The sequence below is a fragment of the Rhodococcus sp. C-2 genome (assembly GCF_027854095.1).
In the GTDB taxonomy this organism is placed as follows: Bacteria; Actinomycetota; Actinomycetes; order Mycobacteriales; family Mycobacteriaceae; genus Rhodococcus_F; species Rhodococcus_F qingshengii.
Genome location: NZ_JAQGFI010000016.1, coordinates 56,617 through 113,017, shown reverse-complemented (window position 1 = coordinate 113,017; position 56,401 = coordinate 56,617). Strand labels below are relative to the sequence as shown.

53 protein-coding genes and 4 pseudogenes (2 of these 57 running past the window's edge) are annotated in these 56,401 nt (G+C 61.3%); 26 read left to right on the top strand and 31 right to left on the bottom strand.

Annotated features, from left to right (window positions below; translation table 11 throughout):
* From PCS43_RS28745 to PCS43_RS28735, 3 genes are all read left to right on the top strand, one after another.
* A protein-coding gene (locus PCS43_RS28745; protein ID WP_003944653.1) for an SOS response-associated peptidase crosses the window boundary here: on the top strand, window positions 1-399 show its 3' portion. It extends 324 nt beyond the left edge of the window; the window shows 399 of its 723 coding nt (coding positions 325-723); the start codon falls outside the window, past its left edge; its stop codon occupies window positions 397-399.
* A gap of 94 nt (window positions 400-493) precedes the next feature.
* A complete protein-coding gene (locus tag PCS43_RS28740; protein ID WP_003944658.1) occupies window positions 494-1,297 on the top strand; it encodes a hypothetical protein in 804 nt (267 codons plus the stop codon).
* Window positions 1,294-1,554, top strand: coding sequence for a hypothetical protein (locus tag PCS43_RS28735; protein ID WP_003944643.1), 261 nt, complete (start codon window positions 1,294-1,296; stop codon window positions 1,552-1,554). The genes PCS43_RS28740 and PCS43_RS28735 overlap by 4 nt, the downstream gene beginning before the upstream one ends.
* 81 nt (window positions 1,555-1,635) lie before the next feature.
* Here PCS43_RS28735 and PCS43_RS28730 read toward each other — a convergent pair whose 3' ends face one another.
* The 3 genes from PCS43_RS28730 to PCS43_RS28720 are packed head-to-tail and all read right to left on the bottom strand — an operon-like array spanning window position 1,636 to window position 5,291.
* Window positions 1,636-2,676: a flavin-containing monooxygenase gene (locus PCS43_RS28730; RefSeq protein WP_003944645.1), complete on the bottom strand. Its 1,041-nt coding sequence runs from the start codon at window positions 2,674-2,676 to the stop codon at window positions 1,636-1,638.
* 16 nt (window positions 2,677-2,692) lie between these two features.
* A complete protein-coding gene (locus PCS43_RS28725; RefSeq protein ID WP_011331649.1) occupies window positions 2,693-3,928 on the bottom strand; it encodes an MFS transporter in 1,236 nt (411 codons plus the stop codon).
* 10 nt (window positions 3,929-3,938) lie between these two features.
* Window positions 3,939-5,291, bottom strand: a complete 1,353-nt coding sequence (locus tag PCS43_RS28720; RefSeq protein WP_003944612.1) for an NAD(P)-binding domain-containing protein — start codon at window positions 5,289-5,291, stop codon at window positions 3,939-3,941.
* Between the two features lie 99 nt (window positions 5,292-5,390).
* Here PCS43_RS28720 and PCS43_RS28715 point away from each other — a divergent pair, with 99 nt between their 5' ends.
* Window positions 5,391-6,272 carry a helix-turn-helix domain-containing GNAT family N-acetyltransferase gene (locus tag PCS43_RS28715; RefSeq protein ID WP_037131630.1) on the top strand — a complete coding sequence of 294 codons (882 nt, stop codon included), beginning with the start codon at window positions 5,391-5,393 and terminating at the stop codon, window positions 6,270-6,272.
* A gap of 443 nt (window positions 6,273-6,715) precedes the next feature.
* Here PCS43_RS28715 and PCS43_RS28710 read toward each other — a convergent pair whose 3' ends face one another.
* The 6 genes from PCS43_RS28710 to PCS43_RS28685 all read right to left on the bottom strand — a co-directional run bounded on the left by PCS43_RS28710 (window position 6,716) and on the right by PCS43_RS28685 (window position 11,949).
* Window positions 6,716-7,432, bottom strand: a complete 717-nt coding sequence (locus tag PCS43_RS28710; protein ID WP_003944610.1) for a YwaF family protein — start codon at window positions 7,430-7,432, stop codon at window positions 6,716-6,718.
* Between the two features lie 89 nt (window positions 7,433-7,521).
* Window positions 7,522-7,941 carry a QcrA and Rieske domain-containing protein gene (locus PCS43_RS28705; RefSeq protein ID WP_011331647.1) on the bottom strand — a complete coding sequence of 140 codons (420 nt, stop codon included), beginning with the start codon at window positions 7,939-7,941 and terminating at the stop codon, window positions 7,522-7,524.
* On the bottom strand, window positions 7,938-9,200 hold the full coding sequence (locus PCS43_RS28700; RefSeq protein WP_011331646.1) for a ZIP family metal transporter: 1,263 nt from the start codon (window positions 9,198-9,200) through the stop codon (window positions 7,938-7,940). The genes PCS43_RS28705 and PCS43_RS28700 overlap by 4 nt, the downstream gene beginning before the upstream one ends.
* On the bottom strand, window positions 9,197-10,264 hold the full coding sequence (locus PCS43_RS28695; RefSeq protein WP_434784316.1) for a multicopper oxidase domain-containing protein: 1,068 nt from the start codon (window positions 10,262-10,264) through the stop codon (window positions 9,197-9,199). Before PCS43_RS28695 ends, PCS43_RS28700 begins: the two co-directional genes overlap by 4 nt.
* A gap of 240 nt (window positions 10,265-10,504) precedes the next feature.
* Entirely contained in the window at window positions 10,505-11,032 is a 528-nt protein-coding gene (gene lspA, locus PCS43_RS28690) for a signal peptidase II (protein ID WP_047270588.1), read from the bottom strand.
* Window positions 11,029-11,949 carry a cation diffusion facilitator family transporter gene (locus tag PCS43_RS28685; RefSeq protein WP_003944635.1) on the bottom strand — a complete coding sequence of 307 codons (921 nt, stop codon included), beginning with the start codon at window positions 11,947-11,949 and terminating at the stop codon, window positions 11,029-11,031. The genes lspA and PCS43_RS28685 overlap by 4 nt, the downstream gene beginning before the upstream one ends.
* A gap of 179 nt (window positions 11,950-12,128) precedes the next feature.
* Between PCS43_RS28685 and PCS43_RS28680 the strand changes: the two genes are divergently transcribed.
* The 6 genes from PCS43_RS28680 to PCS43_RS28655 all read left to right on the top strand — a co-directional run bounded on the left by PCS43_RS28680 (window position 12,129) and on the right by PCS43_RS28655 (window position 18,861).
* Complete coding sequence (locus PCS43_RS28680; RefSeq protein ID WP_047270589.1) at window positions 12,129-14,060, top strand: bifunctional copper resistance protein CopD/cytochrome c oxidase assembly protein; 1,932 nt, start codon at window positions 12,129-12,131, stop codon at window positions 14,058-14,060.
* A gap of 244 nt (window positions 14,061-14,304) precedes the next feature.
* A complete protein-coding gene (locus PCS43_RS28675) occupies window positions 14,305-15,078 on the top strand; it encodes a M23 family metallopeptidase (protein ID WP_358344645.1) in 774 nt (257 codons plus the stop codon).
* 32 nt (window positions 15,079-15,110) lie between these two features.
* Window positions 15,111-15,470: a BlaI/MecI/CopY family transcriptional regulator gene (locus tag PCS43_RS28670; protein ID WP_003944627.1), complete on the top strand. Its 360-nt coding sequence runs from the start codon at window positions 15,111-15,113 to the stop codon at window positions 15,468-15,470.
* Window positions 15,471-16,421 carry a M56 family metallopeptidase gene (locus PCS43_RS28665; RefSeq protein ID WP_047270591.1) on the top strand — a complete coding sequence of 317 codons (951 nt, stop codon included), beginning with the start codon at window positions 15,471-15,473 and terminating at the stop codon, window positions 16,419-16,421.
* A gap of 117 nt (window positions 16,422-16,538) precedes the next feature.
* On the top strand, window positions 16,539-18,296 hold the full coding sequence (gene ctaD, locus PCS43_RS28660; protein ID WP_047270592.1) for an aa3-type cytochrome oxidase subunit I: 1,758 nt from the start codon (window positions 16,539-16,541) through the stop codon (window positions 18,294-18,296).
* A gap of 28 nt (window positions 18,297-18,324) precedes the next feature.
* Window positions 18,325-18,861, top strand: coding sequence for a hypothetical protein (locus PCS43_RS28655; RefSeq protein ID WP_223304456.1), 537 nt, complete (start codon window positions 18,325-18,327; stop codon window positions 18,859-18,861).
* Between the two features lie 131 nt (window positions 18,862-18,992).
* On the opposite strand, the gene PCS43_RS28650 is transcribed toward PCS43_RS28655, so the two are convergent.
* The 3 genes from PCS43_RS28650 to PCS43_RS28640 form a co-directional block, all read right to left on the bottom strand.
* Entirely contained in the window at window positions 18,993-19,184 is a 192-nt protein-coding gene (locus PCS43_RS28650) for an antitoxin (protein ID WP_047270593.1), read from the bottom strand.
* A 148-nt stretch (window positions 19,185-19,332) separates the two neighbouring features.
* The gene (locus PCS43_RS28645) at window positions 19,333-19,983 is read right to left on the bottom strand and encodes a vitamin K epoxide reductase family protein (RefSeq protein WP_052959927.1); all 651 of its coding nucleotides are present in this window, start codon (window positions 19,981-19,983) and stop codon (window positions 19,333-19,335) included.
* On the bottom strand, window positions 19,980-20,636 hold the full coding sequence (locus PCS43_RS28640; protein WP_047270652.1) for a DsbA family protein: 657 nt from the start codon (window positions 20,634-20,636) through the stop codon (window positions 19,980-19,982). The genes PCS43_RS28645 and PCS43_RS28640 overlap by 4 nt, the downstream gene beginning before the upstream one ends.
* A gap of 183 nt (window positions 20,637-20,819) precedes the next feature.
* Here PCS43_RS28640 and PCS43_RS28635 point away from each other — a divergent pair, with 183 nt between their 5' ends.
* Entirely contained in the window at window positions 20,820-21,362 is a 543-nt protein-coding gene (locus PCS43_RS28635) for a copper resistance CopC family protein (protein WP_223304457.1), read from the top strand.
* A 42-nt stretch (window positions 21,363-21,404) separates the two neighbouring features.
* Window positions 21,405-22,340, top strand: a complete 936-nt coding sequence (locus PCS43_RS28630; protein WP_054827426.1) for a cytochrome c oxidase assembly protein — start codon at window positions 21,405-21,407, stop codon at window positions 22,338-22,340.
* Window positions 22,341-22,399: 59 nt separating this feature from the next.
* On the opposite strand, the gene PCS43_RS28625 is transcribed toward PCS43_RS28630, so the two are convergent.
* From PCS43_RS28625 to PCS43_RS28595, 7 genes are read right to left on the bottom strand one after another with little or no spacing between them, the layout of a single operon-like run.
* Window positions 22,400-23,143 carry a DUF305 domain-containing protein gene (locus PCS43_RS28625; RefSeq protein WP_047270597.1) on the bottom strand — a complete coding sequence of 248 codons (744 nt, stop codon included), beginning with the start codon at window positions 23,141-23,143 and terminating at the stop codon, window positions 22,400-22,402.
* Window positions 23,136-23,936: a DUF3105 domain-containing protein gene (locus PCS43_RS28620; RefSeq protein WP_047270598.1), complete on the bottom strand. Its 801-nt coding sequence runs from the start codon at window positions 23,934-23,936 to the stop codon at window positions 23,136-23,138. The genes PCS43_RS28625 and PCS43_RS28620 overlap by 8 nt, the downstream gene beginning before the upstream one ends.
* 60 nt (window positions 23,937-23,996) lie before the next feature.
* Window positions 23,997-25,598 (bottom strand): apolipoprotein N-acyltransferase, encoded by a 1,602-nt coding sequence (lnt, locus tag PCS43_RS28615; protein WP_054827437.1) that lies wholly within the window; start codon window positions 25,596-25,598, stop codon window positions 23,997-23,999.
* Window positions 25,595-27,226, bottom strand: coding sequence for a cytochrome c biogenesis protein ResB (locus PCS43_RS28610; protein ID WP_054827427.1), 1,632 nt, complete (start codon window positions 27,224-27,226; stop codon window positions 25,595-25,597). Before PCS43_RS28610 ends, lnt begins: the two co-directional genes overlap by 4 nt.
* Window positions 27,223-28,032, bottom strand: coding sequence for a cytochrome c biogenesis CcdA family protein (locus PCS43_RS28605; RefSeq protein WP_047270602.1), 810 nt, complete (start codon window positions 28,030-28,032; stop codon window positions 27,223-27,225). The genes PCS43_RS28610 and PCS43_RS28605 overlap by 4 nt, the downstream gene beginning before the upstream one ends.
* Window positions 28,029-28,643, bottom strand: coding sequence for a TlpA disulfide reductase family protein (locus PCS43_RS28600; RefSeq protein WP_047270604.1), 615 nt, complete (start codon window positions 28,641-28,643; stop codon window positions 28,029-28,031). Before PCS43_RS28600 ends, PCS43_RS28605 begins: the two co-directional genes overlap by 4 nt.
* A gap of 26 nt (window positions 28,644-28,669) precedes the next feature.
* A complete protein-coding gene (locus PCS43_RS28595; RefSeq protein WP_442971568.1) occupies window positions 28,670-29,197 on the bottom strand; it encodes a TlpA family protein disulfide reductase in 528 nt (175 codons plus the stop codon).
* Between the two features lie 344 nt (window positions 29,198-29,541).
* Between PCS43_RS28595 and PCS43_RS28590 the strand changes: the two genes are divergently transcribed.
* On the top strand, window positions 29,542-29,805 hold the full coding sequence (locus tag PCS43_RS28590; protein WP_080961187.1) for a DUF4229 domain-containing protein: 264 nt from the start codon (window positions 29,542-29,544) through the stop codon (window positions 29,803-29,805).
* A 136-nt stretch (window positions 29,806-29,941) separates the two neighbouring features.
* Here the strand turns inward: PCS43_RS28590 and PCS43_RS28585 are convergent, their stop codons facing one another.
* The 3 genes from PCS43_RS28585 to PCS43_RS28575 all read right to left on the bottom strand — a co-directional run bounded on the left by PCS43_RS28585 (window position 29,942) and on the right by PCS43_RS28575 (window position 30,658).
* On the bottom strand, window positions 29,942-30,250 hold the full coding sequence (locus tag PCS43_RS28585; RefSeq protein WP_047270607.1) for a hypothetical protein: 309 nt from the start codon (window positions 30,248-30,250) through the stop codon (window positions 29,942-29,944).
* Complete coding sequence (locus PCS43_RS28580) at window positions 30,247-30,465, bottom strand: MerR family DNA-binding protein (protein WP_256670292.1); 219 nt, start codon at window positions 30,463-30,465, stop codon at window positions 30,247-30,249. The genes PCS43_RS28585 and PCS43_RS28580 overlap by 4 nt, the downstream gene beginning before the upstream one ends.
* A 61-nt stretch (window positions 30,466-30,526) precedes the next feature.
* Window positions 30,527-30,658 carry a MerR family DNA-binding transcriptional regulator gene (locus PCS43_RS28575; RefSeq protein WP_223304459.1) on the bottom strand — a complete coding sequence of 44 codons (132 nt, stop codon included), beginning with the start codon at window positions 30,656-30,658 and terminating at the stop codon, window positions 30,527-30,529.
* Window positions 30,659-30,859: 201 nt separating this feature from the next.
* Here PCS43_RS28575 and PCS43_RS28570 point away from each other — a divergent pair.
* Window positions 30,860-31,123, top strand: a pseudogene (locus PCS43_RS28570) (cytochrome b); the annotation flags it as partial.
* Window positions 31,124-31,186: 63 nt separating this feature from the next.
* Here PCS43_RS28570 and PCS43_RS28565 read toward each other — a convergent pair.
* On the bottom strand, window positions 31,187-32,809 hold the full coding sequence (locus tag PCS43_RS28565) for an Nramp family divalent metal transporter (protein ID WP_047270656.1): 1,623 nt from the start codon (window positions 32,807-32,809) through the stop codon (window positions 31,187-31,189).
* 43 nt (window positions 32,810-32,852) lie between these two features.
* Window positions 32,853-34,196 (bottom strand): magnesium transporter MgtE N-terminal domain-containing protein, encoded by a 1,344-nt coding sequence (locus PCS43_RS28560; protein ID WP_047270613.1) that lies wholly within the window; start codon window positions 34,194-34,196, stop codon window positions 32,853-32,855.
* A gap of 931 nt (window positions 34,197-35,127) precedes the next feature.
* Between PCS43_RS28560 and ccsB the strand changes: the two genes are divergently transcribed.
* From ccsB to phoU, 5 genes are all read left to right on the top strand, one after another.
* On the top strand, window positions 35,128-36,114 hold the full coding sequence (gene ccsB, locus PCS43_RS28555) for a c-type cytochrome biogenesis protein CcsB (protein ID WP_047270614.1): 987 nt from the start codon (window positions 35,128-35,130) through the stop codon (window positions 36,112-36,114).
* 270 nt (window positions 36,115-36,384) lie between these two features.
* On the top strand, window positions 36,385-36,654 hold the full coding sequence (locus PCS43_RS33545; RefSeq protein WP_052959928.1) for a WhiB family transcriptional regulator: 270 nt from the start codon (window positions 36,385-36,387) through the stop codon (window positions 36,652-36,654).
* A complete protein-coding gene (locus PCS43_RS28550) occupies window positions 36,651-36,980 on the top strand; it encodes a hypothetical protein (RefSeq protein ID WP_054827429.1) in 330 nt (109 codons plus the stop codon). Before PCS43_RS33545 ends, PCS43_RS28550 begins: the two co-directional genes overlap by 4 nt.
* Before the next feature lie 1,506 nt (window positions 36,981-38,486).
* The gene (locus tag PCS43_RS28545) at window positions 38,487-38,663 is read left to right on the top strand and encodes an ANTAR domain-containing protein (protein WP_232354283.1); all 177 of its coding nucleotides are present in this window, start codon (window positions 38,487-38,489) and stop codon (window positions 38,661-38,663) included.
* Window positions 38,664-38,896: 233 nt separating this feature from the next.
* Window positions 38,897-39,562, top strand: coding sequence for a phosphate signaling complex protein PhoU (phoU, locus tag PCS43_RS28540; protein ID WP_047270619.1), 666 nt, complete (start codon window positions 38,897-38,899; stop codon window positions 39,560-39,562).
* 272 nt (window positions 39,563-39,834) lie between these two features.
* Here the strand turns inward: phoU and PCS43_RS28535 are convergent, their stop codons facing one another.
* Complete coding sequence (locus tag PCS43_RS28535) at window positions 39,835-40,002, bottom strand: hypothetical protein (RefSeq protein ID WP_155419211.1); 168 nt, start codon at window positions 40,000-40,002, stop codon at window positions 39,835-39,837.
* A gap of 195 nt (window positions 40,003-40,197) precedes the next feature.
* Window positions 40,198-42,213, bottom strand: a complete 2,016-nt coding sequence (locus PCS43_RS28530; protein ID WP_047270622.1) for a heavy metal translocating P-type ATPase — start codon at window positions 42,211-42,213, stop codon at window positions 40,198-40,200.
* Window positions 42,214-42,314: 101 nt separating this feature from the next.
* Here PCS43_RS28530 and PCS43_RS28525 point away from each other — a divergent pair, with 101 nt between their 5' ends.
* The 7 genes and pseudogenes from PCS43_RS28525 to ccsA form a co-directional block, all read left to right on the top strand.
* The gene (locus PCS43_RS28525; RefSeq protein WP_047270658.1) at window positions 42,315-42,677 is read left to right on the top strand and encodes an ArsR/SmtB family transcription factor; all 363 of its coding nucleotides are present in this window, start codon (window positions 42,315-42,317) and stop codon (window positions 42,675-42,677) included.
* Window positions 42,678-43,455: 778 nt separating this feature from the next.
* On the top strand, window positions 43,456-43,779 hold the full coding sequence (locus tag PCS43_RS28520) for a hypothetical protein (RefSeq protein ID WP_134929860.1): 324 nt from the start codon (window positions 43,456-43,458) through the stop codon (window positions 43,777-43,779).
* Window positions 43,780-44,034: 255 nt separating this feature from the next.
* Complete coding sequence (locus PCS43_RS28515; protein ID WP_081377629.1) at window positions 44,035-45,657, top strand: NlpC/P60 family protein; 1,623 nt, start codon at window positions 44,035-44,037, stop codon at window positions 45,655-45,657.
* Window positions 45,658-45,789: 132 nt separating this feature from the next.
* Window positions 45,790-46,478: pseudogene (locus PCS43_RS28510) on the top strand (cytochrome c oxidase subunit I); the annotation flags it as partial.
* Between the two features lie 205 nt (window positions 46,479-46,683).
* A pseudogene (locus tag PCS43_RS28505) lies at window positions 46,684-47,860 on the top strand (IS3 family transposase).
* A gap of 314 nt (window positions 47,861-48,174) precedes the next feature.
* Window positions 48,175-48,651, top strand: coding sequence for a hypothetical protein (locus PCS43_RS28500; protein ID WP_047270626.1), 477 nt, complete (start codon window positions 48,175-48,177; stop codon window positions 48,649-48,651).
* A gap of 115 nt (window positions 48,652-48,766) precedes the next feature.
* A pseudogene (ccsA, locus tag PCS43_RS28495) lies at window positions 48,767-48,943 on the top strand (cytochrome c biogenesis protein CcsA); the annotation flags it as partial.
* 755 nt (window positions 48,944-49,698) lie between these two features.
* Here the strand turns inward: ccsA and PCS43_RS28490 are convergent.
* From PCS43_RS28490 to PCS43_RS28470, 5 genes are all read right to left on the bottom strand, one after another.
* Complete coding sequence (locus tag PCS43_RS28490) at window positions 49,699-50,385, bottom strand: DUF305 domain-containing protein (RefSeq protein ID WP_047270628.1); 687 nt, start codon at window positions 50,383-50,385, stop codon at window positions 49,699-49,701.
* A 38-nt stretch (window positions 50,386-50,423) separates the two neighbouring features.
* Window positions 50,424-52,886, bottom strand: coding sequence for a heavy metal translocating P-type ATPase (locus PCS43_RS28485; protein WP_058228111.1), 2,463 nt, complete (start codon window positions 52,884-52,886; stop codon window positions 50,424-50,426).
* A 363-nt stretch (window positions 52,887-53,249) separates the two neighbouring features.
* Window positions 53,250-55,553: a heavy metal translocating P-type ATPase gene (locus PCS43_RS28480; RefSeq protein WP_047270630.1), complete on the bottom strand. Its 2,304-nt coding sequence runs from the start codon at window positions 55,551-55,553 to the stop codon at window positions 53,250-53,252.
* 48 nt (window positions 55,554-55,601) lie between these two features.
* The gene (locus tag PCS43_RS28475; RefSeq protein WP_030537788.1) at window positions 55,602-55,829 is read right to left on the bottom strand and encodes a heavy-metal-associated domain-containing protein; all 228 of its coding nucleotides are present in this window, start codon (window positions 55,827-55,829) and stop codon (window positions 55,602-55,604) included.
* Between the two features lie 514 nt (window positions 55,830-56,343).
* On the bottom strand, window positions 56,344-56,401 hold the 3' end of the coding sequence (locus PCS43_RS28470; RefSeq protein WP_030537787.1) for a multicopper oxidase family protein. It continues 1,526 nt past the right edge of the window; 58 of the gene's 1,584 nt are visible here — the last part of the coding sequence; the start codon falls outside the window, past its right edge; its stop codon occupies window positions 56,344-56,346.

Below are 56,401 nucleotides of genomic sequence, written 5' to 3'. Positions count from 1 at the left end.
ACGGGATACTACGAGTGGATGAAAAGTGAAGCAGGGTCGAAGGTTCCCTATTTTCTTCACGGCGAGGACGACATTCTCGCGATGGCCGGGCTCTACGAGTTGTGGCCCGATCCTGAACTGCCCGAAGATGATCCGAACAAGTGGGTATGGACCTGCACAGTCTTGACTCGGCCAGCCTCAGATTCCTTGGGACACATACACGACAGGTCCCCGCTGATTCTGCCTGAATCGTTCTGGGAACACTGGCTCGATCCGAATCTCACCGACAAAGGTGAAGTCCAGGCCATGATCAACTCCGTTCCGGAGTCGCACCTCGAACCGTACGAAGTCTCGACCGCGGTGAACTCTCCGAGGAATAACGATCCGAGTTTGCTGGAGCCGATCGCTGGACCGGCGTAAAACCCAACCGCTCCCGACTCTGTTTTTATCGAACCTGTGTTCGAGTATCCTGGTGGGCGGGAAGTGCGTGCGGATCCAGGAAAGCGGGGCGACGATGAACCAAAAGCCCCACTCGTCAGCAACAACAGTGCTGACCAAGGCGGAAAAGCTCGAACAGCTACGCCGCAAGATGGCCTCGATCCCTGCCCGCGCGGACGGCACCGAACCAGCTACTCCGTCGGTGATGCTCAAACCCGTAGGCGAGCGTGAGCCAACTCCGATCGTGGCCACCGCGCAATCGACTCTCCGGATGCTTCCCGTTCCGGAGCCGATCGGTGATCTGCTCCCACGCGGGGGGTTGGCACGAGGGACCGTCGTCAGTGTCGACGGCGCAGCCTCGGTCCTGATCGGCCTACTCGCCACCGTCACCGCTGCCGGTGGGCACGTGGCGGTGATCGGAATGCCCGGTCTCGGACTTCTCGCCTTCCACGAGCAAGGGGGCGACTTGGCGAAGGTCGCGCTCGTGCCGCAGCCCAAGGATGCTGGAATCGACTGCGCCGCAATTCTGTTGGAGGGTTTCGACGTGGTTGTCCTGGGCCTCTCTGGTGGCGCTGTAACGCCCTCTCGCGGAAGGGCTGTGGCCGCGCGTGCGAGGAGTAAGGGATCGCTGTTGATTGTCACTGAAGGGCAATGGGACGGTCCGGATCTGCGGATCTCGTCGCGGGTGGCCGGATACACAGGACTCACGGCGGGGAGAGGGCGTGTGACAGGGGTTCGGCTCGACGTCGCGGCCGTCGGCAAAGGATTTCAACAACGCACCGGCAGCCTGGAGATCCGGGACGAGAGCGGACAGCTCCGCTGGGCGACCGTCGACGACACCGCCCTCGCATCGACACCGCCATTGAGGGCTGCACAGTGATCAACACTGACCACTGGACCGAACGCTGGCCCGATCACCCCGTGATCAGGACATTCGACGAGCCGAGGGCAGTGAAAGTCGACATCGGCCGCGCGCTCCCGCTCGGGCGTGGGGGAGCATCACGCGCCGATCACGTGAGCATGCGGGTGAAAACGTCCGCGCTGTACATGTCCGGATACCTGGACGGAATTTTGAGGTACTGGGCGGGAAAATGCACGATGGCCAATGGTTGGCTTGTAGACAGACTTTGCGGTTGACCATTGACCACATCTGCAAATGTGGGTGGGTGAAGCTTTGAGGAGACGAGACTTTCGGTAGACGATGCCATCACGTCGGTTTCAGACTCCGAGAGTCCGGACGACATGGTGTGCATCGCGGCCCACCCCACGTAGGGACGCGGACGAGAGGCTTCGTTGCCATTCCAGTCCCACGTACCCGAGCCCGGGGTGGGTGGTGGACAGACCTTTCTTGTGGCGGGGACGGCCGGTGTCGGTGAGTGCCCCTAGTTCTGTGAGGTAGTCCAGGTTGGGGGTGTATCCGGTGGCGAGGATGACCGCGTCGACGGTTGTTGTGGTGCCGCCGGGCCAGAAGGCTTGGTTTCCTTCGAGTTTGGTGAACATGGCGCGGCGTTGCGGTGCGTCGGCGGTGAGCGCGGCGCGGTAGCGGCCGGTGTCGAACACCGGCGACGTCGGTGGCCGCGAGAGGAGATGCCCGATCGGGAGGGTGTCGATTCCGGTGTACTTGAACCAGAAATGCATGTCGCGACGTAGAGGGCGTTGCGGCGCGAATGTCACGGGTTTTCGGCTGGCCAGGATCACATCGGCTGTTTCGGCGAGCTCGGCAGCGATCTGTACTGCCGAGTTCCCGGCTCCGACGACGATGACGTTCTGCCCCGTGTAGGTGGTGGGTTCGCGGTAGTCGGCGGCGTGCACAACAGTCCCGGTGAAGGCATCGAGCCCCTTCAGTGCGGGAATGTGGGGAGTGCCGAATCCTCCTGTGGCGGCAATGATTCGAGGGGCAGTGAAGATGGATCCGCTGTCGGTCCGGACGGTGAACTGGCCCTCGCTGGTGGTGACCGTGTCGGCTCGCTCGTTGACGTGGAAATCCACATCGAGAGTCTTCGCGTAACGCCGGAGATAGTCGACGACTTCGTCGCGGCCGGGATAGCGGTCACCGTCGCCGCCGAACGGTAAACCGGGGAGGGAGCTGTACTTTGCTGGTGAAAACAAAGTGAGGCTGTCGTAGTACTGCGGCCAGGATCCGACAGGTTCGCTACCAGCTTCGACGATTGCGGTGTCGAGCCGCTGGCGGCGCAGATGATGCGCTGCGGCCAAGCCGGACTGACCGCCCCCGACGACGATCGCGTCGTAGTGCGTCATGAGAGTTCTCTTTCGGTCAGGAAGTGATCGGAATCGTTGTGATGGTGCGGAGGGCGGGGATGGTTGCTGCGCTGATCACCGCGCCGACCAGGGCGATCGCTCCAAGGACGAGGTAGGCGTGGGCGTAAGTACCGGTCCAGGTGGAAAGCACGGCGCCGGCCCACGGCGCCAAGGCCATGACGATGACGATCGGCGCGGACATCAGCCCGTTGAGGCGCCCGTAGTGTTCACCGCCCCAGCGGTCGGTGATGGCGGTGGCCTGTATCAACGTGAAGATGCCGCGGACCAGTCCGGCGCCGACGGCGATGCCGATCAACGCCGCCGCCGAGCTCGCCAGACCTAACCACGCGGTGCTCAGGGCGGCAACGACGATGACCGATACCGTGCGTACGCGGACACTGGTTTTCGCTGCGAGCGGTAGGTAGAAGATGCGGCCGATGACCTGACCGGCGCCGCCCAATCCGAGAGTGAGTGCGGCGAGGCTGGGACTGAAACCGCGTTCGATCAGCAGCGGTACGAGGTTGAAGACGCCGGCGGATGCGGCGAAGGCAGCTGCAGCGAGGGCGACGAGCAGAGCAAGAAATGGGATGCTGCGGGAGGTGCGGTGATAGTCGCCGGGCTGCGCATGGGGTAGCCGGTCGGGGTTGGGCCATCCGCCACGCAAACCCCAGATATGTCCGGGGATGGTGATCACAGCCAGTATGACCGCGAGGATCAGGTAGGTTGTGCGCCAATCGAATCGATCGGCCAGAGCGACAGACAGCGGCGCGAAGACGGTACTGGCCAGACCCGCGGCGAGGGTGAGAATCATCAGTGCTTTGACGTAGTTGTCGCCGTACCAGCGAGTCAGTGCGGCGAATGCCGGTGGATACAGCACCGCGCCCATCGCGATTCCGGCGAACACCCAACCCGCGAAAAACAGTGGGAGGGTGTGAGCTGTCGCGATGACCACCAGTGCGGGTACAGCGAGTACAGATCCTGTGGTCATGACCCAGCGGGGCCCGTGGCGATCGAGGATCCGTCCCACCGGTATGCCGACGGCGGCGGCGGCGAGTTGGCTGACCGAGAACGCCGCCACGATCACAGCGCTCGACCATCCGGTATCGCGGGAAATGGCTACCGACAGAACGGGAAACGCGTAGTACAGAATCCCCCAGCTGGTGATTTCGGTCAGACACAGCGCCACCAGGACCCGCCGCAGCCCCGACGGATCGAGGCTGACGGGGCGAGGCGGATCTTCGATGGTCGTCATCGGCTGTGCCCTATCCGCAGGAGTTGGAACTGCCGGAGGGACTGGACAGCGAGATCAGCTCCGGAGCAGGTGCGGCGCAGCAGCCACCCTCGGATTCCGCGGTATCGGGTTCGTCGAAAACACCAGCGCCGCCGCAGACTCCGGTTTCCGGGAGGATCAACTCCACCCGGGCGGCGGCCTCGTGATCGCCGGCGAGTTCGGCGGCGATGCTGCGTACCTGCTCGTACCCGGTCATCGCCAGGAACGTCGGCGCGCGGCCGTAGCTCTTCATCCCCGCCAGGTACATACCCGGTTCGGGATGGCGAAGTTCTTTCGCGCCGTGCGGATAGACCGTGCCGCAGGAGTGGACGTTCGGGTCGATCAGAGGCGCCAACTGTGTCGGGGCCTGCAGCACGGGGTCGAGGCCGAGTCGGATTTCCGACAGCCACGACAAGTCGGGGCGGAATCCGGTCAAGGTGACGACGTTGTCGACGTTCTCGATCCGGGTGCCGGCATCGGAGACCAGTGCGAGCTGACCATTGTCGGCGGATTCGACGGCGGCGGTGCGGAAACCGGTGACCACGGTGAGAAGTCCGTCGTCGACAGCCTTCTTCGCGCGGAGTCCGAGTGCGCCGCGAGCGGGCAGCTCGTCCGACTCACCGCCGCCGAACGCGGAACCGATAGCCCCGCGGCGAACAGCCCACGTGATGCGCGTACCGGGGGCTTGCTTTTCGAGTCCGGCTAGCGCGACGATGGCAGTCAGTGCGGAATGGCCGCTGCCTGCGATGACGGTGTGTTTCCCGGCGAACTGGGCACGGATCGCCTCGTCGTCGAGGTCGGGCACACGGTAGGTGATCGCGGCAGCGGCAGCCCTCTCGCCGAGGGCGGGCAGTCCTTCCCCGCCGAGCGGGTTCGGGGTGCCCCAGGTGCCGGAAGCATCGACGACGGCCTGGGCGAAGACGCGGTCCTCGCTGCCGTCGGCGCGGCGCAGGTGGATGGAGAGAGGTTCGGTATCGCGGCCGGCGTCGACGACCAGGTCGCGGCCACGTCGGGCGACGCCGATCACCTCGGTGTCGAACTGCACCGCATCACCGAGGGCGGCGGCGAGGGGTTCGAGGTAGAGCTGACGCCACTGCTGTCCGGTCGGGTACGCATCTACGTCGGGAGCGCTCCACCCGTTCTGCTCGAGCAGACACTGCGCGGCGGGATCGACGAGTTCGGACCAGCGGGAGAAGAGCCGGACGTGATTCCATTCGGCGATCGCCGTACCGGCGACGGCGCCTCGCTCAAGCACCAGCGGCGTGAGTCCTCGTTCGCGCAGTTGCGCGGCGGCGGCGAGGCCGATCGGTCCAGCTCCGATCACGACAACGGGTAGTTCGGTCATCACAAATTCCTTTCATCGACAATGATCGATCTTTAATTCGAACTGTATCGATATCAGTCGATGAATGCAACCATCGACGAAGGTCGATATAGTGTGTGCATGACATCGCTGCAGACCCCGACGGTGCGCGTCGGCGATTCGGACCCAGGTGCGGTCGACTCGAATGTGCTCGAGCAAGCTGACGCCGACACCTACGCGCAGTGGTTCGCGTGCCTGGCCGAACCGATGCGGGTGCGGCTGCTGCACCGCGTCGCGAGCGCTGCTGGCGGCATCACGATCGGGGCTCTCGCCGAGGCGTTGGGGATCGGGCAGCCCACGGTCTCCCACCATGTACGTAAGCTCGCCGATGTGGGATTCGTCAGCCTGCGCAAAGAGGGGACCAGCACCGTTGTCGCGATGAATCCGACGTGCTGCGTCGCGTTGCCGCAGGCCGCCGACATCGTGATGGGAGTTCTCGCGCCGCGGCCGTGCTGCCCGAGCGATCTTCCTGACGATGTCGCCGTCCGGGTCATGTCCGATGACGACTGGGACGCCGTTCTGCGGATCTACGGCGAAGGGATCGCCACGCGCAACGCCACTTTCACCACCGAAGTCCCCAGCCGGGAGTATCTCGATGCGCAGTGGCTGCCGAATCATCGCTGGGTCGCCACCATCGACGATGTCGTCGTCGGCTGGGCTGCCCTGAGTTCGACCTCCGGGCGGGACTGCTACCGCGGAGTCGCCGAAAATTCCGTCTATGTCGCCGACGGGATGCGCGGGCGAGGTGTCGGAAAAGCGTTGCTACGCAAGCAAGTCATGGCAGCGGACGCGGATGGGCTCTGGACCCTGCAGACGTCGATCTTCCCTGAAAATCGCGCCTCCGTCTCCCTGCATCACTCGGCAGGGTTCCGCACCATCGGGATCCGCGAGAAGATCGCCCAACTCGACGGGATCTGGCGCGACACAGTCCTGCTCGAACGCCGAACGGCAGCGGATTCCTGATTTTCTGAACCGCCAATCGAAGCATTTTTCGGCAATCGATCCGCCATATGTGATCAGCAACTCGAAGCAACCCCTTAGCTCGAGTGCAGAGTGAATCTGCTGAGACGTGATTCCCGCTGTAACTGGCAAATTATTCGTGGGCTGGTGTCACGTCCTCCTGCAGTGAGTTCTTGAGGGCTCGGGATCAGCGGCTTCACAGCAGAGCGGTCACCGTCGGGGATGTACGTGCAGACGAACTGGAGCGGGTGAAACTGAAAGTCTTCGCGAGTCGCCGATCGGAGTGTGCAACGCCGCCTGCATCTACATGCCGGTTGAGTATCACATCTGCTGCTCTCGCTTGCCTGTCACTCGGCTGCCCGGTAGCTCGATTGGGCAGGACTGTGCAGATTGTTGCTGAAAAGCGGTCGGTCCATGCCAGGGGTGCGGAGGTCGAGCGAGGACGGCTAGACCACGGGTTGCGCGGCGTCCTTGTCGAGAATTCCGTCTCTCTCCCACGGCCACGTCATCAGAGCCCAGATGATGAATACGATTGTCATCCCAGAAAACAGATACACCGGCCACGGACCCATCAGGTCCAGCAGCGATGCGGTGGAAGGTTTGGCGTTGAGAAAGCCGTAATTGGTATCGGCGATGCGATTGAAGATGAAAGTGACTATCGCCCATGTCAGCGTGACCAGTACCGCGAAGCGGTAGCTGCGCCATGTAGGTCGCATTCTCCGGCCCCACGTGAGATAGATCGCGGCCCAGACGACAAACAGGTGAATCGCCCAGAAGGCAAGAAACTCGTAACCGGGGAAGTCGGGCCCGGCCAGAGCCGGTGAAATCAACGCCTGCGTACTCAATACAAGCCCCCAGTAGTAGGTGAGGGCGAACGGCCAATGTCGGTGCGACCACAATGCGTAGATCGCGGACACTGTCGCGAGATCGGTGAGTTGTAAGGGTACGGATCCTCCTAGCGTGGGTGAGGACAGCGAGTAGAGCACCGCCGAGCCGTATATCACCGCCAGTATTCCGCCGAGGGCGCGGCTGAGGTGGCGAGCTTGCGCTTCGGTCTGTCTACGTCCCGCCCAGATCAGAAACACCGAACCCGCGACAAACAGAGCGATGGCTGCCCAATGCGATGGGCCGTACGCCGAGAACTCGGGTTGTGCAGAATACACATCTCTCACTTCCTCAGCGCCGCCGAACGCACTGTTCCATAACAACCTTCGCAGATAGCTGTCCCAGTTCGGAAGTGCCGTTCTCCGGCTTAGTTGACGATGATCGTGTCCGCGGTGCGAGAAAGGGCGTAGCTGTGCAGTGGCTTCTGAGCAGGTCGTTGCACGACCGAGCCATCGACGATGGAGTATCGGCTGCCATGACATGGGCAGTTGATCGTTCCATCGCTGACCTCGGAGACTACGCATCCCTGGTGGGTACATACCGCAGAGAAGGCTTGGAACACGCCTTCCTGCGGCTGGGTGATCACGACTTGCTCGTCCGCCAGAATGACTCCGCCGCCGACAGGAACCGCTGATATCGGAACCTCGGCACTGCCCAGGGTTACGCCGGGTGCATTGCTGTTGTTCTGGGTGCTACATCCGGCAACGGCGAGACAAGTTGTCGCGCAGGCTGTGAGGAGGACCGTTCTGCGCCCGACCTTGATGTCGGATGGATCGATCGTGCTCATGCGGGGACCACCAAACCAGTGAGAAACATCAGGAGTATTCCGACACCGACGCCGACGAGAACCATCGGATCCAGATCCGAGCGGCCTTGTGTGCGCAAGGACGGTGCAATTTGGATGACGACCTGGATGATTGCGCCGACCCCGACTCCGAGCAGCAACGCAGATACTTCACGGTTGTCGACGCCCGCCCCGATAACAGCACCGAGAATTGCCGGCGCACCCGCGATCAATCCCAACCCCAACAAGGTCAACAGGGGGGTACGTCGCCGAGCCAACGGTGCGATGATCGCGAGTCCCTCTGTTGTGTTGTGCAGGGTGAATCCGATAACGAGGAACGCGCCGAGCGCAAGCTCACCTACCGCATACGCGGATCCGATCGCGAGGCCTTCTCCGAGATTGTGCAATCCGATGCCGATGGAAATCATCAGTGCCAGTCTGAGTTCGGATGCACCTGTCGTACCGGCTGGGCGTCTTCCGCGTAGGTAGCGGTCGATGCACGTGAGCGTCAGGAAGGCGATCGCCGCGCCGAGAACGACGAGAGTGCCGCCGCCGAAGGCTCCGCTCGAGGCTGCTGCCAGCTTGAACCCCTCGCTCGTGCCGTCGAAGATCAAAAAGGCGAGCAGACCGACCGTGACGGCCAGCACGAATCTGACTGCCCTGACGCCGGCGCCCCGCATCACAGGTAGCAAGAGCATCCCGAGCAGGACCGGGATGACTCCGACGTATGTGCCCAATAGAGCCATCAAGCCGAAGAACGCCACTCCCGGGACGGGAGTTGCTACGGCAGCGGGAATTTCGTGTTCGATGACCAACCCTGTGGAGGTGAGCATCGAGACGAGGTACGGCTGTCCGGTGATCCACGGGTAGTCGAGGGTGATCGTCTGGGACTCGAGTCTGCCGATGGGATCTGCAGCGCCTACCAAATCGACGAATGTGTCGTTCACGGCAACTTGCGCGACGGTCACCGCGTCGGGGCCGGTGTTGCGTAGCGTCAACGTGATTCGGCCTGGTTCGAGGGCCGTTCGTTCGACGGAGATGTTCTCGATCGGTGGGCCGGTGCGTTCGGGGAGGCTTTGTCCGGCGAGCATTGCCAGCGCAGTCAGGGCGATGACGATGATCGCGAGTACTGCGGCGCCTCGGAGCCAAAGGCCGGTGCGAGATGCGCCTGTTTGATCGGACTCTGTATGCGCGGAACCCGCAGTGTCAAAGGAATTCTCATGAGTGCTCGTAGGAGAGGGAGGATCTGGGGTGCCGGTCATTCGGTCACCTCGAAGAATCCCATCCAGCCCAGATCGGCGAATTCGGTCTTGTGGGCGTGGAACATGTACTTGCCCAGGTAGGGAAAGCGCAGTTCGCATATTCCGCGCTGACCTTGGGCCTGGATGATCGTGTCCGTGAATTCGCTGGACTCGAGCCGAGTCCCGGTCGGGTAGTAGTCGAAGAAGTTCCCGTGCACGTGGAAGCTGTTGATCGGATCGTATTCGAGGACGTTGACCAGGTAGATGCGAACCAGCTCGCCTCGTTTCACCTGTACCGGTTCGTGCATGTGATGGAACGGGATGCCGTTGACCGCGTAGAGCTGGTTTCCTTGCCCGTCGAATGTGGTGTTGTAGCCGTGCATCACCATCACCATTTCGTCAGCCGCCGGGCGCCCCTGAGCTGGATCGACGATGAATGTGCCGTACATGCCGCGGGCGATGTGCTCTGCCAGTGGATTGACGTGGCAGTGATAGAGATGCAATCCGAAAGGGGTTGCATCGAATTCGTAAGTGAATGATTCGCCCGGCTCGATGATGCCCCGACCTACCCCGGGAATTCCGTCCATGTCAGCGGGATGGATTCCGTGAAAGTGCATCGTGTGTGGGTGCGCGGAGCCGTTGACGAACTTCACTCGGAGCCGGTCTCCCTCACTGCATCTCAAGGCGGGACCTGGAATGCGGGAGTTGAAGGTCCACGCGGGAAAATAGACTCCGGGTGCTACCTCGATCTCTTCGTCGGCTGCGAAGATCTCCCACTCGCGTAGCGTTCGACCGTCAGGCAATTCGGAGGTCGTCCCGTAGTCGAAGTCACGCAGCATTGCCGTGGGATGAAACCCGTTGGCAGTGTGGTTCACCTGCTGACCGGCCCGAAAGGTCGCGCCGCTCGTGCCGCCGTGACGGACTCCGCCGTCTCCGTCAGGTGCGGCGGTACTCGGGTTGGTGTTTCCGGGATGCTCGGTAGGCGATGCGCCCGCAACTCTTCCTGCGTTCATCATGAGTCCGGCTGATCCGGCGAGCGCCCCACCGATCAACAATTGTCGCCGCGACGGTGCGCTCATGGCCACCCGACCGAAGCATCGACATTCCTGGCAGTCACGAGAGTCACACCTCAAAGTTTGTCATGCCGAACTTTATTTTCATAGCCCCCAAACTATCCGAACGCATTCGACCGAAAACAGGCGGACCACGCGAATTTTCGACGAGTGGGGGCGTCGTGGTTTCGCCACCTCGAACCGCAGAAGTTCGCAGAGATGGACTGCTTCCCTGCTGACAGCGCTCCGGCTCCCTCCTCGCTCCGAGTCAGGTCACACGGATTGCGGACGCTGAATCTCACGTTCGGACCCGCGCGAGGATTCGACCAGCAGCGACACGACGACCAGGATGAATCCACAGGTGAGGTAGGTATCGGCAAGATTGAAGGTGGGCCACCAGCCGGTGTGGAAGTAGTCGGTGACCTTCCCGTCGAGGGCTCGGTCGACCACGTTGGAGGCAGCTCCGGCGACAATCAGAGCGAAACCGATCACAGCCACCCCACGACTTTGCGGGACACTCCGCCAGGCGTATACGGCGATTCCCATGGTGGCGAGAGCGGTAAAGGCGATGATGACGGCACTCGGCAGCTGATTACCCAGACTGAAGGCGACACCACTGTTGTATGCCAGCCTCAAACTGACGACGCCCAGATCCATCTCGTTGACCCCGGACAGGTGCTTCCGCGCAACGGGCTCAATCGTCAGGGCGACGACGACCGAAATCAGCGCCGTCGTAGCGAAGAGAATTCGTCTCTTGTGATGGGCGGATTTGTCGTTCGTGGTCACCTCGTTGGTACTCACCACGGAAGCTCCTGGCAACGCCCGTCACCCGCGGCGGGTTCTACCTGCAGGGTCGCGTGAACGAGATTGAACTGGGTGGCCAACAGATCCTGGGCAGCAGCGAGAACCTTGGTCGGATCGGACTCCTCGTCGATCGTCAGATGCGCCGACGCAACTTCCATGCCCGATGTGAGCGTCCAGATGTGAAGGTCGTGGGCGTCCTTGACCCCGGGGATCCCCTGCAAGGCTTGCGTCACCTCGGTGATGCTCACGCCGGCGGGGGCGTGCTGGAGCAGGATCCGCAGGGCATGGCGGCCGAGATTGTAGGCACGCGGTAGGACGAACAAGCCGATCGCAACACCGATCACCGGATCCGCGTACCGCCATCCGAAGATCAGTGTGACCAATCCGCTGATCAGGACTCCAACGGACCCGAGCATGTCAGCCATGACCTCGAGATAGGCGCCCCGGACGTTGATGCTTTCCTTCGCCCCGCTGCGAAGGAGCAAGAATGCCGCGATGTTCATCACGAGGCCGACGACAGCGACAATGCTCACCGGGAGTCCAGGGACCTCAGGCGGATCGGAAAGTCGACCGAGAGCTTCGTAGAGAACCCATCCGGCGACACCGAACAGGAGTAGGGCATTGAACAAGGCAGCGAACACCTCCGCCCGGTACATACCGAACGTGCGATCCGGGCGCGATCGCGCTCTTTGCGCAAGCAAGATAGCGGTCAATGCCATGAGGATGCCGAACACATCGGTGAAGACGTGTGCGGAGTCGGAGAGCAGGGCGAGCGATGACGTGGACAACCCCACGATGACTTGCGTGACGAACGTGACCAGACCGAGCCCGACGGCTATCCATAATTTGCGGACATGTTTACCCGATGCACTCGCAGCTTGTTCCGCAACGCCGTGCCCATGGCCGTGACCCATCTCGATATGCCCTTCTCGCCTATGACTGGAGCGTCGTATTCTCATATGCGCATATTTGCCAACGAGAGAGTTTCAGTAAACCCTGGCTGAAGCACCCATGCAACTATCCGTCATAGTATTTTGGTCCGGAGCGCCGATCGCGCGGGCGAGATCCACAATGCTGAGAGGTCCACCCGCAAATGATCGAAACCGAACCGTCCGGCGCCGATACCCTCGTCGTCGGACGACCCATACGGAAAGTATTGGGATGGGGTGTCATAGCTGCAATCACTGCGGCGGCATTGGCGCGCGCATCAACTTCCGAGGCGCTGCGATTGCTCGGACTTCCAGATCCGGGGCCCTTGACGATTTACGGACTCCCGGCGGTGATGGCGTTCGGCGAGGTTGCCGCCGTGATGACCGTAGGCAGTCTACTTTTGGCTGCCGTTCTCGTTCCGCCTCAAGCCTCAGGTGTACTCGATGTCGACGGATATCTGGCGCTACGAACCGCAAGCGTCGCCGCCGCTATCTGGGCGGTATGCGCGGCGCTGCTCGTTCCACTCACCCTCTCGGACAGTTCAGGCCAACCTCTCTCCGTCGTGTTCGCCGATCCAGGGCTGTTCGCTCGCGCGATTTCGGACATCGATGTCACAACTGCATGGGCATGGACCGCAGGGCTCGCACTCGTGCTCGCGATTGCGTGTCGTCTGACCCTGCGATATTCGTGGACACCGTTACTTCTCGCATTCGCTTTGTTCAGCCTGCTCCCCAGGGCATTGTCGGGTCACTCCTCTTCGGGTGGATCCCACGACATCGCCACGAACAGTTTGGTTCTGCATATCCTCGCGGCGTCGATTTGGATGGGAGGAATAGCGGCTCTCGTGTTGCATGCCCGCAGAAAGGGGAGCTATCTCGACTTCGCCGCGCGCCGCTTCTCGGCCGTGGCACTCATGGCGTTCGTCGTCATAGCGATCAGCGGTGTGGTCAACGCTGCCGTGCGGGTGCCGCTCACCGCGGTGTGGAGTAGCACCTACGGTGTCTTGATTCTTGCCAAAGTCGCCGCCTTGGTCCTCACCGGACTGGCAGGTTGGCGCCAACGGAAAATCGCGATCGCCGAACTGACGAAGGATCCTAGCGACGGTCGCACCTTCATTCGTCTGGCAGTGGTGGAGTCGGTGGTTCTCGCAGTAACCGTCGGTATCGCCGTCGCCCTGGGCCGCACGCCGCCCCCGGCGCCCACGGAGCGACAGGATCCGAGCAGAGTCGAGGAGGTGCTCGGGTATGCGCTCGATGGCGTACCGACTGCGGGCCGCTTGCTCGTCGACTGGCGATTCGATCTCATTTTCGGAACTCTCGCCGTGGTGTTGGCTGCGTGCTACGTCGTCGGCGTTTTTCGCCTCCGACAGCAGGGCGTGCAGTGGTCGACGTTCCGATCGGTCAGCTGGGCTCTGGGGTGCCTGGTGTTGCTTGTCGCAACATCATCGGGAGTGGGTAGGTATGCACCTGCAGTGATGAGTATGCATATGGCGGCAACGTCCGCCGTGGCGGTCCTTGCTCCACTCTGTCTGGTCCTGGGCGCCCCGTTCACGCTGTTCAGGCTCTCCGTTCGGCGATCGTCCGGAGATGCGCCGGGGCTGAGGGAATGGGCGCAAAGCGTGTACAGAGGCTCCTGGTTCCGATTCATGTCCCAGCCCTATGTGATTGCTGTGATTTTCGCCGGAGCCCTGCCTCTCCTTTACCTGGGAGGGATGTACAGCGCTGTCGCCGGCTCGCACGTCCCCCACCTGGTGATCAACGGAATCCTGCTGATCTGCGGTTTCATGTTCTTCTGGGTCATGGTCGGCGTCGATCCCTTGCCGAGACGAGCGAGCGCCGCGATCAGGACGGCCCTGCTCCTTGCGGCGTTCTTGGCCTACGGGGGCCTCGCAGCAGCACTGATCACCACTGACGCGGTGATTGCCGATCAGTACTTCACATCGTTGCAGCGCGGCTGGCTCGACGACCTCGCACGAGATCAACGGTTCGGTGCCGGACTGATACTCGCGATCGGAGCAATACCCCTGGCAATCGCGACAGGGCTTCTCCTCAACGCGTGCTGCTCGCCGAGATGTCATCGCGCGGCAGATGAGTAGGAGAAGGTGCATTTGCAGCGGGGCGTCTCGTCGAGATTCTGAATTTTGTCAACGCTCGCCCAAAAACTATGCGAAATAGTAGTACGCTGTCTGGGACCGTCACCATTCTGTGACCTTCCGCGACGCAAGGAATGCGATCTTGGCCCGACACCGCAAGCCCGACACCGACGATCTCGACTGCCCACTTCGGGAAAGTAGCTTTTTCGACACGCCACGCAGCGATCGCGACCTGCCAGTCGACACGATGTACATCTCCACCGCATCTGCAGTCGACCGTGAATCCGTCGCTGCAAGCGTTCAGGCGCGACGCGGCGGCGCTCATCGCCGACAGTCCCGCAATCGTCCTGGTGGACGGGCTTTGGTTCTCTCTGTCGCCACCGGCGCTTTGCTTGCCGCCGGCACATCCGCCTCACATGCATCGACAGGGAGCGTCAGTGTTCCCGTCGAGCTCGACCAGCAACCGTTGGCACCTCTCGAGCAGGCGCTGGCATCGGCTCCGGAAATTCTCCAGGTTCCCAAACTGGCCGAGCTGGGGAGGCTGGCCGAACAGTTGGCTCGAGGCACCGAACGCGACACCGATCGCGCTTCGAGAGAGGCAGCTGCACGCCAACCGCTGACGATGGCTCCTGTCAGCGGAACATTGACGTCGAACTACGGACCGCGTTGGGGGTCGACTCATTACGGGTTGGACATTGCCAATGAGATCGGTACACCTATCGTGTCCGTCACCGACGGCACGGTACTCGAGTCCGGACCTGCGTCCGGTTTCGGACTGTGGGTCCGTATCCTGCAGGATGACGGGACAATCGGGGTCTTCGGACACATCAACGAGACTCTGGTAACCGCGGGTCAAAAGGTGCGTGCCGGAGAATTGATTGCGACGGTAGGAAACAGGGGACAATCAACAGGGCCACATCTGCATTACGAGGTGTGGCAGGCAGACGGCCAGAAGGTCGATCCCATGGCATGGTTGGACGCGCGTGGGGTACAGATCCAGCCTCCGGCCGTCAGTGACTGACGCAATCGACGATTTCCGAAGGGGGAAGGAAGATGAAGAGACTCGGCGGGCTCGAATCCGAAGTGATGGATCTCCTGTGGGATGCAGAAGAGCCGCAGTCTGTGCGGGATCTGGTCGACCGCTTCGAGGGCGGCGCCCCGAAGGCATACACCACGATCTTGACCGTCGTGACGCACCTTCACGAAAAAGGGTGGGTGCAGAGGGAAAAACGAAGCCGCGCATACATCTATTCGCCATCGCGTAGCCGCGATGAAGCGACCTCACTGGCCATGCGCGAATTACTCGACAACAGCAATGACTCTGTTTCAGCGCTTCTGCACTTCGCGCAAAACGTCTCCGATGACGAATACGAGGCACTGCGGCGAGCACTGGATCACGGCAAGGTTCGGTAGATGACTCTCGCCGCAGTCCTCCTTCTCGGGGCCGTGCTCATCGGAGCGTTCATGCCCAAGGTTTTGCGGCGTTTCGAATCGACCACTCTGGCTCCTGCAGCGATTCTCGCGGCATGGATCGGCAGCATCGTGGGTCTGGGATTCCTTGCCGTATCGGCAGTAGTGATCCTTCTGTGGCCGAGCCATGCACCAGCGGAAGGGCTCTCCGAGGCCCTTGTGCGATGCTTCACTGCCTTCCAACACGCGATGGCCCCCTGGATCGGGGAAGCGCTCGCTGTCGGCGGAGTTGCGGTTACCGCGCTCATCGCCGTTCGCAGCTTGTTCTTGGCTCATCGGCAACATAAGGGCCGAGCCAAGGTCCGCGACTACCACCGTGATGTCGTATCGATCATCGCCCGCGCAGATCCGGCATCGGATGACGTTCTCTGGCTTGATCATCCGATGCCGATGGCCTACAGCGTCGCTGGACGGCCGGGATTCGTCGTAGCGACCAAAGGTCTCTCCGATTGCTTGACTGCATCCGAGCGTGAAGCGGTGATCGCCCACGAGCGGGCACACTTGCGAGGTCACCATCACCGAATCATCAATGTGTGTGAAGTCTTCGCGAAGGCGCTGCCGGTGATCCCGCTGTTCAAAGCGGCTCCCGCTGCGGTGCGGCGGCTGGTCGAGCTCGCTGCCGATGATCGGGCCGCACAGGCCACCAGCCCCGATGCCGTCAGGTCGGCGTTGCGCGTGGTGGCGACGTCGCCGCTACCTCAGCCGGTGTGGACTCTCGGGCTCGGTGACGACGAGATCTCGGTGCGCTTGGTCAGGCTGCAGACGGATTCCCGGATTCGCGGCACCAAACTGGTCTGCATCTCTGCTGCGATGCTCCCGATGATCGTTCCCGTCATCGCCGCGTTGACCACCATGGTCGTCTTCTCTGCGTCCGCTCATGCCCTCGTGACCTGACGGCAGTCGGAAAGGGTGGCCGAGGCGCCACCCGGACCCAAAAACTATGCAACGTAGTATTTGGGTTATGCTTCTGTCGCACACTCTATTTGCGTCTCGACAGGAAGCGGGCTGACTATGACCGCAATTGCATCACCCCCGATCCCCGCCCGGCCGTACCCCGCGCGACGGGCGCCGAAGGGATCGGTGCTGCGGAACCTTGTGACGACGACCGATCACAAGACGCTCGGCTTGATGTATTTGGTGACTTCGTTCGCGTTCTTCCTCATCGGCGGGCTCATGGCGCTGATCATGCGCAGCGAACTGGCGATTCCGGGCATGCAATTCCTGTCGAACGAGCAGTACAACCAACTCTTCACCATGCACGGCACGATCATGCTGCTGCTGTACGCGACGCCGGTGGTGTTCGGATTCGCCAATTTCGTTCTCCCCCTGCAGATCGGTGCGCCGGATGTCGCCTTCCCGCGACTGAACGCGTTCAGCTACTGGCTCTACCTTTTCGGTGCTCTCATCGCTACGGGCGGGTTCGTCACTCCCGGAGGTGCCGCAGATTTCGGCTGGACGGCCTACACGCCTCTGAGTTCGGCAGTCAGCTCACCTGGGGTCGGTGCGGATCTGTGGATTGTGGGGCTTCTCGTCTCCGGTCTCGGCACGATTCTCGGCGCGGTCAACATGATCACCACCATTGTCTGCTTACGCGCTCCCGGTATGACGATGTTCCGCATGCCGATCTTCACGTGGAACATCTTCATCACCTCTGTCTTGATTCTGTTGGCCTTCCCGCTGTTGACCGCCGCACTCTTCGCACTGCTTTACGACCGTCGCCTCGGTGGCAACATCTTCGACCCCGCGAATGGCGGAGTCCTGCTGTGGCAGCACCTGTTCTGGTTCTTCGGCCACCCCGAGGTCTACATCATCGCGCTGCCCTTCTTCGGTATCGTCTCGGAGATATTTCCGGTCTTCAGCCGCAAACCGATCTTCGGCTACAGCGGCCTGGTCTACGCGACGCTCGGTATCGCGGCGCTGTCGATCGCAGTGTGGGCGCATCACATGTACGCGACGGGCGCGGTTCTCCTGCCGTACTTCTCGTTCATGACGTTCCTGATCGCCGTGCCGACGGGTGTGAAGATCTTCAACTGGATCGGCACGATGTGGAAGGGACACCTGACGTTCGAGTCACCGATGCTGTTCTCTCTCGGATTCTTGATCACCTTCCTCTTCGGTGGTCTGTCCGGTGTGCTGCTGGCGAGCCCTCCGCTGGATTTTCAGGTCACGGATACTTACTTCGTGGTCGCCCACTTCCACTACGTGGTTTTCGGTACGGTCGTGTTCGCGACGTACGCCGGTATCTACTTCTGGTTCCCGAAGATGACCGGTCGCATGATGGACGAGCGCCTTGGCAAGTGGCACTTTTGGACCACGTTCGTCGGCTTTCACATGACGTTCCTCGTTCAGCACTGGCTCGGTGCCGAGGGTATGCCGCGTCGTTACGCCGACTACCTACCCGCGGACGGGTTCACCACACTCAATACAGTCTCGACCATCGGTTCCTTCATTCTCGGAGCCTCCACTCTCCCGTTCATCTGGAACGTCTTCAAGAGCTACCGATTCGGCGAAGTGGTCACTGTCGACGATCCGTGGGGCTACGGAAACTCGCTGGAGTGGGCAACGACCTGCCCGCCGCCGCGTCACAACTTCACCGAGTTGCCGCGCATCCGCAGCGAGCGTCCGGCCTTCGAGTTGCATTACCCGCACATGGTTGCTCGGATGCGAGCAGAAGCACACGTCGGGGCCGGTCACCGGCCGGAGACGAGTTCATCAGAATCGGAGAAGGTACTTACCGCATCCACGTCCGATGATGACGAGAAGAATTAGCTCGGCGGCCATACCGATGGGAAAGTCAATGTCAACACGAACAATGCCGGTGGTCATCGTCCCGGCAACAGATACCGCTGCCGCCCTACTCACGGACTGGTTGATTCGAGACGTACTGCCGACCGCTCTCGACGGCGGCGTGGCGAACCATGCTGGTGCCCGGTTGCGGACTTTGCCACCGGTATCTCGTCGCCACATCCGGCACCCCCGCAAACTTCGGGTTCACACCCGTCGAGTCAGCGAAGTAATCGCCGCAATCGAGAATCATCTCCAGACCGGAGCGGATTTCGTTGACGCAGAGCGGACCTTCATGCGTTCCACCACTGTCCTTCCAGACCCCGTGCTGAACGCCGCGGCCAGTATCAGTGGCGCAGTGATGGATATCGGGAGTTCCGCGGCGGCATTGGCGAATCGTGCCCTCCTTCTCGTTCCGACGACAATCGAGTCGTCGGAAGCGGCGCTCTCGACGCAATCGAGGGTAACCGAATCCTATTACGCCCTCCTTGCGCGGCTGTGGCACAGAGATTTTCACGCGAGTATCGTGATTCCGCAGACCGAACCCTGAGCGCTCCTCGCTTCGGTGTGCTGTCACGAGGGGGGCACACCGAAGCGAGATTATTCGCGCTCTCGACGCCGATTCTCAGTCGTACGGCGTGGAGACCAACGAGCAATCAGGCGGCAAGGCAAAGAGAGTCGCTACTTCTTCGGAGGAATCGCTCTCTTTGCCGCAAGCGCAGCCCTCCGGATCTGGCTGGTCAGTTTTCCACCGGTCTTGGCTTCGGCAGACGCGGCGGTTTTGTCGATCGCGTTTTCGATCTTGTCTGCGTTCTTCGAGGCAGCCTCCTTGCCCTTGTCGACTAGCGCTTTCGCTGCACCCATGAATTTCATATTCGTCTCCTTCTCCTGGCCTCATCGCCCTCTACTCGGGAGGGTTGCGGATCTAAAAACTAAGATCCATAGTAGTTGAGTTGAAGGTTGACTGATCGTGCAACAGTTGGCCGAGTGCGACGGCGTTGGCAGATTTTCGTGGGACTCGTCAGACCAGTGTCGACCAGTAGTCCCAGAATGCGCTGAGAATCATGCTCGCGACGGACACGATCCAGATAGTAAGCACGAGAGTGTGTTTCTCGGTGCCGACGGTCACGATTCGCGAGGAGGTCGACGCGCTACGAGCACCTAGATGCAAAATGGCATACCAGAGGGCTGTCATCGTCACCACCCACACGACCATGCAGTATGGGCACAGTGCCTGGATTCTGTACAGGCTTTGGAAAATCAGCCAGTGAACCAGCACCGCTCCGGTGAGCAAGCCGATGACGATACAGCGCCAATACCACTGAGGTAGTGCCTTTGCGGCGGTGAGGGTCACGATTCCCGTGGTCAGTAGGACGGTGAACCCGACTATACCGAGGATCGAATTCGGGAAACCGAAGATCGAGGCTTGTGGAGAACTCATCACCGATCCACAACTGAGGACGGGGTTGATGCTGCAGGACGGGCGATATGAGGGATCCGCGAGAAGCTGAAACTTCTCGATAGTCAGTATCAGAGACGCCGCCAAGCCGAGAGCGCCTGCTGCAGTGAGAATCCATCCGACGACATAGGGGGAGCACACTTTCGGGGCCGAGTCGACAGTCGGAGGTATACCAGTGTCGACGTGGGCACCGCGTGCTCCCGTTGATGTCATTGGGCCAGCGCTGCGTCGATGCGAGCGGTGAGATCGTCATATGTCGGCATGGACGGCAACTGGACGCCGTTGAGGAACAGCGTCGGTGTGCCCTGCACGCCCAGGTCGATACCTTCGTTGAAGTCCCCTTCGACACGCTCTGCGACTGCGGGATCATTCATATCTGCTTCGAAGGTCGCCATGTCGAGTCCCAGATCCTGGGCGAACGTACGGAAGAGGGCTACTTGAGATTCGGACGACTCGCCCCACTGGGTCTGCGTGTCGTACATTCGCTGGTACATCTCCACGAACTTCCCTTGCCTGGACGACGCTTCGACGACTCGCGCCGCGAGTCGACTGTTCGTGTGACTGGGAATGGGGAAGTACCGTACACCGAACGTGATGCGGTCAGCGTACTCAGCACGTATCCGCTCCATCGTCGGATACATCGCCAGGCATGCCTCGCACTCGAAGTCGAGGAATTCGACCAGAACGACATCGTTGTCCGGCGCAGAGGAAAGTAGATGCGTGTCGTCGCGAAGAACCGATGCGTCCGAAGCGCTGGCGCTGTTTGTCTCCCTCCCGCTGCGGTTGCCGAGCAACAGCGCGCCGAGGACGACAGCGAAGACAGCTATCAGGGCTATCGAGAATTTCGCGTTGGTGGTCAACTTCATGGATCCGCCTACCTGGTCGGTGTTCGTCGATGCGTGCAACCTTCCGGCCACCACACAGCCCTGAATACTATGCAACATAGTAGTCGGAGGTATTGTCTCAGCGAAGTGCGGTGTGCATCGATCGCCGGACTCCGCACCTCGATGGTGTGAGCCGAGTAGGAGGAACAGATTTTGAGGCGTGCAATGGTTGTGCTGCTGGTGGCTGCGGGGTGTGCGCTCATAAGCGCAGGCACCGCGCAAGCACACAGTGCACTGGTCGGATCGACTCCATCCGCCGACGCAGTTCTCGACACTGCGCCGAGTTCGGTGGAATTGGTTTTCAATCAGGAGATTCAGACGAGTTTCGCGAACGTGACCGTCAGTGCGGCCGACGGGACGCAGGTCGGAGCCGGGGAGCCGTCGGTGCAGGGAGAGCGCGTTTCTCTCGTGACGACCGGTCAGATGTCGTCTGGCACTTACACCGTTGGTTACCGGGTGATCTCTGAGGACGGACACCCGATCACGGGGTCGTACTCCTTCACCTTGAACGCGGCGAAGAACAATGCGGCGCCGCTTCCCGGAGGTGCAACACCTCCGGCAACTGTTGCGCCGTCGGCGGCGACCGCCGATGCCGACTCCGACGACGGATCCCCACTGTTGTTGCCGATTCTCGGTGGCGCAGTGGCAATCCTGTTCGTGATCGGGATGGTCATCGTTCTCCGCGGAGACAAGCGCTCGAAGCGCTGAGATGTTACAACACAGTACGAGCGGGGAGGGACCACGTAGGTGATGGACTGGATACGTTTACCCGAGGCCGTGCCTTCGTTCGGAGCAATGGTGGGGTGGGCGCCGCAGCCGCTCCCGGTCCTACCACTGATCGGAGTCCTACTGGCAGCGTGGTATGGCTGGGGTGTCTACCGGGTGACGTCTTCCGGTCGGGTGTGGCCGTGGACGAGGACGGCCAGCTTCCTCTTCGGCTGTATATTGCTGATCCTGGTCACGGGGCTCGCCGTCGAGGGCTACGGGTACGAACTCTTCAGTATCTGGATGTTCCAGCATTTGACCTTGTCGATGGCGATTCCACCACTGCTCGTTCTCGGCAGCCCAGGTCTTCTCCTGCTGCGCTCCACCCCTCACACAGGGTGGGGAATTCCGATCCTCAAGCTGGCATTGACGGCACTCAGAAGCCGGACGGCGAAGATTCTGCTACACCCCGGCGTCACGATTCCACTGTTCCTGTTCAGCTACTACGGCATCTACCTCTCGCCGGTATTCGACCTGGTGGCGTCGTCCTGGGTCGGTCACACAGGCCTGGAGCTCTTCTTCCTGGCCACTGGAGTGTTGTTCATCGTTCCGGTGCTCTCATCTGGGCCGTTGCCCGTCAAGCAAAGCAACCTGGGTCGATGTTTCGACCTCTTCGTCGAAATGCCTCTCCATGTTTTCATCGGCGTGATCCTGATGATGGCAACCTCGCCACTCCTGAGTACCTTCACCAATCCGCCGGCGTCCTGGAACGTCGATCTGATGGCCGATCAACAAATGGCGGGGGCTTTGGCATGGTCGTACGGAGAACCCGTCGCGTTGATCATCATGGTGGTTTTCGCGATGAGGTGGAATCGCGACGAGACCCGCACCAACGCCGCCGTCGACAAAAAGGCCGCCAGGGACGGTGACGTCGACCTCGAGGCCTACAACGAATTCCTCAAAACCCTTCCCCGTCGATGACTGCTCTCGGCATCTCGATGATCGGGTTCGGCGGATGCGACGGTGTGTGAGATGAGTGGTCAGTTCATCGGGATCGGTTGGGCACCTCTCACTGCGAGCAGTTCTCGCAATGCGGTCGATTCGGCCTGCTGTGTAGCGGCGATCTGTCGAGCAAGATTTGTCACGACGGGGAGATCGGCATTGTCAGCGGCGTATTGGGCCATCGGAATTCCCCCTTGATGGTGGCGCAACAGTAATTGCAAATAGCGAATCTCAAATGCCGGTCCGGTCAGGGTGCGTAGTTCCGCGAGTTCGGCGGGAGAAGCCATTCCCGGCATCGCGACTGATTCAGTTACGCCGGAATCACTTTGTCCGGTGCTCATGCCGGGCATCGAGTGATTCATCGCCGAGGAAGTTGAGGGCATCCACTCCATATACTCGCCCGTGCTCCGGGCGGGTCGATCCCAGATGGACAGCCACCCCTGCATCATTCCTATCTGACTTTGCTGAGTAGTGACGACGTCGTACGCGAGCGTACGGATAGCGGGGTCGGCAGTGTTCACCAATGCGAGGGACGACATCTCGACCGCTTGCCCGTGGTGAACCGACATGTCCTGCGCGAAGCCGACCTCCACTGCGCCGACGGCTGGGACCCCCTGCGAGGTGTTCTCGATCCGCCCCTTTGCCCACAGGCCGATGATGATTCCGATCAACAGAGCGATGACAATACCGACCACCAACACTGCGGCCGGCGTGGCATGGCGTTTGCCCGATGAATCGGATACCGACTCGGATTGAATCGATACCGCCTCGTGTTCAACCATTTTCGCGACTCCTCGTGATCGCCGGCGCAGGTGGGGTCGTTGCTGCGGGAAGACCAGTGGCTGACTGCTCCGACGCTGCGGGAATCGCGTCAGGGCCTGGCGGAGATGCGTCGAAGGGGAAAGGAGCGTTCGGGTCGAATCCTCCCGGGACCGTTGCACAGCTGGCACCGGCCTCTGGATGGGTGTTCGGGTTCTGTTTGAGGGCGGTGATGAATTTTGCGATACGGGGGTCGTCGACGCTGTCGACTTTGAGTTGGTGCCCCCACGACTGAATCGAAACGGGGGAATCGATGCCAGGGAACGGTGACATCAGGGAATACGGCTTACCGTTGACTTGGGAGGTAAGGGCGTCGACGTCGGACGGATTCAACGAGTCGGGGTTGTAGGCAATCCAGACCGCACCGTGCTCGAGTGAATGCACCGCATTCTCAGTGCGTATCGGCTCCGGGTAGACGATGCCTGTGCATGTCGCCCAGTACTGATCGTGCGCTCCTCCCAAGGGGGGAGTTTGATCGTATGCAACGCGCTGAGGCGCTTGAATATGATTGCCGGCCGCGTATTCGATTTCGGTTACCCCTTCGATGGACAGCGAGGGGTCCGGGTTGTCCGCGCTCGGAGCGTATTTTTGTGCTTCGGTCCTCTCGATGGCCTTGGGCACCATGTTGTAGGCGATGACCGAGACCAGGCCGGCGATAATCAGGACTGCGATCGATATCGACCACGGAAAACTTCGGCCACCGGGCACCCCACCGCCGCGGGGGCGGGGTGTGTTCTTCTTGCGGTTCTTCGACATTGGTGGACTCGTTCCCTTGCGCGCTGGCACCGACACTGAATTACTATCAATCATAGTAATTCATGGTTTCGTTCTTCTGCCGAGACAGAAGCGGTACGCGCCCCCGAAGAGAGATGCGGCAGCGAGAGAAAGGACGATCACCGCCAGGGCGATCTCGGGAACCGCGCCCAGACGTGTTGCCGGTGTGAGATCGGAACGCAGGGCGATCTCGTCGGTCAATGCCTGTGCTGTGAAGATCTCGCTCTGTTGGCGTACCTCTCCCGTCGGCGTGATGATCGCACTGACACCGCTGGTCGCGGCGATCAACACAGTGCGACCGTGCTCGACTGCCCGCACCCGCGACATGGCCAATTGCTGAAAGGTCATCTCCGTCCGGCCGAAGGTCGCATTGTTGGTGGGAACCGCGATGACGGTGGCTCCCGCCTGGACCGACTCGGTCACCAGATCGTCGAAGGCCACCTCGTAACACGTGGCAACAGCTACCTGAACTCCGTTGAGGTCGACGACACCGTTCCCATTCCCGGCAACGAAATTGCCCGCAGAATCGGCGTACGACGACACTGCACGAATGATCGGTCGGAGCGGCAGGTACTCCCCGAACGGCACGAGTTGTCGTTTGATGTGTTGCTGGCCAGGGCCATCCGTGGGATCCCACACCATGACACTGTTGATCGATGTGCTCGCTTCACCTACGAGAACCGTACCGACCAGGATTGGTGCCCCGATCGAACGGGCTGCTCGGTCCAGTCGCTCTGCCGCATCCCGATTCACCAAAGGATCTATATCCGAAGCATTTTCGGGCCAGATAACAAGCCGTGGCCGGGCTGCGCGACCCGCCGCGACATCGGCAGCGAGCTGCTCGGTGCGGGCAACATGATTATCGAGCACCGCTCGGCGTTGGGCGTTGAAATCGAGGCCGAGTCGCGGCACGTTGCCCTGAACGACGGCAGCAGTGACGACCTCGTCAGGGGCGGCACCGGGAGAACTTGTCACCAATGCACTCACAAAGATGAGGACGACGGCAACGCCACCCTTCGCCAATGCTTGCCATCGAACACGGGAGGGTCCGGCCAGTGACCAGGCGATGAGAGTTCCGGTCAGTGCAGTCACGAAGGAAAGACCTGGCGCCCCTGCGATCGAAGCCAACGGCAGCAGCGGACTGTCCGCCTGCCCGAAGGCCAAACGCCCCCACGGGAAACCGCCGAACGGAATTCGGCTACGAAGTGCTTCGGCGGTGACCCATGCACCCGCAATCCACACCGGGGAAAGGGGAGCGCGACCGACGGCCACTGCCAGTACGCCGAACACGCCGAACGCGAGCGCTTCAATCGCCGCCAACGCCAACCAAGGCGTTGCACCGACATACGCTCCGACCCACGGCAGCAAGGGAACGAAGAATCCCAGTCCCGCGGCATAGCCGAATCCGAAACCCGCACGGAGACTGCGACCCTGGAGAACGGCGGTCAGCAGGGCGATGGCGACAGGGGCCAGAAACCACAGCGTGCGCGGCGGAAAACTGAGAAATAGCAGCCACCCAGCGCCCACCGAAAGCGCGAGACGCAAAGCGTTCCCACCGTAAAGCCGTTTGGGGCGACCACTCTTCAGGCATGCATCGAGTTCACCGTCGGCAGTGAGTGCACGTTCGGACGAAGGGACCCTCACAGGCCCGCTCCCGTAGAAGGAGAACTGTGCTGGTCCGTCCACAATTTCTCACAAAGATCGTCGAATTCGCCGCCCCACCCTGCATGATCGGTCCTCGCGAGGCCTCCGAGTTCGAGATCGACCTGCTCCGGTGCTGCCCCCGGGCGTAAACGGATCCACACGCGCCGCCTCCTGATCACGAGCGAGGTCAGAAGTCCGAGCATCATCGTGATCGCAAAGACGAGAACCCACTGTTGCGCAGGGTCGTACGACACCTGTAGATTGGCGAATTCCTTGGCCCCGTCGAACCGAACCTGTGTTCCGTCAGAGAGAGTCCGCGTCTCTCCCGGTCGAAGGTTCACACGATCTTGTTTGACCAGCCTTCCTTGGTTGATCATCTCCGTATTCAACGAGAAGATCGATTGCGGAATGCCGGTATCCAGACCCGTATCGCCCTTGTAGATGTCGATCGCGACCGCAGGATCACGTGCGTCGGGAAACGACGAAGTCAGGAGCGTCCCACTGAAGGCCGCGGTCGGCGCGAAGAGTCCCTCGATGGCAATCTGATTCTTCCGGCGCTCGTTCGGATCGGGGAACGAACCGCCGGGTGGATCGAAACGCAACGCCCCACTGCTGAGAAACGTCACCGCGTCGTCCGGTTGAAACTGCATTGTCTCGGTACGGGACTGGCCATCGGGGAAAGTGACGGTGAACTGCGGCGCGTACCCGTGGCCGGTCAGATAGACGCGGGCGCCATCGGTACGCAACGGTTCGTTGACTCGAAGACGGTAGTCCTTCCACGTATTGGTCGCGATGTCCTGCCCGCTCTGGTATGAGATGTTGGAGGTGAACATTTCGGCCTGACCAGTATCGAGATAGTCCGCGGAAAAATCGTTGACCTTGATGCAGAACGGTGCGAGACCAGTTCCGTCAGTTGCACTTCCAGCGCGAAATGAGTCGTACACAGCGGGTGAGGTGTTGCAGAATCCAGGACCACCGTCGGCAATGACGATGACCGAACCCTCGTACCCCACCAGCTTGCCGATGGCGACGGTGACGAGCAACCCGATCAACGAGAAGTGGAAAACCAGATTCCCGGCCTCGCGCAGATATCCCTTCTCCGCCGAAACCGATACTCCGGAATCATTTTCGGGATTGACTGCGATGCGCCAACCCTTGAGAGACCGGCGCACTCTCGTCAAGGCCTCGTCGTGAGAGATATCTACCTCGCCGCGGAAATGGTGCGGCAACCGGGACAGATTCCGAGGTGCCCGCACAGGCTGGCTCCTGAGTGCGCCGAGATGCGCCCGCAAGCGTGGAAACAGGCAGCCGATGAGAGAGAGAAACAGGAGAACGTAGATTGCGGTGAACCAGAAACTGGAAAAGACGTCGAACAACTCCAGCTTGTCGAACAGTGGGCCAAGGGTTGGTTGGGCCGCAATGTACTGGGACACTTTCTGCACGTTGAGATTTCGCTGAGGCAGCATTGCTCCGGGGAGTGCTGCCAGCGCCAAGAGGAACAGGAGCACGAGCGCGGTACTCATCGACGTCAATCTGCGCCAGTACTGGCGCAGCATTCGAATGCTTTCTCGGATAATCAGTCTCGGGAGGCGACGGATGCGAGCTCCCGTGGGGACACTCTCTGTCATATCGGCAACACGACCGAACTGACAAACTCGTTGCGCAACCAGCCGATGAACACGCCCCACACACCGGTGACCAGTGCCAGACCGACAGCGACGAGCATTATTCCGCCGACGATCTGAATCGTTCGTGAATGGCGTTTGAGCCATCCGACGCCTCGGAGCGCTTTCACCGACCCGAACGCCAGCACGATAAACGGTAATCCAAGTCCTAGACAGTAGGCGACGATCAGCAGCACCCCGCGCGCTGCCGTCGTGCCTTGAGTTCCGGCCGCCACCGAAAGAACCCCTGCGAGAGTGGGGCCGAGACATGGTGTCCAGCCCAACGCGAACACGCCCCCCAACAAAGGTGCGCCGGCAAGGGAGGAGATTCGTCGCGGCGCGAATCGTGCGTCTTTCTGCAGGGCAGGAATAAGGCCGATGAATGTCAACCCCATCACGATGGTGATCACCCCGCCCACACGTTGGAGCAGCGCTTCGTTGATGCGCAGGGTGCTGATCACGCCGAATACCGATGCGGTGGCGAAAACGAACACCACCGTGAATCCCGCGACGAACATCGTTGCCGCGCCTGTCACCCGCCATCTGCCTGCTGCGGGTCTCGTGGTCGCGTCTTCAGGGGTCACCGCCGGAGAATCAGCTCCGGAAATGCCGGCTAGATACGACAGGTATCCGGGAACCAGTGGCACCACGCACGGTGAGGCGAAAGAGACCAGACCGGCCAAAACGCACGCCGCTACGGCGAGCAGCAACGGACCGCTCGAGGCGGCGGTCTGGAAGCTGGACCCGATGCCTTGGGCAAAGTCGTTCACCGTTCGGCCGCCACACGCTCGATGACAGGCTGTAGATCCTCAGTGAGAAGTGCACGAAGGAACACTGCGGCGACGCGATGCTGACGATCCAACACCAACGTGGAGGGAATCACGCTCGTCGGATAGTTTCCGCCGAGCGCTATCAAGGTCCTCATCGACGGGTCGTAGATCGAGGGGTAGCTCACGTTGTTGTCGACGACGAAGTCCTGAGCTTTGTCACGTTGAGGATCTCGAACATTGATCCCGAGAAACTGAACGCCGAGGTCTTTGGTTGCTTCGTAGGCGCGTTCGAGATCGTCGGCCTCGGAGCGGCATGGGGCGCACCATTGTCCCCACAGATTGATCACGACGATCTGATCTGCGTAGTCAGTCAGTGAGATATCGTTACCGTCGGTCATAAGGTCAGGCCCGGCCAATGCGCCGATTCTATTTCGCGACTCGGGTGGGTCGTACAAGATATCGGTTTGCCCCCCAGGCGAGACGAAATCGAAGTTCGCACCCGAAGCGACCGCGTCGGTACCGCTCGCGCACCCACTTGCGGCGACGACCACCGCGGTGAGGATAGCAATGAGTGAGAGGGGATGGGCATGCGCTCGGGGGGTGCGGTGCATCCGTTGTCGCGTGGGTGTGGGGACTGTCATTTCATCAACTCACTTACGGCGGAGCGTATTTGGTCCGTGTTTTCGAAAACCATGGGGGCTGTGACCTGGTCGACGGACCCGTCACGTTGGACGAGGAAGCTCAGCGGCAGAACTGGCGGCGCCGACAGTGCAATTCCGACGTCGTCGATGGCGGCGAACGAGGGATAGCGCACGCCGGCGTCCGTGAGAAGTGCTAGTGCTGCTGACATGTCGTCCTGGACATTGACGCCGACCACACGGATGGCGCCGGGGCTGCCTGCGTAATCGTTCAGAACCGGGATCTCCGATCGACACGGCCCACACCACGAAGCCCAGAGATTGATCAAGGTGGGTTCCCCGGACAGCGCTGCGCCGAGGTCGACTTCAGTGCTCTCGCCAAGACACGTCGCTTTGATTCCCCGGAGTTTTCCGTTCACGGGCGGTGCCGCCGGGGCCGCAGGGCAGGAAACCTTCGCTGCTGCGGTCGCAGATGTGAAGCTCGGGTCGAGAGCTTCGCCGTCGTCTTGGGATGCGGCCGGGGGCATTTGCGGTCGGGTTGGGGAGTGGGATTCGGTTGGTTCGGATCGAGGCCAGATTGCCACGACAAGGAGGGCGATCACGGCCAAGAAGAACATGAGCCATCGCGACCGTGCCTGCATACACTTCCTCCAAGTATGGTGCGGCGAATCGGGGAACAACACTGAACTACTATTGTGCATAGTAGCTATATTGGTTCTTCCACCGGCCCTCGCTCAGCAGCGGCAGGGGCCCGAGTCCAACTATTGAATCGAGCACTGTGAAACGTCAATCCGCCCCGGAGGGTCGTCCCAGCTCGTCGGCCCGCCCCGAAATTCCAGCACTGGATTCACATCAAGGGCCGCCGACGCGAATGACACGAATCGCACGGTCGAAGCTTGTGCGATTGATGGTGTACTACACCGCAGCTCGACTCGCCCTGATCGCTGGGCTCGCAGTGATCGTCATGGGAATCAACGCCGTATTCGACCTCGAAATCCCCGGCGCTTTGTCACTGTTCGGGGCCTTGCTGCTCGGATTCGCCATCTCTGCGATCGCATTCCGATCGTTGCGACGCCGGATCAACGACGAGGTGATGGTCGTAGATGAGAGGCGTCGCGCGTCGCGCACCGCGTGAAGAAGTTTCCCGCGGCCACGCCGGCATAGATGAAGCCTCCTTCATCCCCCGGTGTCACCCGGGAAGGGGCTAGGTCGCGGCGATCGCTGCTGCCGAAGCCGAATTCGGAGCAGCAGTCAACGACTGTCCACGTTGGTCAATCCATTCCGAATGCTCTCCTCAGCGCCGACACAGTAGGAGCGCCGTCGACAGCGCCCGCGGCATCGCGATAGAGCCTGCAGGACACGCTCGGGATCTGATTTGACTCGGCTAAGGGATCGTGGCCGTCGACGAGCAACGTCGGAGACCCGGCCATACCCGCGAGTGCTGCTGATTGGGAATCCTCGATGACCAGGTGGCGCAGTTCCCATTCGATCGATACACCCGCGAGAGCTTGCTCGATTCGTTGTTCGAGGAGCGGCACGTTGGGGCAGTCCAGGACTTGCAAAATTTCGAGTTGAATCATGGTGTTCCTTCGTCGGTGTGCAATGTCTGGAGCATGGGGCAGTGCCGGTCAGCTCGCGGTAGTGCACAGGTGGAAGCGAATTCGGTCAATGAGGCCCGCATGCATTGCAGATCTCGGATCTTTTCGTCGAGCTCGGCGATCTTCTTCTGGGCGAGTCTCCGCGCTGCGTCGCAATCGTCCGGTCCGCCACCGTAGAGGTGGAGAAGTTCGTTGATCTCCTCGAGGCTGAAGCCGTGTTCCTGGGTGCGTTTGACGAACCGGATAATCTCGACCGCCTCATCCCGGATATGAGCGGTATCCCGAGGCGGATCGTGGAGGCTGCTGCAGGAGTCCGCGCCGTTCGTAGTACCGCAACGTCTGCACATTCACCCGTGAGGGTGGCCAGTTCACTGCTACGCATGTTGCCATTGTGAACCCTGTACCCGGCTACGGAGTCAAGTTGTTCTGCCCGGCGGCAGGACATCGTCGACGGTGACCACGCCGACGACTGGGATTGTCGCGAGTTTATAGTCGGCCATCAGTACCACGACCACGACGAGGAAGCGCAGCATCCGAACCCGCGAGCCCTGCGATCGGTGCTGAATCTCCGACTACCACCGCACGCAGGCAAACCTGCTGCAGCGTCCGCGGGACGTTCCGGTCCGCACCGCGATCGGCGCGATGGTCATCGCGTTCTACCTGGTCTGACGATCCCCTGCGTCAACGACATCATTGCGTACAAGTTCAACATCTCGCTGAACGCGATGATGTGGATCGGCCGAATCGGCATGGTGCTGCTGCCCCCCGATCGCGTTCTTCGTCACCTACCGGTTCTGCCTGGGTCTGCGGCGCAGCGACCGTGAGGTTCTCGAGCACGGCATCGAGACCGGCATCCCGCGTGGTGGTGACTCCCGAGCTGCTGGTACTCGCACTCTCATTTGGCTGCGGCTCGGCATCCTATCGGCTGCCGAGTTGAATAGCCTTGACCACGAGAAGTATCGCGCCGATGACGAGGTAGCCCCGCAAGGCCAGCATGCCCAGTTTCGTTCCGGAGGACCACACGACCGGTTCGAGCAGCGTCAGCGGCGGCATCCGCCACTGCATCTTTGCCTCTCGCCCGACGTCAGGGGGCAGAGCGGTGACTACGCCGCGGCGCCGGTCGAGCCACCGCACGCCAACTGTTGCGACGATGCCAGCGACGACCAACGCTATCCCTAGGTATATTGAGGCGGTCACCACGTTGAGGTCGGGAAAAACGGTGGTGGCCATGAGGATTCCCGAGAGCATCAGCAGGACCGCGACGATCAGCCCGGCGACGAGGTTGAGCCAGCGCGGATTAATCCAGGGTCCGAGTACTTGCCGGTCGTTGCACAGCAGCAACAGGAACACGCTCGCGCTGGGCAGGAGCAGTCCGGCAAGAGCCTGCACGGCGGTAGTGATCAGTCCAAGCGGTGCGCCGGGGATCAGCACGATCCCCGCGGCAAGGAGGACCATGGCACCGTATGAGAGGTAGAAGGGTTTGGCCTCCTTGAACCCTCGGTGTAGCGAGTGGCTGATCCCGAACACGTCACCGAAGGCGTAGCTGGTCGACAGAGTGACCGCAGCGGCACCGATGATCGAGGCGTCGAGAAGCACGATCGCGAAGATCGGGCCGAGGACGGAACCATTCGCGCTGAGTAGGCGCGCGATGTCGCCGGCGTCCACGAATTCTCCGACACTGCCAGTTGAGCGGGCGGCGTAGTCGGCGGTCATCATCAATGCCGCTGCGCCGGCGACGACGACCAGCGCCCCGAGGACGGTGTCGGCTCGTTCGTAGCTGATGAACCGCGGGGTGATCCGTTTGTCGATGATGTTGGACTGTTGGAAGAACAGTTGCCACGGCGCGACAGTGGTGCCGACGATTGCGATAATCAACAACACCGCGTCCGAGGTGATCCCGCCTCGGACGCCCGGAATCGCGAAGTCTCGGGCAGCGCGACCCCAGTCTGGGTGTGAGAGCAGCAGCATCGGGATCTGTACCGCCGTGACGGCGATGAAGACGAACATCGCACGTTCCCAGCGGCGGAAGCTGCCGGTGGCCATGATCGCGATCAACGCGACCGCAGCGGTCGGCACGACGATGTACCGTGAGACGCCGAAGTAGCTGGCGGCCAGTGAAACTCCGATGAACTCGGCGACGATGGTCAGGAAGTTCAATACGAACAGATCGCCGACCGAGAACCAGCCCCACCCGCGGCCGAAGCGCTCGTTTATCAGCCGGGCATGCCCCACCCCGGTCACCGCCCCGAGTCGGACAACCATCTCCTGGTTGACGATCAGCACTGGAATCAACAATAGCAACACCCAAAGCAGCGAGTACCCGTAGTTCTGGCCGGCCTGCGCGTAGGTGGCAACACCGCCGGCGTCGTTGTCACCGACCATGACGATGAGGCCAGGCCCGACGATCGCCAACATGGTCAGCATCCGAGCCTTGAAAGTGCGGCGAGATTCCTTGTCGGACAAACTGATTCTTCCGAGCGCCCCCTCGATGTCGCCGAGGTGCGCGGAATCGAGGACTGCGGACGGTCGCGGTTCAGGCATACCGACAGGCGTATGTGCCGGGGTGGCGTCGGTGATCTCGGGTTCAGCCACGGTCATCACCGCCTGGATCTGTGGAGGTGGTGTTGGTCGTAGGGTGGTCGGTGGCGCGCTCGACGATGGGCCTCGGTGCAGGTTCTCGCCGTCGCCAGTCGTCGGGGATGGAGGCCTCGAGGACATCGTCGACGGTGACCACGCCGACGACGTGGTCGGCATCGTCGACGACTGGGATCGTCGCGAGGTTATAGTCGGCCATCAGCACCGCCACCTCGGTTAGGTCCGCCACGGGGGTCACGCGCACAGGGTCGGTGTCCATGATGTCGACGATCGGGGTCACCGACTCCGATTGCAGCAGCCGGATGACCGACGCCACCCCGATCAGCCGGCCGGCGTCGGTGAGCACGTGCACCTTCAGCAGAGCCTCGGGCTGCATGGACCGTGCTGCTGAGATTGCCGACAGGGCCTGCGCCGCAGTGGCGGTGGCGGCGCAGGAGATGACGTCGACGCTCATCAGGCCGCCGGCGCTGGACGAATTGAACCCCATTAGTGTGATCACCTTCGTGCGTTGGCCGGCCGGCATCAGATCGAGCACTCGTCGACGGCGGGACTGTCGTAACTCTGCGACTGCGTCGGCGGCGTCGTCTGCGCGCATGAGACCAAGCACACCGGCCACCTCGACGTCGCTCATGTCGGCGAGCAGCTTGTTGGCCTTGCCCGGGTCGAGCTCTTCGAAAACGTCCGCCTCAAGCTCGGGGTCGGTGTGGACGCGGTCAAGGATTTCCCCACCCTCGCGCTTGTCTGCGCCCTCGAGCAGATCTGCAATCTGCGCCGGTTTAAGGGTGCCGACTCGCCCGCCGACCCGCCGCACTACCATGCTGTGTTTGTGGCCGATCAAGGGTTCGAACGCTTTCCAATCCCGACTGGCGTGTCCTCCATGGGATTTGATTAAGCCGAAGAACCGGGCCGGGCGGCGAGTGTCGAGCCGTGCGAGTACCCACCCGTGACCGGGGTTCTCGAGTTCGATGTCGTAGGCGTGCACCAGCTCCGCGGCCGGGACGTCGATCAGCCGATGGCCAAGGACGTCGGAACGCAGCAGTACCTCGCCCTCGCGGCGCTCGAACCCGCGCAGGTCCACCTTGTTCTGCGCCAGCATCACCCGGTCCCCGTCGAGGTGCTCGATCCGTTCGACAGAAACGTACACTCGCCGACCACCGACATTGACTACCAGCCCGGATACCGTCGGGTAGGTGTCCACGCCGAGCAATCGCACGATCAGATCGTCTAGGGCGCCGACGATGTCCCCATTCCGTGCGATCACTGGTCGCTTCAGTAGCTGTGAGAGATGGATCACCGGATGCGTGGGGGCTCCGTCGGTCGCTGACTCGGTCATCGGCACTCCTCGCGTCGGTGGGTGGTGGGACGAGCCACGCAGGATGCGCACACTCGCGCGACGGCTATTGATGTCCGATTGAAAGGTCGGTGGACGGACAAGCGTGGCCTAAGTTCGGCGCGGCTCGGTCAGTTGCGACTCAGTTCGCCGGTGACGACGCATCTGCATGGTTGAAACTCGCGACCAAAACTTCAAGCACGCCACCTTCTCGCTTCGCGGACAAGCCTTCCCGCTCCGGTATTGTTACATGCGCACCTATGCATGTAAAGTCCGGTTTGGGAGCCGTTTGGGGCGACTCTCAAGCTCGGCGACTTCTGGCGTAGCGGTTCGGGTTGTGAGGTTGTCGGAGCAGAGGCTCAATGCGGATGCACGGTCGACCCCGCCTTTGGTGAGCGTATTCATACATCCGCCCATCTATCGCGCACGTGGTCCAGTGCACCTAGAAGCGTTGCCGTGAGCGCGAAGTCGCGTCCCCGGAGGGTCGGTCAGCAGATCAATGCGTCAACGTGTTCGCTCGGTGACATGGCAATGTTCGTTGCGTCAGCGAGCCCTTGCGCCCTGAGGGGTTTGGCATATCACTCAGCGCCGCGGAACGCGGTATCCGACGGCAGCCTCATTTTCCGGGTGACTCCCCGTTGAGCCACACAACATTGACTACTATCGGGCATAGTAGTCAATATGTGCCCTCGCCGACCTCTACGGGCATGCTGATCTGAACGGACGACTGATCGAAACCGCAGTGCGCCGAGGTCGGGCAATGACGCGTACGGCGGGTCCGGCGCATCCCAGACGGAATTGTAGGTTGTGCGATTCTGCCAAGTCTGCGGCACGGATTAATGGACCACGAATGACGTACGAGTAGTAGAAACTCGCTGGACGGGTGCGGCCGCATCTGATCTGAGAACCCGGATGGCTCAGGAGAGGACCCACCGTGCCCATCAACCAAACCATTGCCAGGCTGAGTGACCTGTCGTTCCAGTCGGCCTTCGCCGTGTATCTGTTAGCCCTCGTGTTGCTGATCTGGCACTACGCCGCGACACGCACCGACCACGTCCACCGGTTCGAGTTGGGGAGCAGGAAGCTTGTGGCGGCAGGGGGAGTCTCGGCGCCGTCGCCGGAAGTGCCCGGACGGATCGTTTCGGCTCCGCCGAAGCCAGTGCCCGAGCGTCTCGGCAACATGGGTGCCGCGGTTCTCGTCGTGGGCTTGGGACTGCACCTTGTGTCGATCGTGTTGCGTGGCTTCGCAACCGGACGTTTCCCGTTGGGCAACATGTACGAGTTCGTCACCATGGCCACCGCGGCCGCAACGGCGACTGGCATCGTGTTTCTGCGTGGGCAGACATACCGCGCGATGTGGGTTTTTCTTCTGGCGCCGGTCCTAATCCTGATGTTCGTTGCGGCAACCCTGCTCTACGCCGACGCAGCGCCTGTCGTTCCGGCTCTGCAGTCCTACTGGCTTCCGATCCATGTCACAATCGTCAGCATCGGCAGCGGCGTCTTCCTGGTTTCCGGCGTGGCCAGCCTCGCGTTCCTACTACGGATCCGACAGCCCGCCGGCGCGGAGCGCCGCGGGCCTGTAGGTTCGATGGCTCGTCGTTTGCCCGACGCCCAGACACTCGACCGGTTGGCCTACAGAACCGTCATCGTCGGCTTCCCTCTCTTTGGTATCGGAGTCATCCTCGGCGCGATCTGGGCGGAGGCAGCCTGGGGTCGGTTCTGGGGGTGGGATCCCAAAGAGACGATGTCGTTTATCGCCTGGGTGATTTACGCCGCCTACCTCCACGCCCGAGCGACCGCAGGTTGGCGCGAGACCAAAGCCGCTTGGATAAACATCGCAGGATTCGTCTCGATGCTGTTCAATCTGTTCATCATCAACATGGTCGTGTCCGGATTGCACTCCTACGCCGGTCTGAGCTGAGCGATTCGTGATCGAATTGAAGCTCGACGGGCACGTCCACGGTGGCGTTCGAAGCGAAGACAACGTATGAGTGCCCAAAGAATGATCTTCGTAGGCTACGTCGCGGGGCGCGACTGGTGCGTTCGAGGCGGCGGGGGGTTCCTTCGTGTCTTGCCTTCCTGCTGCTTGTTTGAATGCAGTCACGGGTTTGGTTATAGGTTATTCGGGTGAGGGCGTGACGGAAGGCGAGGTTCGAGTGCCGGTGGAGGGTGGTCTTACTGCTGGAAGCCGGTGGGATTCGCCGACTCGGCGGATTTGTCAGAACTGCCCCTGCTCGGTAGTTGTCGCGAGTATGCCCTGGGTGCTGGTGAGCCGTACGGAACCTGGGGTGGCATGACCGAAGCCGATCGAAAGCTGGGATCATCCTTTGACCCCGTCGGAGACAGGTGTGTAATTGTCCCGTGGGTCAACCGCAAATCCACGTTGCGAAGTCCGCTCGGCCGGGGAATGGTCTTCGAGATTCTCTTGCGGCGCCGCTGTATCAAGGAGGCGATTCGATGACGAATGACGAGGCGCCTCTGTCGGTTTACCGAATGACGGGCGATGACCTGGTCGCGGAGTACCAATACTTGTACGACAGGTTTGATCGCCACACCCCGAATCAAAAGGCGCGGTTCTACTATGTGAACGGGGAAATGAAAGCTCGTGGGCTCGAACATGGCATGCCAACTCCCGCTGCGCGCGATCACGACGATGCCTGGGATGGAGAGATCCGAGATTCGCGTGTTACGCGAATAACTGCACTGCATGGCTTCCCGGTCGATTTTACGGTGTCGAATCGGTGCGCAATACACACTCATCAAGGGCCTGGGATCAACGAGCACTGAGGCGGTCGCTGAAACCACTCACGCCCGCGGACTCAGGCGTTTGACGGATCACGGTGATGCTCCCTCTTCGGGTGTGGTGTCATCAGGTTCTCCTGACTGTATTGCGTAGAGGTTCGGCTTGCACTGGACTGCTTTTCGGCGGCTAGCGCACAGATAATCGAAGTTACAGATTGGAAAACTTGCGCTGCAGGCGTAGCACCGACCGTCTTGACTTTGCGACACGGCGAAAAATGCTGTGGTGGCATGGAGTTCGCTTTCGGACTGATCTCGTGAGGTCCTCCGTGCCGTTCGTGGTTCTCTGGCCGAGATCGACGAGTGAGAGCGAGCTTTCGGTGCAACTGCGAGATTGGGCCGTGCATCATTGCAGGACCATATGTGCTCTACCCAACCGATGGGGCGCTGACGCCGGGAGGGCAGTCTCGACGACCATACAAGGCAGAGGACCGATGAGACCGGTAGATGCCGGCGCCCGCTCCCGGACGTGTACGACTAGGCCGTACGCTTCGCGGGCGGTCGAGGTGAGGTTTGTCCTGTTTGCCGTGGTGCTTTGCCCCACTCTCCTCATTTCGGAAAATGCTGCCATGCACTCGCGAGTGAAACGCGACGCGATCGCACGGGTACGTGCTGAGCACACGTCGACACCATCAATCCATGTCTGCCACCATGGGGGTCGCGTAGACGAGTGTGTGTTCTAGGCGTTGCCCCCGGCCAGGCGTTGCGGCAAGATCGAAGGTTCCTAGGCGCTGTCCGGGGTGAAATTCTTCTGTACCCATGTTTTCGGCGGCCGAGCGAGGGTATGTGTTTTCGCCAGTTGGGGGGACACAGTTCCACCGTGGTTCACCAGGTCAGGGTGAGACGTCCGACCTGATGGGCCGTGCGGCCCGGTGTCAGGGTCGACGGGCGCGCAGTCAGAGGCGGCCCACCGAATTTTCGGCCTGCGCGACATCGCGTTCGGTGGGCCGAGTGCAACGCCACGTCGGGATGGTGCTGCATTGATCGACTGTAGCGAAAGCATTGTCTGCGTTCGACTCCTGACGTTTCCGCTCGGACAGATCCGCCCTGTGAAGATGCAGTCCGCGAAGGTGGGTGTGGTGGCGTAGCGGAGAGTATTGGGGGAGGGGTGATGTCGGAGGTGCTGGGCGTATTCGGGTGATGCGCCGGGTCCGCTTTCTTGCTGTTGAAGTTCGGTGTTGATGCGGCGGGCTTCCGCGAGTTGGTCTTCGAGGAAGATAATGCCTCACGCCTCGTAGAGGGCGGTGCCGGCGGCGACCAGTTTGGGCCGTTCAGTAGTAGACATCGCATCGTCGACACAAATGGTGTGACGAGATCGGTGAATCGTGGTGGGCGACAGCATCCTCGGCGGCAACGACGAAGTAATCGGTAGTGCCGGTCTTTACATAGACGTCACCGAAACGCTCGACCGCATGGGTCAGGGAGTCGGTCGACGAGTTGGTCGATGAGATCAGTAGCTCCCGTGGAGCGATCGAGCAGGCCAAAGTGATGCTGATGATCGTGTACGGAATTTCCGCGGAGCGGGCCTTCGACATTCTCATCTGGCGCTTGGAGCAGAAGAACGTCAAACTCCGCCAGGTGTCCGAGCAGTTGAGCGCCCGTGTTCGCGCAGACTTCGCTCTACTCGGTGGGTTGCGTTCGCAATTCGATCAGCTGCTGCTCGGTTTGTGACCGATGACAGACTGAATCGCGTTGTGGTCGGCACCTGCGGCTGACTGCTTAACCACAGGCACCTCGCCGACAGCACCCATTACGGCTGTCGGCTTCAATCCATTTCTACCCGTCACCGGCGGGCACAGAAACGGTATTGCCCGGACGGAGGCCGAGAAGAGGCGCAATGGACCCGATGCCCCGGATCGAACTGAAGACGAAACAACCGCTGGGTACACATCTAGGGTGATGAGATGCGCACACATTTCGCCGACAGCCTCGACGACCTCTCGTGTGGCCTGGCGTCGATGTGCGGGCTCACCGTGACAGCGATGTCGGAGGCAACGGCAGCCCTCCTCGATGCCGACCTTCGCACCGCCGAGCGAGTACTCGACGCGAACACCGACCTCGAGCGGGCCGCCTCCGACTGGGAACACAAGTCATTCTCACTTCTCGCCTTACAAGCCCCTGTGGCACATGACCTCCGATTTACCGTTGGCGGTTTGCACATCGCCGCAAGTCTGCAACGTATGGGCGCACTGGCCGTCCACATCGCCAAGATCGCGCGCCTGCGCCACCCGACGTCGGCCGTACCGCCCGAAGCGCGGGCAGTCGTAGCGGACATGGGAAGGACAGCAGTGGCTCGGGCGACCGAAACCCAGGTAATACTGCGGCACGTCGATTCTGCTCACGCGCAAGAGCTTGTGGCCGCCGACACGGTCATGGACGAACTGCACCGGCGCCTGTTCACCGTCACCCAAGCCCAACAATGGCCGCACGGAGTGCAAGCTGCTGTCGACATCACCCTGCTCGGACGGTTCTACGAACGATTCTGCGACCACACTGTGGAAATCGGACGACGCATCATCTTCCTCGAAACCGGTCGACTCCCCGCCCGACCCGACGCGCTCCTTCCGTAGGTTGAAGCTTGCCGGGATGTCAGGAGGGGAGATGACGCATTCCGGCCCCGATGTGGAAGCCGGCTGTCTGGTCAGTCGGAAGACGTGGACAGTGTGATGAGATCCGATTTGGTGTTGCGTTGGGAGTTCGATTCTCGCGCCCGACCTTGGCTGCACGACGTCGCCTCTCCCGAGGAAGGATCTTGACCCCACGTCCGTGGTCCCGCTCGTGGTTGCGAGATGAGATGCAGCACGAGTGTATCGGCGGTGAGCATGGTCGATGCCGTGCCGGGCTACTGTGCGGCGTTCTCCGAATTGAGTCGACTGATCTCCGCGCGCATGCGTCGCATCGGTCGGTCAACTCGGCTCTTTCTCTCGTTGCCCGCGGTCATCAGTCCAATTATGGCGGCCATTCCTGCTGGAATTCCGAGAACTACGACGAGGAACGGCGCCAAGCTCATGGAGTTCTCCTATGCTCGGATCGAGCGGTCTGGGACAGTGTCGATCAACAACCTACTATCGTCAATAGTAGATTGCTCATGGCGGGTGGTCCATTGACGGCGTCCCGCGGCAAAACTCGCGGGTTCCCTTCGCCACTACGTAGCGCGCAGGCAATCGAAGGCGGACGACCTTTGCTTGGGAGATGTACCTCTTCTCTAGATGGATCGAGCCCGGCGCCACCCGAGGTTGCCTGTCTCGTAGCGCCACGCGCGTTGGGAAAGTAGTCGCATTCCGTTGAGTCCGACGATGACGGTGGAGCCTTCGTGTCCGGCGACGCCGAGGGGTAACGGTAAGTGCCCGAACAGGTCCCACAGGACGAGGGTGGTGATGAAGGTGGCGGCGATCGCGAGGTTGGCGATCACGATGCGCCGGGCACGGCGTGAGAGGGCGATCACGCGCGCGATGGTGGCGAGTTCGTCACGGACGATGACGGCGTCGGCGGTGTCGAGTGCGAGGTCGGATCCGGCGCGGCCCATGGCGATGCCGGTGTGCGCGGCGGCGAGTGCGGGGGCGTCGTTGACACCGTCACCGACCAGTAGCACTTTCGCGCCGCTGCGTTCGAGGTCGGCGACGGCGGTGACCTTGTCCTCGGGGAGGAGTCCGGCTCGCATGTCGGTGATCCCGACCTGTGCGGCGAGCGCAGCGGCGGCGCGGGGATTGTCGCCGGTCAGTAGAACCGGAGTGTGTCCGGTGAGGGTGGTCAGTTCGTCGACGACGTCGCGGGCGCCGTCGCGGAGTTGATCGGCCAGTCCGAGTACTCCGATCGGTGCGGCGTCGACAATCACCACGATCGCGGTCTTTCCGCCGGCTTCCATTTCGGCGGCCGCAGACATCGCTTGCGCCGTGGCACGGTCCGCGATCGCGGCCGACGCCGCTGGAAGCAGGTGTGCGGGGCTGCCGACCTGAATCCGGCGACCGTTCAGGCGTGCTCGCACTCCCCGGCCGGGGGCGGAGTCGAACTCTTCGACAGGGGGCACCTGCAACCCGCGTTGGCGGGCAGCGGCGACGACCGCGTCAGCGAGCGGGTGCTCACTGGGATGCTCGGCCGCGGCGGCGAACGTGAGCAGCTCGTCGGCGGCGAGGTTCGCCCCGCTCATCGGCCGGATGTCCGTCAGGGCCGGGGACCCCTTGGTGAGGGTTCCGGTTTTGTCGAATGCGACGGTGGTGACCGAACCGAGCTGCTCCATCACGACGGCGGATTTGACCAACACGCCGTTGCGGCCGGCGTTGGCCATCGCCGCCAGTAGCGGCGGCATCGTGGCCAGCACGACTGCGCACGGGGAGGCGACGATCATGAACGTCATCGCTCGCAGCAGCGACGGTTGCAGGGCGCCGCCGAGCGCGAACGGGATGAAGAACACTGCGAGGGTCGCGGCCACGACTCCGACCGAGTAGTACTGCTCGACCTTCTCGATGAACAGCTGCGACTTCGCTTTGGTGGCGGACGCTTCTTCGACCATCGCCACGATCCGCGCGACGACCGTCTCCGATGCCGCGTGATCGATCCGGATTCGCAGAGTGCCGGTCCCGTTGAGGGTTCCGGCGAACACCTCGTCATCGCGATGTTTTGCCACTGGTAGGGGTTCTCCTGTGATCGAGGCCTGATCGACATCGCTGCTTCCGGAGATGATCCGGCCGTCGCCGCCGATCCGCTCGCCCGGCCGGACGACGATCACATCACCTGCCGTCAACGACGCCGCATCCACCATGGTTTCGTGCCCGTCAGGGCCGATGACGGTGGCACGTTCGGGAGCAAGATCGAGCAGGCTGCGCACCGAGTCGGCGGTGCGCTGGGTCAGGAATGCTTCCAACGCGCCGGAGGTGGCGAAGATGACGATCAGCAGGCCGCCGTCGAGGACCTGGCCGATCGCCGCGGCGCCGATCGCGGCGACGATCATGAGCAGGTCGACGTCGAGGGTTTTCTCTCGAAGCGCCTGCAAGCCCGCCAGTGCGGGCTCCCACCCGCCGGTGACGTAGCAGCCCAGATACAGCGTCCACCACAGCCAGGTCGGGGCACCGCCGAACTGAGCGGCAAGCCCGAGGACGAACAGCCCGGTCGCGATGGCTGCCCACCGCACTTCCGGGAGTGCGAACGGCCGGGTGCGGACGGCGGTTGCGGCCCGGGGCGCCGCGGGCTCGGTGTGTGGATCGCTGCGTACAGGGGTGGTCATGGCACGGCTTCCGGCTGGGGGCAGGGGGGTAGGAACGAACGCCACGATACAGGAAAACATGAAGACCTCTTCATGTAATCATGATGGGTAAGATGCTTCACATGGGTCACGGAGTCGAAGGCACGTCCACACCGCCCGCGCAGCTCGATGCGGAGTCGGCCGCGACGGTGGCTGCCACGTTGCAGGCGTTGGCGACGCCGAGTCGACTGCGGATGTTGACTCGGCTGCGGCACGGGGCGTGTTCTGTGGGTGACCTGGTGGAGGCGGTGGGGATGGAGCAGTCCGCTGTCTCGCATCAACTGCGACTGCTGCGTGCGATGGGGTTGGTGACGGGGACGCGGCAGGGCCGCAACGTCGTGTACAGCCTGTACGACAATCATGTGGCGATGCTTCTCGACGAAGCGGTCTATCACATCGAACATCTCGGGCTCGGAATCGCCGACGACCCGATCCCTGCCCTGTAAAGAGCTCACCCCATATGTGGCCAATCGACGCCGGAGTCCCTCGGCGGCGCGTCCGACGACCAGGTGATCAGTGCGTGCGGCGACACACTCGCTGAAGCTCATGCTGCAGTGGTGTTACCAACCTCGATCTACTCGCTGGGGCGAGATGAATGTGTTGATCAATCGGCAATCTCCTGATCGGGCTACCCTTCATTTCGACCCCTGACATCTCCTCCCTTGGTCGGTGGAACAAAGAAAGCGATCCAACCCGATGGATATTCGCAGTCTGCCTCGGTACATGACGGTGGCGGCTGTGGTCGCCGCCGCCGTGACATCACTCACGGCCTGCACGAACAGCGGTACCGATAGTGCGGAGCCTTCCCTTCAGTCATCGTCGAGCAAGGCCGGCGAACCCTCGGCAGTGATGAATGGGCTCGAGTCCAGCACCTCCGATATGGCGCTGATTACTGATGATTCGATGATTCCCGCCGGTCAAGCCACGACGTGGAGATTCCGAATCGACGATTCAGGGGGTGGCGCGGTAACCGAGTACGAGGCAGAGCAAGGCCAGCTCATGCATCTGTATTTCATTCGGGATGACTCGACGAGATTCGCGCATCTGCATCCGATCATGGCTGGCGACGGCACGTGGAGCGCCCCGATCTCAGGCCTCGTACCCGGGAGATACCGCGTATACGCCCAGTTTAGGGCTCTTAGCGGGAAAACCTCTGAAACGCAGGTGCTTTCGCAGCTGGTCACAGTTCCTGGGGAGGGGACTCCGGAAAGGCTTCCACACGCCATGCCGTCGACCTCGGTCGACGGCTACACGCTCACGGTCGCGGGGAAACTCACACCCGGCCAGTCGGGAGAGCTCACGGTGGACATTGCCGGAGGCGACGAGCAGGGATCCGACGTGCAGCGCTACGAGGGCGCCTATGTCCATGTCACTGCAATCCATGCACAGACTCTCGCCTTTGCTGATCTGACGCCACTGGACAGCGATCAGCGAGGTCCGGAATTCGATGTACCTGCGAAACTCTCGAAATCCGGCGACTGGCGACTGTTCATCGAGTTCCAGACAGGAGGCCAGTTGCACACCGCGGCGATCACCATCGCTCTGTAACGAACCTTCAGCAGGCGCAATGACAATCGGGATGTGCCCGCCGGCGCCTCGTGCGTGCACCCGACATTCCTGAGCAAGGCGGGGTGGCGATTCCACGCAGCGGGTGCGAACGGTCCCGAGGTCAGGAGCATTGCCGTTCTGGTCCAATCCGGTACGACAGCACGGTTAGCCGATCTGTGGTGCGCGAGGGAAACATGTGACGCTTTTTGTCATATGGGGCAGTTGATGATGTTTATCTACTATTGTCCTTAGTACATGGGTGTCGAGCGCAGTTTGAGTCGTCGAGGACGAGGGGTGTTTGTGAGGCAACGGAATCGACTCACGCATGCTCGCACGAGAGTCGCTCACGCCGTCCTTGGTCTGGCTCTCGCCGGATCGATCGTCGCAACCACTCCCGGTATCGCGATGGCGGTTCCGCCGCCGCCACCGAATCCGAGCGATACCGAGTTGCAACAGGCAGACTCACGCGTGGATCAAACTCTGGGCCGTATCGGCGATCTGATCAACGACGTTGCGTCGGCGAATGCGCAACTCGCTGAGATCGCCGCCCAGGTTGCGATCAAGCGGGAGGACGTGAACAAGGCGTTGGTGGACCTTCAGTCATCCCGTGATGTCGCGGTGGCCGCCACTGCTGCTGGGGCAGCTGCACGCACCGACATGGGAGTGGCTGGGCAGGCAATCGAGGTGGCGCAACAGCAGTTCGACGATTTCGTTGCCGCCAGCTACAGACAAGGCAGCACCGCCGGCTCGCTGACCGTCTTCCTCGGAAGCGACAGCCCCGACGATCTCTTGGCCAAAGCTGACCTGGTGCGGATGATTACGAAGAAGCACAACGCGGTCATGGACGAGCTTCAGCGCGCACGAACGGCGCGATCGAACACGGAGTCTGTGGCACGGGCGGCCCAGGCGACCGCCGACGCTGCTGCAGCCAGAGCAGAAGACAACAAAGCCCTCGCAATGGAAGCAATCCAGCGCGTGACGGATGCGCAGAAGTCGGCAACAGAGCAACAGGCAGTGGTCATGAAGGAGCGCGATTCCGCGCAAATCGAGTTGGAGGCAGCGAGAAACAGCGCGACGGGATTGCAGAACCAGCGTCAGGTCTACGACCAGTGGGATACTCAGCGCAGAGCAGAGGAAGCAGCTACCGCTGCGGCGATCGCCGCAGCGCAGCAAGCAGCATCGGAAGCTGCGACCCGGGTTGCTGCGGATCAAATTGCACGTGATCGCGCCGCGGACATTGCCAGCAGACAGCGTCCGCATACCCAGATCAGCGATGATTCCTCGGAGACGAAGGTGCCGTCGGTGACGACTACGCCGTCACCGTCTGCTGCTTCTACAAGGGCTCCCACGTCGGTGACGGCTACGCCGTCACCGCCTGCTTCTCCAACCAAGGCTCCGTCGGTTACGACGGAGCCCGGAGGTGGCGTGAGTGACGACGGTCAGAATTCGGTCACCGGTGACGGTGCCATCGAAACTGTCATCGACCGGGCAATGTCGCAACTCGGTGTCCGCTATTCGTGGGGAGGCGGAGACGCAAACGGGCCGACCGTCGGAATTCGTGACGGCGGAGTCGCGGACACTTTCGGTGATTTCGAAAATGCAGGCTTCGACTGTTCCGGAATCATGATCTATGCGTTTGCTGGTGTGGGAATCTCACTTCCGCACTACTCCGGGTACCAGTACACCGCGGGAAGGCAGGTTCCAGCCTCTCAGATGAAGCGAGGGGATCTGATCTTCTACGGGCCCAACGCAAGTCAGCACGAGGCGCTCTACCTTGGCAACAATCAGATGCTTGAATCCCCGCAGTCCGGCGATGTGGTCAAGGTTTCCCCGGTGCGTTGGGACGGCATGGTGCCCAATGTGACCAGGCTTCTCTAGCTCTTCTCCGTCGGCGGTACGGTTGGCTTCAGAGGTCGGCGAAAATCGTTGCGTACGTCTGTCTCCATAAGAGTTTCGCCGGGCGTGCGCGCGGACATGTGGGGATCGTGGGGTTGGCGTTATCGGGATTGGTGGAAGGGGCAATTGACTTTCGAGTCGCCGATGCTGTTCTCGATCAGTTTCTTGATCACCTTCTTAGTCGATGGTCTTTCGGAGGTGCTTCTGGCCAGACCACCGTTCGATTTTCAGGTCACCGACAGTTACTTCGGCGTGGCACATTTTCACTACGTGGTCTTCGGTACGGTTGTGTTCACCACGTACGCGCGGATCTACTTCTGGTTCCCTAAGATGACTGGCCGAGTGATGGATGAGTGGCTGGGCAAATGGCATTTCTAAGCGGCGTTCGCGGATTCCACATGACCTTCCTCGTGCAGCACTGGCTCGGCGTCGAGGGGATGCCGCGCCGCTAAGCGGATTACCTACCTTTGGACGACTTTGCGGTACTGAACTCCATCTCGACCGTAGAGTCCTTCGTCTTGGGTGCATTCACCATTCACCTTGCCGTTCATCTGGAACGTCTTCAGGAGCTACAGATTTGGTGAAGTCGTCACGGTCGACGATCCGTGGGGCAATGGCAATTCTCTCGAGTGGGCGACCAGCTGTCCGCCGCCACGCCACAACTTCACCGAGCCCCTATCCGCTCCGAGTGTCCGGCGTTCGAGATGCACCACCCACACATGGTGGAACGGATTCGGGCTGAAGCTCACACCGGAAGGTTCCATCCCACAACGAGCACACTGGCGGGAAACGGATCCGAGTGAGCCGTGTCGTCCGCAAACTACGTGTACGCAATATATGTCGCACGTATGACGGGAAGAAGTGAGGACACGAAGTCGCCATGAGTTCGTTCCCAATTTCGGTGATGACTGTGCCGGCGACGGATGAGACTGGCATGACCCCCATCAAGTGACCCGCAAGCTATGAGAATCCTTCCGCCCTGATCAAGGGCATGAAAGGCTGCAACTCATGGCTGGACGCAAACGGCACACGCCCGAACAGATCATCCGAAAACTGCGCCACGGCGACGAACTTGCCGCCACAGGCGCCGACGACGAGGAAATCGCCCGACAACTCGACGTCTCGGTGCCGACGCTCTACAACTGGCGCAAGCAGTATGGCGGCATGAAAGCCGACGACGCCAAAGAGTTCAAAGAACTCAAGAACGAGAACGCCCTGCTCAAGAAGCTCCTCGCCGAAGCCGAACTCGAAAAGGCTGCACTCAAGGAGATTGCTCGGAAAATTCTGGGTCAGGCCGTTCCGTCAACGGGTTGATTCCATTATCACTGGAAAATTCTGAGCCTGACCGCCAAACGAAACGCTGTCGTCATGCTCCAGGAAACGATGGGGCTCTCACAGCGTTTCGCCTGCAAAATCGTCGGGCAACCGCGATCCACCCAACGAAAAGCGCTTGCGAGAGACACCCCGGACGATCCGGACGCCGATCTGCGGAAGTGGTTGCGAGACTGGGCCAAAGCGAATGCCCGCAAGGGGTTTCGTCGGGCGTGGGCGGACTTGCGTGCCATGGGCTGGGTGATTAACAAAGAAGAAGGTTCAGCGTCTCTGGCGCGAGGAAGGGTTGCGGGTGAAGGTCCGCAAAATCCGCAAACGAGCCGACGCTTCGACCACCCCGATTGCCGAGGCACATGCACCGAAGGTGGTGTGGGCGATCGACTTCCAGTTCGACTTCACCACCGACGAACGGAAGTTCAAGATCGCGTCAATGGTGGACGAGCATTCGCGCCAGTCGGTGCTCAACATGGTCGAGGGATCCATCCCGGCAGAGGATCTCGTCGCCGCCCTGGAGAAAGTGTTCGCGCTCTGGGGCGGCCCGCCACAGGTGTTGCGGTGCGACAACGGACCCGAATTCATCTCCGAGGCGTTGCGGACGTTCTGCGAGGACCGACTGGGAATCGGATATGTTCCCCCTGGTCAGCCGTGGAAGAACGGCTACATCGAATCCTTCAACAACCGAGTCCGTGACGAATGCCTGAACATGAACGAGTTCCACAGCCTCCTCGAAGCCCGGGTGGTCATCGAGGACGGGAAGGAGGACTACAACACCCGACATCGGCATTCATCGCTGGCTTACCGCACTCCGAATGAGTACAGCTGCCAGCTGTATTCACACGCATTGATTCTCTGATAGCGAGTGGCTCACCAAACGGGGTCCTACCAAGACGACAGCCGCACTGACCGATTCGTTGTTACGCGAACTCTTACCGCGCTCACGTTTGTCGGTGCGGGCCTCGGTTGCCCTGCCTCGACGCTGCGCAAACTCCCGCTGTCCCGCGCATCGTATTCGATCGCCGTGGAGACTTCGCTTTCACACACGTGCACCTCGGTGATACCCCTGTCGGGTGGGATGCAAGTCGTTGAAGGATTGCCGTTTCCGGTCGTCTCATACAGTGAACTACTATCTCTTTTAGTAGTTCACTGTATGAGGGAGGGACATCGGCGATGACGAATTGGTCGCTCTGGCGTTGGATTACTGCGTCGGCAGGTGCGGTGGCAGCAGCGCTCATTGTCGGCGTCCCCACCGGGATAGTGCCGACTTCGTTCTACCAGCGGATGACTCCGGTGCTGTGGTGGAACTATCCGGTGTGGATCGCGAACGCGATATTGAGTGGATTGATACTCGCGACGTATGTGCGAACGCAATCCAGTTCTGCAGCACCCTCGCGCGTGGGCATTGGCAGCAATGCGCTGGCTCTGTTGGCCGTCGGCTGTCCGGTGTGCAACAAATTGGTGATCATGACTGTCGGTGTGACGGGTGCGTTGAATCTGTGGGCACCGATACAACCGGTCCTGGGGCTGATTTCACTGGCTTTGATGGCGGGCGCGTTTCGGCAGCGGTTGAAAGGTGAGCGGGCGTGCGGAGTGCGTACTTGTGTGTCGAAGGACTCGATCGGTACTGCGGTCCCCGAACGCTCCTAGTGCGCGATTGGATGTTGTCAAGAAGGATGGGACCCCAAGGAAACGGTCTCCTGTTGACGACGGTTGAAAACTAGTCCAGAAACGACGGGTGGTCTAGTTTTCAACCGTCGTTCACATCTCCTTCATCGCTTGGGTGATCTACGCCGCCTCTCTGCACGCGCGTGCTACTTCTGGTTGGCGCGATACCCGTGCCGCCTGGATAATCATTGCCGGTTTCGTCGCAATGCTGTTCAATCTCTTCATCATCAAGATGGATGTCTCCGGCCTCCATTCGTACGCGGGACTCAACTGAGAGCGAGCGGGTGAGAGTGGCGCGGGGGCATATGGATCAGGGGAGCCCCGCGCCTGCATGCCGGGGGAGTGGCGCAGCCATTCTGATGTGAGTGTGTGAACGTGGTGATCAAACTTGTCAATCATGCGCACTTCCTGCCCTTGCAAGGCGGAAGCCGTTGTGGCGCCGCGTCAGGGAGTTTCTTTTCCCGACATCCTGCGCGACACTCGAGTTCATCGTGTATCAGTGTCAACCTGATGTGGTCGCACCTGCTCAATACCGGCTGGCTTTCGAGTCGGTACGCCTCCGCGATCAACTCGGAGTCGGTCATCCCCCGCCGAACGTCCTGCATCATGACCTCCATGTCGTCTGTTCTCGTTTGCGTACCCGGCCTGTCCCTCGTTAATCGATGGGCTCGGTTTGCGCCTGGACCTGATTGATGCAAATAGATCGGTTCGGTTCAGGCGTGGGTTTTTGTGCACCCGTTCCTACCTCGTGCTGGTGGGTATCCCACGGAGCCTGACCAGAATGTTGAGCCCGACGAATGTGACCGCGCACGCAGGACGGCGCGTGCGGATCTCGGGATATCTTCGGGTGTAATTACCAAACCCTCCAACAAATGAGGTTGCCTCGATAGTGTTCGGTGTCCTCCGGGGTATTGACCTGTCGCCTAGAAGGCTCGGTGCCTCTGCCGAGGTCAATTGTCAAGCAGAGACACCGAGCCGCGTGCGCTCACATCCGACTGAAATCTGAGCAATGAACGCCGGAAGTCGTGATCACAGCGTGGCGAGAATGCCTTCCATCGTGGTGATTTCCTGGTTTTGCGCGCTGATGATGGTCTGCGCCATGGAGATAGCTTCGGGATACTGTCCGGAATCAACTTCAGTTTGCGCCATTGCGACAGCTCCGCGGTGATGGTCGATCATCTGAGCGAGGAACAGTTTCGCGGCATCGGTTCCCTGTGCATTCTGCAGCGCGGTCATGTCATCGGCGGACATCATCCCCTCCATCATTCCCGGCGTCATCCCCATGCTCTCTGAGGGCATCGGCATGTTCATGCTGGTAGAGGGTGTCATGCCTTCCATGCTGTGGGAGGTGGTCGGCATATTCATGCCAGAGGAGGACGAACTCTGTCCCCAGCTGGTCAACCAGGCCTGCAGCTGCTCGATTTCTGGGGCTTGCGCTGCCTTGATCTGTTCTGCCAACGTCGTCACTCGGGGGTCGATACCGTCTTTGGAGAGGAGCATGTCGCTCATCTGGACGGCCTGACTGTGATGCGGGATCATCTGCTCGGCGAATGTCACATCTGCCTGATTGTGAGTGCTCGCGTTCGCCGATGAACTGGATTCGGCACTCATTGACGTTGGCGTGGAGGTAGTTTCATCGGTATTGGAGCTGTTACATGCGGTGAGGACGAATAGTGCTGCAGTTGCTGCAGCACTGATTGCGAGGACCTTCTTCATATCGGGGAATCCCTTTCGCTGGGAGATCGGTTGTCGGGTCATGAGACGTTCTGTGAGGTGGACTTCGTAGTGCTGGGTGAAGGCCGGTGTTGATCTGGGGGAGAAGGGAGGCGTAGCCGCTTCAGCAGTAGTGCATTGACTGCGACGATGAAGCTGGACCCGGACATCGACAGCGCCGCGATCTCGGGGCGAAGTACAAGTCCGAGGGAGGGTTCGAAGACTCCAGCGGCGATGGGGAGGGCGATGACGTTGTACCCGACTGCCCATCCGAGGTTCTGTCTCATCTTGCGGAGGGTGCCTCGCCCGATTTGTAGAGCGACCGGTACGTCGAGTGGGTCCGACCGCATCAGCACGAGGTCCGCTGTTTCGATTGCGACGTCGGTACCTGCGCCGATGGCGATACCGAGGTCCGCTTGTGCGAGCGCGGGAGCATCGTTGACTCCGTCCCCGACCATCGCAACCTTTTTGCCGGCATTTTGCAGCTCGACGATCTTGGCGGCTTTGTCGCCGGGGAGCACTTCCGCGATGACGGTATCGATACCGAGCTGGCCCGCGATGCGCTGTGCGGTGGCTTCGTTGTCGCCGCTGAGCATGACGACTTCGACGCCCAAGTCGTGCAGCGCCGCCACTGCGGCGGCGGAAGTCTCTCGGACAGCGTCGGCGAGTGCGATCACCCCGACGCCCTGTCCGTCGACGGCAACGAGTACTGCTGTGCGCCCGCTGGCCGCGAGGTCGTCGCGTGTACCCATCAATGTGCCGAAGTCGACGTTTTCGGCGATCATCAGTTTGCGGTTGCCCACCGCCACTCGACGACCGTCCACCTCCGCAGCCGCACCATGACCTGGCACATTACGGAAATTTGTGAGGGGAAACTCCGGGGCGCCGCGTTCGGTCGCGTAGCGGACGATCGCGCCGGCGAGGGGGTGTTCGGACTCGCGTTCGACCGCCGCGACGAGGGAAAGGAGTTCATCGGTGCCGATACCGTCGACGACGACGTCGGTGACTTCGGGTTCACCCTTGGTGAGGGTGCCGGTCTTGTCCATCACTACCGTCTCGATGCGCGCCGAGGATTCCAGCGCGGTGGCATTTTTGAACAACACTCCTCGTTGAGCTCCGAGTCCGGTGCCGACCATGATGGCGGTGGGCGTGGCCAAACCGAGAGCGTCGGGGCAGGTGATGACAACGACGGTGATCGCGAACAGAAGCGCGGTCTGCACTCCTGCACCCGCCGCCCACCAGACGAGGAAGGTGCCGGTGCCGCCGATCAAAGCAACAAGGACGAGCCAGAACGCGGCCCGATCAGCGAACCGTTGCCCCGGCGCTTTCGAGTTCTGCGCTTCCTGGACCAACGCCACTATTTGGGACAGGGCGGTGTCGGCACCGACTTTGGTTGCTCGGACGCGAAGTGTGCCCGTCGTGTTGATGGAAGCCCCGATGACTGCGGATCCCGGTTCTTTGGATACGGGAAGGCTTTCCCCGGTCACCATTGACTCGTCGACTTCGGAAGTTCCGCTCTCGACCGTTCCATCGACAGGGACTTTGCCGCCTGGTCGGATCAGTAACAGGTCTCCGACGACAACGTCGGCGGTGGGAACTTCGACGGGTTCGCCGTCTCTCAACACGATTGCCAATGGCGGGGTCAGTTCGAGCAGTGTGCGAATCGCGTCGTTGGCTCCACCTCTGGCTCGCATCTCGAACCAATGTCCGAGCAGGACGAAAGCCGTCAGCACCGACGCGGCCTCGTAGAAGACCTCGCCGCCGCCGGTGAAGGTGACGGCGACGCTGTAGAGCCAACCCGCCCCGACGGCGACGGCAACGAGGACCATCATGTCGAGGGTGCGGGCCTTCAGAGCCCGATAAGCGCCGTCGAAAAAGATCCAGGCCGAGTAGAACACCACTGGCAAGCTCAGTATCAGGGTGAATACGTCGTCGCGGAGTCCGAACGGGGCGGGAACTGTGAATCCGAACATGTCGCGCCCCATCGGGGACCACAGCATGATCGGAATGGACAGAACGAGAGCGACGAGAAAGCGATTTCGCATGTCCCGGACCATGTCGTCCATCGACATTCCGGCGTGGGCGCCTCCGTGCCCCATCATGTCCTGTGCAGAGTGTTGAGCATGTGGTTCGTGCGCTGTGTGTTCGCCGTGAGGAGATTCGCCGGGGTGTTCGACCGGTGCGTCGGTTGATGTGTCGGCGTGGTCTGAATGAACGTGGTATTCAGAGGGCGTGGCGCTGGTGCTGTCGTTTGGTTCGGAGAGGGGGTCGCAGCTGTGGGAGGGCACTGATCGCCCTGCGCAGTGATAGCCGCAGTCCCGGATCCATTGGGACAGTTCGGGTATCGAGGTTGCAGCCGGGTCGTAGGTGACCGTGGCAGTTTGGTTGAGGACGTTGGCCTCAGCAGAGACGACGCCACGTCGGCGAAGGAGAGTTGATTCGACTGCGGCTTTCGATGTCGCCCACTGCAATCCTTGTACTTCGAGAACGGTGGTTCGATTCATCTCTGCGCCCTCTCGTTGTGACCGCCATTCTTGCGGCAGCGACTGTGCGGATACCTCGGTGGCATGTTCCCGTGTTGTGGCAGATCGTCGGCACCTCTGGGGCGTGATGTTGTGGGGTCCACGTGTGTCTCAATACTGAGCCTGCCGGTGGCGGATATGCCTTGGTTAGATGTTTGGTGAAGATTCGATGAAGGACCATGGTGTCCCAAGCAGTCGACGACTGCCCTCGTCCGTGATGGTGGTCGTCGTGAAGTGAAACCTTTGGATTCGTTGCGGGTGGACAGTGGGACCTCTCCCGCACATCGCGTCCGAAGAGTTCAGGGCAGACGGAAGGTCATCGGGGCAGTCGAATTCGGGATCAAATCAGTGATCGGAGCTTGTGGCATGACTGGTGAATCGTCGTAGGCGCAAACTGTTCGTGACGACGAAGATGGAGCTGAAAGCCATGGCAGCGCCGGCGATCAGCGGGTTCAACAACCCCAGCGCCGCCAGAGGCAACGCCGCCACGTTGTAGGCGAAGGCCCAGAAAAGGTTCCCTTTGATGGTTTTCAACGTCGAGCGCGACAGACGGATCGCATCTGCGGCGGAGCGCAGGTCGCCTCGGACAAGGGTGAGATCGGAGGCTTCGATGGCGACATCGCTGCCGGTGCCCATGGCCAGACCTAAGTCTGCTTGTGCCAGAGCAGCGGCGTCGTTGACACCGTCACCGACCATAGCGACTGTATACCCACGGCTTTGGAGGTCTTTGACGGCGCTTACTTTGTCCGCGGGCAAGACTTCGGCGATGACATCGGCGGCTTCGATCCCCACTTGTTTTGCGACGGCGACGGCGGCGCGAGCATTATCGCCGGTCAACAGGATGGGACGTAGTCCCAAGGTTCGGAATGCAGTGATGGCCTCTTTCGAGGTGTCCTTGACAGTGTCCGACACGACCACGATTCCGCGGATCGAACCGTCCCACGCAACCCACACCGGGGACTTTCCGTCGGCTTCCGCGTCGTGTGCGGCCACTTCCAGATTCTTGGGTGCGACGAGAGACCAGTCCTGCTCCAACCAGGTTCGCCGACCTATAGCAACGGCTCGGCCGTCTACGACACCGGAGACGCCTCGGCCGTCGTGGTTGGAGAAACCTTCGATTCTCGGCAACGGCCGGCCGTCAGCCCGAGCTGCAAGAGTGATGGCCTGCGCGATCGGGTGTTCGGAGCCGTCCTCCAACGCTCCTGCGACAAAAAGTAATTCGTCGATATTCTCGCCATCTGCGCCGACTGTCGAATCGACACTCATGCGCCCGGTGGTGACGGTCCCGGTCTTGTCGAGCACGATGGTGTCGACCTGACGGGTGGATTCGAGAACCTGGGGGCCTTTGATGAGAATCCCCAACTGGGCGCCGCGGCCCGTTCCGACCATCAGCGCCGTCGGTGTTGCCAACCCCAATGCACAGGGGCACGCGATGATCAGCACGGCAACGGCGGCGGTGAACGCCGTCACCATCGAGTGACCGGTCAAAAGCCACGCACCCAACGTCATCAGTGAGAGAACGATGACGACCGGGACGAAGATTCCGGAGATGCGGTCGGCGAGACGTTGGACCTGAGCCTTGCCGTTCTGTGCATCTTCGACCAGTCGTGCCATCTGAGCGAGCTGAGTGTCGGCGCCGATACGAGTTGCTCGAACGAGGAGTCGCCCTCCAGCGTTGACGGTGGCGCCGACAACGGCGTCGCCAGGGCGCACTTCGACTGGCACGGATTCGCCGGTCAGCATGGAGGCGTCCACCGCAGATGTGCCGTCGGTGACGATGCCGTCGGTCGCGATCTTTTCGCCGGGGCGTACGACGAAGATGTCACCGACCACCAATTGTTCGGTGGGAATTCGGATCTCGGTGTGTTCCCTCAACACCGCTACGTCTTTGGCTCCCATGTCCATCAGTGCGCGTAGGGCTGCACCCGACTGCTTCTTGGCGCGGGCTTCGAAATATCGCCCCGCCAGTATGAAGACGGTGACCGCAGCAGCGACTTCCAGATAGATGTGGTCCGCTCCGCCCTCCTGCTGTGGGAACAGGCTGAACTCCATCTTCATGCCGGCCATTCCGGCATGACCGAAGAACAACGCCCACAGTGACCACAGGTAGGCCGCCGACACCCCCACCGAGATCAGAGTGTCCATTGTTGCCGCGCCGTGTCGGGCATTCGTCAGTGCAGCGCGGTGGAAGGGGAGTGCGCCCCAGACGACGACGGGAGATGCGAGCGTCAAGGCCAGCCACTGCCAGTTCGTGAACTGCAATGGCGGGATCATCGACAATGCGACCACAGGCACAGTCAATGCGAGCGAGACGAGCAGTCGGGTCCGCAGTTGCGAAGCCTCGTCCTGGATTCGGGCGTCCACCCCGTCGGTAGTGCCGACCTCCCCGGACGAGCCCTTGGGGGCAGGCAAGGTGGCGGTGTATCCCGTTGCCTCGACGGTGGAGATCAAGTCTTCAGGTGCTACCGCACCCGTGAAATCGACCTTCGCCTTTTCGGTCGCGTAGTTCACTGTCGCGGTGACGCCGTCGATCTTGTTGAGCTTCTTTTCGATTCGCGCGGCGCAGGAGGCGCAGGTCATGCCGCCGATGACCAGTTCGACACTGTGTGCGGACTCGGCAGCGACGGTCGTGTTGTCCAGGGTGCTCATCAGATGTACCTCTCCTGACCTGCCTACGCTGGCGGTGTGGGCGCCCGGTCAGATGTTCGCGAGATGATAGTTGCCGGCTTCGTCGAGCGCGGCAGTTACTTGTTCCTCGGTCAGTGGCGCTGAAGCTGTGACGGTCACGGTGGAGACTCCTCCGGCGACGAGATCGATCTCGACCTCGCTCACTCCGGGGAGGGCGCGCAGCTCGTCCGTGACGGCGCCGACGCAATGCCCGCAGGTGAGGCCGGTGACCGCGAACGTGTTGTTGGTTGCAGACATGATGTCCTCCGTAGGGGTGGGCGCGGATGTCGTGGGTGATTTCTTCGTCGAGTTGCATCCACAGCCGCGTTGCGTCTTATCGAGTAGATTCGGCTGCGAGTTAGTCTGACCGCTCATGATTCCCTTCCCGTCTGGTACCCCAGGGGGGTACCTGTTTCTACTATACTCGCGTTAGGAGAAGGTGAGTCAAGGCTGCGCCTCGACTACTTCCGTCGGACATTTGGTCGGATTCTCCCTCGTGTATTCGCCCGCGCAGAGAACGTCGAATTTCGAGCGCCCGTGGAGTGTCGCCAGGTGTACACCGGAGCCATGGGCAGTTGCGCCGTTCGCGGGATTTCGATCCCAGTCCAGCGGCAGGGCAGAGGCCGGGGATTCCGGGACGCTGACCCGATGCCGGGGCGGCCACAATCTCACCTCGCCGAACGGGGTAGGAAGAGGCATCGAATGAGATGCCGGCCCAATCAGGTCGCGCCTCCCGTGCTGGTGTGATCGTGTGTTCGGACGTCTCCACGTGTCAGACGATGTAGCCCAAGCGGGTCATCATACCCGACTCCTGGTGATATCCGTTGTGG

Excerpts from the sequence above, each read along its gene's own strand:
- PCS43_RS28550 (WP_054827429.1), top strand. The coding sequence starts at position 36,651 with ATGACGAATGACGAGGCGCCTCTGTCGGTTTACCGAATGACGGGCGAT.
- PCS43_RS28500 (WP_047270626.1), top strand. The coding sequence starts at position 48,175 with ATGACGAATTGGTCGCTCTGGCGTTGGATTACTGCGTCGGCAGGTGCG.
- PCS43_RS28490 (WP_047270628.1), bottom strand. The coding sequence starts at position 50,385 with ATGAAGAAGGTCCTCGCAATCAGTGCTGCAGCAACTGCAGCACTATTC.
- PCS43_RS28655 (WP_223304456.1), top strand. The coding sequence starts at position 18,325 with ATGTCAACACGAACAATGCCGGTGGTCATCGTCCCGGCAACAGATACC.
- PCS43_RS28730 (WP_003944645.1), bottom strand. The coding sequence starts at position 2,676 with ATGACGCACTACGACGCGATCGTCGTCGGGGGCGGTCAGTCCGGCTTG.
- PCS43_RS28670 (WP_003944627.1), top strand. The coding sequence starts at position 15,111 with ATGAAGAGACTCGGCGGGCTCGAATCCGAAGTGATGGATCTCCTGTGG.
- PCS43_RS28650 (WP_047270593.1), bottom strand. The coding sequence starts at position 19,184 with ATGAAATTCATGGGTGCAGCGAAAGCGCTAGTCGACAAGGGCAAGGAG.
- PCS43_RS28630 (WP_054827426.1), top strand. The coding sequence starts at position 21,405 with ATGGACTGGATACGTTTACCCGAGGCCGTGCCTTCGTTCGGAGCAATG.
- PCS43_RS28595 (WP_442971568.1), bottom strand. The coding sequence starts at position 29,197 with ATGCCCCCGGCCGCATCCCAAGACGACGGCGAAGCTCTCGACCCGAGC.
- PCS43_RS28715 (WP_037131630.1), top strand. The coding sequence starts at position 5,391 with ATGACATCGCTGCAGACCCCGACGGTGCGCGTCGGCGATTCGGACCCA.
- PCS43_RS28525 (WP_047270658.1), top strand. The coding sequence starts at position 42,315 with ATGGGTCACGGAGTCGAAGGCACGTCCACACCGCCCGCGCAGCTCGAT.
- PCS43_RS28700 (WP_011331646.1), bottom strand. The coding sequence starts at position 9,200 with ATGACCGGCACCCCAGATCCTCCCTCTCCTACGAGCACTCATGAGAAT.
- PCS43_RS28720 (WP_003944612.1), bottom strand. The coding sequence starts at position 5,291 with ATGACCGAACTACCCGTTGTCGTGATCGGAGCTGGACCGATCGGCCTC.
- PCS43_RS28635 (WP_223304457.1), top strand. The coding sequence starts at position 20,820 with ATGGTTGTGCTGCTGGTGGCTGCGGGGTGTGCGCTCATAAGCGCAGGC.
- PCS43_RS28530 (WP_047270622.1), bottom strand. The coding sequence starts at position 42,213 with ATGACCACCCCTGTACGCAGCGATCCACACACCGAGCCCGCGGCGCCC.
- PCS43_RS28620 (WP_047270598.1), bottom strand. The coding sequence starts at position 23,936 with ATGTCGAAGAACCGCAAGAAGAACACACCCCGCCCCCGCGGCGGTGGG.
- PCS43_RS28535 (WP_155419211.1), bottom strand. The coding sequence starts at position 40,002 with ATGAGCTTGGCGCCGTTCCTCGTCGTAGTTCTCGGAATTCCAGCAGGA.
- PCS43_RS28480 (WP_047270630.1), bottom strand. The coding sequence starts at position 55,553 with ATGAGCACCCTGGACAACACGACCGTCGCTGCCGAGTCCGCACACAGT.
- PCS43_RS28600 (WP_047270604.1), bottom strand. The coding sequence starts at position 28,643 with ATGCACCGCACCCCCCGAGCGCATGCCCATCCCCTCTCACTCATTGCT.
- PCS43_RS28680 (WP_047270589.1), top strand. The coding sequence starts at position 12,129 with ATGATCGAAACCGAACCGTCCGGCGCCGATACCCTCGTCGTCGGACGA.
- PCS43_RS28585 (WP_047270607.1), bottom strand. The coding sequence starts at position 30,250 with ATGATTCAACTCGAAATTTTGCAAGTCCTGGACTGCCCCAACGTGCCG.
- phoU (WP_047270619.1), top strand. The coding sequence starts at position 38,897 with ATGCGCACACATTTCGCCGACAGCCTCGACGACCTCTCGTGTGGCCTG.
- PCS43_RS28485 (WP_058228111.1), bottom strand. The coding sequence starts at position 52,886 with ATGAATCGAACCACCGTTCTCGAAGTACAAGGATTGCAGTGGGCGACA.
- PCS43_RS28705 (WP_011331647.1), bottom strand. The coding sequence starts at position 7,941 with ATGAGCACGATCGATCCATCCGACATCAAGGTCGGGCGCAGAACGGTC.
- PCS43_RS28520 (WP_134929860.1), top strand. The coding sequence starts at position 43,456 with ATGCCGTCGACCTCGGTCGACGGCTACACGCTCACGGTCGCGGGGAAA.
- PCS43_RS28610 (WP_054827427.1), bottom strand. The coding sequence starts at position 27,226 with ATGACAGAGAGTGTCCCCACGGGAGCTCGCATCCGTCGCCTCCCGAGA.
- PCS43_RS28475 (WP_030537788.1), bottom strand. The coding sequence starts at position 55,829 with ATGTCTGCAACCAACAACACGTTCGCGGTCACCGGCCTCACCTGCGGG.
- PCS43_RS28575 (WP_223304459.1), bottom strand. The coding sequence starts at position 30,658 with ATGGCAACATGCGTAGCAGTGAACTGGCCACCCTCACGGGTGAATGTG.
- PCS43_RS28560 (WP_047270613.1), bottom strand. The coding sequence starts at position 34,196 with ATGACCGAGTCAGCGACCGACGGAGCCCCCACGCATCCGGTGATCCAT.
- PCS43_RS28665 (WP_047270591.1), top strand. The coding sequence starts at position 15,471 with ATGACTCTCGCCGCAGTCCTCCTTCTCGGGGCCGTGCTCATCGGAGCG.
- PCS43_RS28685 (WP_003944635.1), bottom strand. The coding sequence starts at position 11,949 with ATGGGTCACGGCCATGGGCACGGCGTTGCGGAACAAGCTGCGAGTGCA.
- PCS43_RS28740 (WP_003944658.1), top strand. The coding sequence starts at position 494 with ATGAACCAAAAGCCCCACTCGTCAGCAACAACAGTGCTGACCAAGGCG.
- PCS43_RS28645 (WP_052959927.1), bottom strand. The coding sequence starts at position 19,983 with ATGACATCAACGGGAGCACGCGGTGCCCACGTCGACACTGGTATACCT.
- PCS43_RS28640 (WP_047270652.1), bottom strand. The coding sequence starts at position 20,636 with ATGAAGTTGACCACCAACGCGAAATTCTCGATAGCCCTGATAGCTGTC.
- PCS43_RS28625 (WP_047270597.1), bottom strand. The coding sequence starts at position 23,143 with ATGGTTGAACACGAGGCGGTATCGATTCAATCCGAGTCGGTATCCGAT.
- PCS43_RS28675 (WP_358344645.1), top strand. The coding sequence starts at position 14,305 with ATGTACATCTCCACCGCATCTGCAGTCGACCGTGAATCCGTCGCTGCA.
- PCS43_RS28565 (WP_047270656.1), bottom strand. The coding sequence starts at position 32,809 with ATGCCTGAACCGCGACCGTCCGCAGTCCTCGATTCCGCGCACCTCGGC.
- ctaD (WP_047270592.1), top strand. The coding sequence starts at position 16,539 with ATGACCGCAATTGCATCACCCCCGATCCCCGCCCGGCCGTACCCCGCG.
- PCS43_RS28725 (WP_011331649.1), bottom strand. The coding sequence starts at position 3,928 with ATGACGACCATCGAAGATCCGCCTCGCCCCGTCAGCCTCGATCCGTCG.
- PCS43_RS28590 (WP_080961187.1), top strand. The coding sequence starts at position 29,542 with ATGACACGAATCGCACGGTCGAAGCTTGTGCGATTGATGGTGTACTAC.
- PCS43_RS28545 (WP_232354283.1), top strand. The coding sequence starts at position 38,487 with ATGATCGTGTACGGAATTTCCGCGGAGCGGGCCTTCGACATTCTCATC.
- PCS43_RS28515 (WP_081377629.1), top strand. The coding sequence starts at position 44,035 with ATGGGTGTCGAGCGCAGTTTGAGTCGTCGAGGACGAGGGGTGTTTGTG.